The sequence below is a fragment of the Amycolatopsis sp. WQ 127309 genome (assembly GCF_023023025.1).
Classification (GTDB): Bacteria; Actinomycetota; Actinomycetes; order Mycobacteriales; family Pseudonocardiaceae; genus Amycolatopsis.
In genome coordinates this window covers 10,001,792-10,055,456 of record NZ_CP095481.1, presented here as the reverse complement: position 1 = coordinate 10,055,456, position 53,665 = coordinate 10,001,792, and the positions used below count along the sequence as shown (strand labels likewise).

The window sequence follows — 53,665 nt, the reverse complement described above, 5'->3', positions numbered from 1 at the left end:
GTGCTCCCATCCGTCGCCACGGTTCGGCGGGCTTCCCTGGAGACCTACCCACCGCCACCAGATCTCACGCATTGTGCTTCGGGGAAAGTCCGGCTACAGTGAAGGTGCTCCTCGCGGACGTCGGCCTCCAGGTCGCCCGGAGGAAGCTCCCGGATCCAGGCCAGCTCGGCCTCTTTCCTTCCCTTTCACGGCCCGCCGCCGTCCGCGCGCCGGCCGTTCCCGCATTCAGGAGAAAACCATGCCTTTCCACGGAATCCTTGACGTACAAGAAAAATCCGCCTTCGTCCGCGCCGGCTACCGGCGCGCCGACGGCGACGTCACCATCCCGCTTTCCGTCGTCCGCAAGCACAAGCTGCGCACGGGCGACGAAATCACCGGCACCGCCGAGGAAATCATCAGCGTCGACGGCGTCAACCCCGCCACGCGGCGCCCGCACTTCGACGACCTCGTCCCGGTGCACCCCGACGAGCGCCTGCTGCTCGAAACCACCCCGGCGCGGGTCCTGACCCGCGTCATCGACCTCGTCACCCCGATCGGCAAAGGTCAGCGCGCGCTGGTCGTCTCGCCGCCGAAGGCGGGGAAAACCACGGTGCTGAGCGAAATCGCGCACGGCATCGCCACCAACCACCCGGAGTGCAGGCTCATGGTACTGCTCGCCGACGAGCGTCCGGAGGAGGTCACCGAACTGCGCCGCACCGTGCGCGGGGAGGTGATCGCGTCCACATTCGACCGCCCGCCGGCCGAACACGTAGCGATCGCGGAACTGGCGGTCGAGCGCGCCAAGCGCCTGGTGGAGCGCGGCGAAGACGTCGTGCTGCTGCTCGACTCCCTGACCCGCCTCGGGCGCGCGTACAACCTGTCGGCCCGCCCTTCGGGCCGCACCCTCTCCGGAGGCGTCGACGCGGCGGCCCTGCAGCCGATGAAGCGCATCCTGGGCGCCGCAAGGAACGTCGAGGGCGGCGGTTCCCTCACGATCATCGCGACCGCGCTGGTGGAAACCGGTTCACTGGCCGACACGGTGTTCTTCGAGGAGCTGAAGAGCACCGGCAACGCCGAGCTGAAACTGGACCGGCGTACGGCAGAACGCCGAGTCTTCCCGGCGGTAGACCTGGCCGCATCCGGCACCCGCCGCGAGGAACTGCTGGTGACACCGGAGGAACTGGCCGCAATGCGCGACGTCCGCCGAGCACTGCAGGGCCCGCACGCGGTGGAGCAACTGCTGGACCAGCTCCGCAAGACGGGTTCGAACGCCGAGTTCCTGCTCCGCGTAACCGGCGCGGCCGCGCTGCCGCAGGCCGCCTGAGCCGCTCAGCTGCAGTGCCCGTTCGGCCACAGTGGCCACTCGCTCGGTGCCTGCCCAGCCGCTGTGTCTGCTCGGCCACTGTGTCTGCTCAGCCACTGGGCGCCTGCAAGTTGCACACCCACCCGGCCGCAGCGCGCCTGCTCAGCCGGGCTGGTTCGGTTCCTGCCGCTATGGGCAGCCCGGCCGGCCGTTGGACCCGCCGCAGTGCCGTTCGGTCCGCCGCCGTGCGCTGGCCGACCGGATCGCTGCCCGACCGGATCGCTGGCCGACCGGATCGCTGGCCGACCGGATCGCTGGCCGACCGGATCGCTGGCCGACCGGATCGCTGGCCGACCGGATCGCTGGCCGACCGGATCGCTGCCCGACCGGATCGCTGCCCGACCCAATCGCTGGCCGACCCAATCGCTGGCCGACCGGATCGCTGGCCGACCGGATCGCTGGCCGACCGGATCGCTGGCCGACCGGATCGCTGGCCGACCGGATCGCTGGCCGACCGGATCGCTGGCCGACCGGATCGCTGCCCGACCCAATCGCTGCCCGACCCAATCGCTGGCCGACCGGATCGCTGGCCGACCGGATCGCTGGCCGACCGGATCGCTGCCCGACCCAATCGCTGCCCGACCCAATCGCTGGCCGACCGGATCGCTGCCCGACCGGATCGCTGGCCGACCGGATCGCTGGCCGACCCGATCGCTCGCCGGCTCAGGCGCTCGCACCCGCGCGATCGGGCTAGTTCGGTCCGCCGGGAGTGCTAGCCGACCCAAGCGCCCGCCAACGCAAGCTCTCGCCCGCCAGCGGCCGGGCGCCGCTACAGTCGCTGCGACACCTCAGCCGCCGCCGGTCCGCGCGACCGCCCCGGCCACGCTCAAGCGCCGCGGCCGGTGGTCTGTTGCAGCTCGTCGATGCGCTTGGAGGCCTCGGCCTTCGTCAGGTCCTCCGGCACCTCCTGACCCGCCTCCTGGGCGAGCGTCTGCAGGTAGGACTTCTGCGGCCCGGTCATCGGCTCGTCGCCGGTGGTCCAGTCGCTCGGGTCCTTCTCCGGGTTGGGTTCCGGCTGTTCGGTCATCACCACTCCATTCGAACGTCTGTTCGCCTGAGTCCGACTGTAACCCAGAGCCCCGACAGTTTCCGTGCACGTCCCCGCGGAGGAGTTTCCCCGCGAATCCCGTCCGGAAACGCGAAATCCGTCCACGGTGGCGTAAACACCACTGTGGACGGATTCCGCGAAACGTCAGGCCGTCGGGCGGGTCGCTCCGGCGTACTCGCTCATCAGCGGGGAGATCTTGACCACGTCACCACTGGTGGGGGCGTGGACCATCTTTCCGTCGCCGATGTACATCCCGATGTGCGATACCGGGGAGTAGTAGGCGACCAGGTCGCCCGGCTGCAGCTGGTCGCGCGACACCGACGTGCCGAAGCCCGCCTGCGCCGCCGAGTTGCGCGGCAGGGTGATGCCGGCCTGCTTGTAGGCCCACTGCATCAGGCCCGAGCAGTCGAACGTGCTCGGTCCGGTCGCGCCCCAGACGTAGGCGCTGCCCAGCTTGCTCAGCGCCGCGTTGACCGCGGTCTGGGCGGCCCCGGTCGCCGCCTTGACGGTGGGGGCCTTGCCGCCGGTGTCCTTCTGCGCGGCCTTGTCGGCCGTGCTGAGGGTCTTGCTCTGCGCCTCGATCTGGTCGATCTGGGTCTGCAGGTTCTTCTTCTTGCCCTCGATGTCCGAGGTCAGCTTGGCCGCCGCGTCGCGGGCGTCGGTCGCCTTCTTCGCGGCGTCCGTCGCCGTCTTCTCGGCGGTCTTGGCCTTCTCGGCCGCGCCGCTGAGGTTGTCCATCGCGGAGTTCTTGTCGGTCGCGATGACCTCGAGGGCCGACGAGCGGTCCAGGAAGTCCTGCGTCGACGTGCCGGCCAGCAGCGCGGACAGCTTGTTGAGCTGGACGCCGCTGGTGAACGACGCGTTGGCGAACTTGTCCACCTGGGACTGGTACTTCTGCTTCGCGTCGGCGGCCTCGGCGCCCGCGGTCTTCGCCGCGTCGACGTCGGTGGTGGCCTTGTCGAGCTCACCCTGCTTGGTGGTGAGGTCGGCCTGGGCCTTGAGCAGGTCTTCGTTGAGCTTCTCGGCCTGCGCCGCGAGGTCGCGGTACTTGGCCAGGGCCTCCGACCCGGTGGGCGGAGCCTGGAGAACGGGGATCGGGGCGGCGGTGGCCGCGGGGTCCGCGACGGTGATCACTGCGATCACCGCGGCGGCCGCGAGGGCACCTGACACCACGCGCTTGACGGGATGCGAATGCACGGTCGCGCGGGTCTCCTTTGCTGTTCGGCCGCCGGTCGGGACCGGGGCGGCGAGTCGGGGGCCTCGTCCGCACTGCCCCGTCACGGTGCGCGCTCTCCCGCAACAGGTGAGCCACGCGGTGTGGGGGTCCGGTACCCGGCAGGGGGGTATCGGCGGCGATCTCGCGTAGCCACCTGTCGGCGGCGCGGGGCCGCGAGATCTCGAACAGGTTACGAAAAGAACACGGGAGAGTCCAGGGGGTTCGCGTCGGAACTCTCCGTGACGGCCGGAATCATCGCTGGACCAGGCGCGCTGCGAAAACTTGTGTCCGGCCTGACAGGCCGTGACGGCGTTGCTTACCCTACCCCCCTAGGGTATATCTGGGGCATGAGCACCATCGCAGCGAAGTTTTCCGCCTACGGCGCGGCGCTCGTCCTGGTCGCCGGGGGAGCCTGGGCGCTCGGGACCGCCGCCGGTCCCTTCCCCCAGGCCGAGGCCCACGGCGACATCCACAGCGACACCCACAGCGACACCCACGGCGAAGCCGTCGTCGGCCTGCCCGGCGGCCTCGCCTCGGCCCTGGACGGCTACACCCTGACGCCCGCCACCACGACACTCACGCCGGGCGTGGCCACCCGCTTCACGTTCCGGATCACCGGCCCTGACGGCGTCCGCGTGACCGCGTTCGACGTCGAGCACGAGAAGCGGCTCCACTTCATCGTCGTCCGCCGGGACACCGCCGGTTACCAGCACCTGCACCCCGACCTGGGCGCCGACGGCACGTGGACCGTGCCGCTCACCGTCGCCGATGCGGGCAGCTACCGCGCCTTCGCCGACTTCACGCCTTCGGGCGCGAAGCCGCTGACGCTCGGCGTAGACCTCGTCGCGCCGGGGGTGTTCCAGCCGGTCGAGCCCCCGGAGACGCGCGTCGCGGACGTCGACGGCCACCACGTCCGGCTCGACGGCGACCTCGTCGCCGGGCGGGCGTCCCGGCTGACGGCGACCGTCACCGAGGACGGCCGTCCGGTCACCGACCTGCAGCCCTACCTGGGCGCGGCCGGCCACCTCGTCGCGCTGCGCGGCGGCGACCTGGCGTACCTGCACGTCCACCCGGCCGGGCCCGGGCTCACCTTCGTGGCCGAGGTGCCGTCGGCCGGTACCTACCGGCTGTTCCTGGACTTCCGCCACGGCAACGTCGTCCGCACCGCCGCGTTCACCGTCACCACCGGAACGGGGGTACCGCGATGACCGTCGACCTCGCGATCACCGGCATGACCTGCGCGTCCTGCGCGATGCGGATCGAACGCAAGCTCAACAAGCTGGCCGGCGTCACCGCGACCGTCAACTACGCCACGGCGAAGGCGAAAGTCGCCTACTCCGGCGACGTCGAGCCGAAAGACCTGGTGGCGCAAGTCGAAGCGGCGGGCTACCGCGCGAAACTGCCCGCCGACGAGCCACCGGCGGCAGTCGAAGACGACGGCACCCGGACCTTGCGGCAACGGCTCGTCGTCTCGGCCGTGCTCGCCGTACCGGTGATCCTGCTGGCGATGGTGCCCGCGTGGCAGTTCACCTACTGGCAGTGGATTTCGCTCACCCTCGCCGCGCCGGTGCTGGTGTGGGGCGCGTGGCCGTTCCACCGCGCCGCGTTCGCCAACCTGCGCCACGGCGCCGCCACGATGGACACGCTCATCTCGCTGGGCACGCTCGCCGCGCTCGGCTGGTCGCTGTACGCGCTGCTGTTCGGCACCGCGGGCACCCCCGGCCTGCGGCACCCGTTCGAGCTCACCGTCGAGCGGATGTCCGGCGACGGCGCGATCTACCTCGAGGTCGCCGCCGGCGTCACGACGTTCATCCTGGCCGGGCGCTACTTCGAGGCCCGCGCCAAGCGACGCGCCGGTGCCGCGCTGCGGGCGCTGCTCGACCTCGGCGCCAAGGACGTCGCCGTCCTGCGCGACGGCCGTGAGCTGCGGATCCCGGTCGGCGAGCTGGCCGTCGGCGATCGGTTCGTCGTACGACCGGGGGAGAAGGTGGCCACCGACGGCGTCGTCGAGGACGGCGGGTCCGCGATCGACGCGAGCCTGCTGACCGGCGAGAGCGTGCCGGTCGAGGTCGGGCCGGGCGACGCCGTGGCGGGCGCGACGGTCAACGTCGGCGGCCGGCTCGTCGTCCGGGCCACGAAGGTCGGCGCCGACACGCAGCTGGCGCGGACCGCGCGGCTCGTGGAGGCGGCGCAGACCGGGAAAGCACAGGTCCAGCGGCTCGCGGACCGCGTCTCGGCGGTGTTCGTCCCGATCGTCATCGCGCTGGCCGTGGCGACGCTCGCCTTCTGGCTCGGCGCGGGCGGGACGCCGTCGGCCGCGTTCACCGCCGCGGTCGCGGTGCTGATCATCGCCTGCCCGTGCGCGCTGGGCCTGGCCACGCCGACGGCGCTGCTGGTCGGCACCGGCCGCGGCGCCCAGCTCGGGATCCTGATCAAGGGCCCGGAGGTGCTGGAGTCGACCCGGCGCGTCGACACCGTCGTGCTGGACAAGACCGGCACGGTGACGACCGGCCGGATGGCGCTGGTCGAGGGGGACGGCGAGGTGCTGCGGCTCGCGGGGGCCGTCGAGGCCGCGTCCGAGCACCCGGTGGCCCGCGCGATCGCGGCCGCCGCCCGGGAGCGGTTCGGCGCGCTGCCCGCGGTGTCGCAGTTCCGGAGCACGCCCGGGCTGGGCGTGACCGGCGTGGTCGAGGGCCGCACGGTGCGCGTCGGGCGAGCGGACGCCGCCGGGGCCGAGCTGACCACGGTCGCCGTGACCTGGGACGGCGAGGTCCGCGGCACGCTGGCCGTGGCCGACACCGTCAAGCCGACGTCGGCCGAGGCGGTCCGGCGGCTGCGCGGGCTCGGGCTGACGCCGATCCTGCTGACCGGCGACAGCGCCGTCGTCGCCCGCGCGGTGGCCGCGGCGGTCGGCATCGACCGGGTGATCGCCGAGGTGCTGCCGCACGACAAGGCCGCCGTCGTCGAGCGGCTCCAGGCGGACGGGCACGTGGTCGCCATGGCCGGCGACGGCGTCAACGACGCGGCCGCGCTCGCCCAGGCCGACCTGGGGCTGGCCATGGGCACCGGCACCGACGTCGCGATCGAGGCGGCCGACCTGACGCTCGTGCGCGGTGACCTGCGCGTGGCGGCCGACGCGATCCGGCTGGCGCGCCGGACGCTGCGGACGATCAAGGGCAACCTGTTCTGGGCGTTCGCCTACAACGTCGCCGCGCTGCCGCTCGCCGCCGCGGGCCTGCTGAACCCGATGATCGCCGGGGCGGCGATGGCCGTCAGCTCGGTCTTCGTCGTCACGAACAGCCTGCGTCTGCGCCGGTTTGAACAAGCACGGCCGAACAAGCACGGCCGGGTGGGCACGGATGGGTGATTGGAGCCCGTTTGTACGTCCCTTGTATCCGTTCGCGTGATCCTGATGGCGGCAGGGATTCCGACGAGTGGAGGACAGGGATGTTCACGAAGGCCGCCGTGTTGACGGCACTCACCGCCGCGACGCTCGCTGTGGCGGCGCCGGCCCAGGCCGCGCCCGCGGTCGCAGCCGCGCTGCCCACGGCGAACATGGAGGCCGTGCTCAAGGCGGCCCAGATCGACCCGCGCCGCGCCGACGACACCCAGACGCCGGGCGCGCATGCCGGCGTCCTGCTGGTCGAGCAGGCGTTGCAGGCGAAGGGGCTGCTGGACAGCAAGTACGTCGACGGCTACTTCGGCACGACGACGATCACGGCGTACTCGCAGTACCAGAAGTCGTTGGGCTACACCGGGATCGACGCTTCGGGCCTGCCCGGCAAGACGTCGCTGGAGAAGCTGGGCGCGAGCCGCTACACCGTGACGAGCGCGGTGTCCGCGGGCAGCCGCGTGGCCTACCGCGGAGTCACGATCAACACCCGCACCAAGGCGATGCTGCTGGCGGCGGAGAAGATCGCCGGCTTCACCGTCAGCCTGACCCAGGGTTCCTACAACCCGGGCGGGGTCGATGCTTCGGCCGGGACGCACGACGGCGGCGGCGCGATGGACATCTCGGTGTCCGGCATGTCGGCGGCGACCCGCACGACCCTGCTGAAGGCGCTGCGCAACGTCGGGTTCGCGGCCTGGTACCGCACGCCGGACCAGGGTTTCGCCTACCACATCCACGCGATGGCGATCTCCGACCCGGACCTCTCGTCGGGCGCGCAGCACCAGACGGGCGACTACTACCTGGGCAAGAACGGCCTGGCCGGCCGCGGCGCCGACGACGGCCCCTCGGTCACGAAGGTCACCTGGGAGGAGTACCAGCGCGGCTGACGTTGCGCTTGAAGTCCGTGAAGGCCCCCTTACCGGCCATAAGAGCCGGTAAGGGGGCCTTCACGGCGTTCGTGGTGGCACGGCCGGGCGCGGCGGTGGTTTGATCGTGGTGACGACGCAACACGGGGGTTGATCCGATGGCTGAGAAGGCGTTCCGGTTCGGTGTGGTCGCGGCGGCCCAGGAGGGCGGCGCGAAGTGGCGGGAGACCGCGCGCCGGGCCGAAGAGCTGGGGTACTCGACCCTGCTCTCGCCGGACAACCTGAACCTGCCGACCCCGACGGCGTCGCTCGCGACGGCCGCCGCCGTCACGACGACCCTGCGGGTGGGCTCGTTCGTGCTGGCCAGCCCGCTGCGCACGGCACGCGCGGCCGCCTGGGAAGCGCACAGCCTGACGGCGATGACCGACGGCCGGTTCGAGCTGGGCCTGGGCACCGGCCTGGCGTCGATGCGCCGGCAGGCCGAGGAGCTGGGCCTGCCCTACGGTACCGGCCAGGAGCGGCTCGACTCGATCTCCGAGACGATCGACCACGTCCGCCGCCTCGACGGTGACGTGCACACGCCGGTGATGCTCGCCGCGGGCGGTCCCAAGGCCCGTCGGCTCGCCGCGGCGAAGGCCGACATCGTCACCCTCGCCGGGGGTGTGCTGACCACCCGCGACGAGTTCGCGTCGCACGTCGAGGAGATCCGGACCGCGGCCGACGGCCGGGACATCGAGCTGGCCATGAACATCTTCGTCGTCGGCGAGGTCGTCCCGCCGTGGATCCGCGGGTTCATCGGCGTCGACGCCGCGACGCTCATCGAGCACGACTCGCTGACCATGCTGCGCGGCGGCGTCGACGACATGGCGGGTGAGCTGGAACGCCGTCGCGACGAGCTCGGCGTCTCCTACGTCAGCGTCAACAGCGCCTTCATCGAGGAGTTCGCGCCGCTGGTGGCGCTGCTGACGGGGAAGTGAGCGTCGCCGGGTCGGTGTTGGCGCCGCAGAGCAGGACGGCGACGCGCTCGCCGGGCGCGGGCACGTAGGCGCCGCTGAGCAACGCGGCGTAGGCCGTGGCCCCGCCCGCTTCGACGGCGAGGCGGTAGCGGTCCCACAGCGTCGTCCGGGCTTCGGCGATCGCGGCGTCCCCGACCAGCACCGACCCCGCGCCCGTGCGGGTGGCGACCGCGAAGGCGATGTCCCCGAGCCGGGACGCGCCGAGTGAGTCGGCGGCCAGGCCGGACACCTCGACCTGGACCGGCTCACCGGCTTCGAGAGCCGCGTGGAGGGTCGGGATCGTGCGCGGCTCGACGCCGACCACGCGCGCGCGGCCCTCGACCGCCGCGGCGATGCCGGCCAGGAGCCCGCCGCCGCCGACCGCGACCAGGATCGTGTCGAGCCCGTCCACCTGCTCCAGCAGTTCCAGGCCGACCGTGCCCTGGCCGGCGCAGATCTCCGGCTGGTCGTAGGCGTGGCAGAACAACGCGCCGCTGTCGGCCGCGTGCTTCACCGCCGCGTCGTAGGCGTCGGCGTACTTGTCGCCGACGAGCTCGACGGCCGCGCCGAGCGCGTGCAGCTTCGCCACCTTGACCGCGGGCGCGGTGGTGGGGACGAAAACCCTTGCGGGCACACCGAATTCGTGGGCCGCGTGGGCGACGGCGAGGCCCGCGTTGCCGCCCGACGCGGCGACCACCCCGGCCGCCGCGATGTCACCGGCCGCCAAGATCCGGTTGAACGCGCCGCGGGCCTTGAACGACCCGGTGTGCTGCAGGTGTTCCAGCTTGAACCACACGCCGTCGGCCGTGAAGACCGGCGTCCGGCGGACCCGGCCGTGGATCCGGGTGGCGGCGCGTTCGACGTCCGAAGTGCTGATCATGACCTCAGCATGCGCGCGCCCGGCCGTAAGCACCAGCGGCGTCTCCTATGCTGGCGTTAGCAACGCTTACGGCTGGAGGCTCCCGTGCTCGACGCCCACCGCCTGGCCCTGCTCGCCGAGGTCGCCCACGCCGGGTCCATCGCCGGTGCGGCACAACGGCTTTCGTTCACGCCGTCCGCCGTCTCGCAGCAGCTGGCCAAGCTCGAACGCGACGTCGGCGCACCGTTGGTGCACCGCAACCCGCGCGGCGTCACGCTCACCGCCGTCGGCGAAGCTCTGCTGACGCACGCCGAGACGATCGTCGGGGAGCTGCTGACCGCCGAGCGGACCGTGCGGGCGCTGCTCGGCGAGGAACCGGCGCAGCTGACCGTCGGCACGTTCGCCAGCGCGGGCGCGACGCTCGTCCCGGCCGCGCTCGCGGGCTTCCGCGAGGCCCACCCGGCGGTCGCGCTGCGGCTGCTGGACCTGGAACCACCCGACGGCTACGGCCTGGTCAGCTCGCGCGAGCTGGATCTCCTGATCACCCACCACTATCCCGGCGCGGTGCTGCCCGACCCGCGTGGGCTGGAACGCTCGTTGCTGCGCTCGGAGCGGTTCCGCCTGATCCTCCCGGTGGGCCACGCGAAAGCGGCCGTCCGCCGCCTCACCCTGCGCGGGCTCGCGGGGGAGGACTGGATCTCGGGCAGCCCCGGCGTGCCCAACCGGGTGTGCCTCGAACAGCTCGCGGACGCCGCCGGGGTCCGGCTGCGCGTTGCCCACGAAAGCCGCGACTACCAGGTGATCCTGGCGCTGGTCGAGGCCGGGCTGGGGATCGCGTTCGTCCCGGAGAGCGTGCTGGAACGCGCCGGCGGCGCCCGGATCGAGGTCCGGGACGCGGCCGACGCCCACCCGGCCCGCGACGTCTTCCTGGTGCACCACAAGCGCCCGGGCCGGCTGGTGACGGAGATGGCGGACCGGCTCCGGGCGTGAGTCAGCGGCGTCGCAGCCTCGGGTCCTCGATCGCCGGCGCCGCCGCCCGGTAGTTGTCGTACCGGTTGACCTCGGTGCCGGGCGGGACGATCTCGTCGATCAGGTCGAGCACGTCACCGGGCAGCGGGCCCTGCGCGACCAGCAGGTCGTCGAGCTGCTCCGGCGTACGCGGGCCGATCAGCACCGACGTCACGGCCGGGTGGCTCAGCACGAACCGCACCGCGAGGTGCGCCAGCGGCAGGCCCGCGTCGCCGGCGAGCTTCCGCAGCCGCTCGACGGTTTCGGCCCGCGCGCGGTTCTCCGGGACGGCGAGGTCGAACACCTCGGGGGCCATGCCGGCGCGGTGGCTGCGCGCCGGGTCGCGGTCGGTCAGCCAGCCGCTGGACAGCGGCCCGTAGGTCAGGACGCCCATGCCGTGGTGCTGGGCCGTCGGCAGGACGTCGTTCTCGATGATCCGGGTGAGCATCGAGTACCGCGGCTGCTCGGTGCGGAACCGGTGGTGCCCGCCGCGCCGCGCGGCCCACTGCGCCTCGACCATCAGCTCGGCCGGGAACGTCGAGGACCCGATCACGCGCACCTTGCCCGCGCGGACCAGATCGGACAGCGCGCCCAGCGTCTCGTCGATGTCGGTCAGGTGGTCGGGGCGGTGCTGCTGGTAGAGGTCGATGTGGTCGGTGCCGAGCCGCGTCAGGCTGGCTTCGACGGCCCGCTTGATCCACCGCGGCGAGGCGCCGGCCCGGTTGGCGTCGGGACCCATCGGCATCGAGAACTTCGTCGCGAGCATGACGTCGTCACGACGGCCCTTGAGCGCCTCGCCGACGATCACCTCCGACTCGCCGTGGGAGTAGACGTCGGCCGTGTCGATGAAGTTGATCCCGGCGTCGAGCGCCGCGTGGATCATCCGCACCGATTCGGCGCGATCGGTGTTGCCCATCGCGCCCAGCATCATCGCGCCGAAGGCGAAGCGGCTGACGGAGATGCCCGTACCGCCCAGGATTTCGCGTTCCATCTCGGGTCTTCCTTCTCGGGAGCTGGTTCTGCTTCCAGCCAACCGCCGGCTCCGGCCGTTCGACGTCGCGAAAGGGGCATGGCTCGACCGGGGGTCCAGCAGACCCCCGCACGCGCGCGGCGCCCGATCTAGGCTGGCGGGATGAGCGAGGACAACCCGGAACTGCGGGACTTCCTGCGCGCCCGCCGGGCCCGGGTGACGCCGGGGGCCGCCGGGCTCCCGCCGGAACCCGGCGTGCGGCGCGTCCCCGGGCTGCGGCGGGAAGAGGTCGCGCGGCTGGCCGGGGTGAGCGTCGACTACTACGTCCGGCTCGAACGCGGCCGGAACCTGAACGTCTCGGAGTCGGTGCTCGACGCGATCGCGCGGGCGCTGCAGCTGGACGAAACCGAGCGGCGGCACCTGGTCGCGCTGGCCAAGCCGAGCCGCCGCCGGCCGCGGACCCCGGCACCCCAGCGCGTCCGCCCCGGGCTGCTGCGGATCCTGGAGACCCTGACCGACGTCCCGGCGATGGTCACCGGCCGGCGCCTGGACGTGCTGGCCGCCAACCGCCTGGCGAAGGCGCTGTACCGCGACTTCGACGCGCCGCCCCCGCGCGAGCGCAACATGGCCCGGTTCGTCTTCCTCGACCCGCTGGCCCGCGAGCTGTACGCGGACTGGGAGTCGTCGGCGCGCAGCGTGGTGGCGACGCTGCACCTGTACGCGGGCCGCAACCCCTACGACCCGGCCCTGGCCGAGCTGATCGGTGAACTGTCGGTGCGGGACCAGGATTTCCGCGTCTGGTGGGCGGATCACGACGTCTACCAGCGCACCCACGGCACGAAGCACTACCGGCACCCGGTGGTGGGGGATCTGATCCTGGGCTACGAGGCGCTGGCCCCGACGGGCGACCACGACCAGGTGCTGGGAGTCCACACGGTGGAGCCGGGCTCACCTTCGGAGGCGACGCTGAGGCTGCTGGCGAGCTGGACAGCGGAACCGGCGACGCCTTGAGCGTCAGCCGACCGGGCGCCAGCACCCGGTGAACAACGCCATCTCGACGCGGTCGGGTTCGCCGCCGTACTCGGTACGGCCGGCTTGCTCGGCGGCCCAGAGCAGGTAGTCACGCCAGGTGCCGGTCGACCACCCATGACTGAATCGCCGGGCGGCACCCGCCTCGGGCGGCAGCTGTGCCGCCACGACACTGTCGAGGATCAGCGGCTGGGGACCGCCGTGGCCGCGGCGATAGCCCGCGAAGTAGAGGATCTTGGTGAAGAACGCCGGGCCGAGTCCCTTGAGTTTCGCCGTGGTCCGCAACTGCTCGTAGCAATCGAGCAAGGTCGCGAGGGGGACGAGGTCGGCGCGCAGGCCGGCCAGGGCGGTGTCGAGGTGATCGGCGGCCTGCTCGTGGCGAAGGATCTTGTTCGTTCGATGCGGGCCATAGCCGCGAATCCCGTAGCCCCAGGCCAGCACGCCGGCCGCGAACTGCACGCTCGCCACCTCCCCCGATCGCCAGCGCTGGGCGAGGGCGAACACGTCGGCGCGCCACACCTGCCCGCTGAGGGCGAACTCGTCAGGCCAAGCACCGGACGGGAGCCGTGCAGCCCATCGGGAGGGGTCGACCGTGATCGCTTTTGGTTTGCCAGACAGTGCGAGGTTCGACATGTGCATGAGGTCGCTCGCCGCGGCGGCACTGTTTCGGCAGGGCGCCTCGAGCGTCAGCCGACCGGGCGTAGGGCGGTGGTGAAGCGGGCCGAGGCCTCGCTCAGTGCGTCCAGGCAGGCCCGGACCGCGCCGTGGTCCTCCTCGCCCGCCCGGCAGATCGCGTAGATCGTGCGGGTCAGGGCCGGGCGGGTCGTCAGGATGCGGACGCCTTCCGGGAGCCGCTCGCGGGCCAGGCGGGGGACCAGGGCCGCGCCGAGGTTGCCCGCCACCAGGGCCAGCTGGGTCGGGTAACTGCCCACCGTGCAGCTGATCCGCGGGTCCAGCCCCTGCTTGCGCAGGACCTGGACCAGCCAGTCGTGGCAGCCGGAGCCGGCGCTCCAGCCGATCCACGGCAGGTCGTCCACTTCGGACAGATCCACGGCCTTGCGGTGCGCCAGGCGGTGGCCGGCCGGCAGGGCCAGGTCCGCGACGTCGGAGAACAACGCGATCCTCGTCGTCTCCGGCGGGAGGACCGTCGGGCGGTCCGCCCAGCTCTCCAGCACCGCGACGTCGAGGTCGCCGGCCAGGACGCGGGGCATCGTCTGCTCGGCCTCGCCCTCGTGCAGCGTCACCTCCAGCCGCGGGTGCTGCACGGCCAGCGTCGCCAGCGCGGGCGGCAGCAGCGCGTGCACGGTCGTCGGGATCGCGCCGACCCGCAGCGGCCCGATGACGTCCTCGCGCAGCAGCTCCAGGTCGGTTTTCGCCTCGGCGACCTGCGCGAGGATCCGCTCGGCGTGCCCGGCCAGCACCTGGCCCGCCTTCGTCAGCCGGACGCCGCGGCCGCGGGACTCCAGCAGCGGTTGCCCGGCCTCCCGTTCCAGCTTCGCCAGCTGCTGGGAGACGCCCGAGGGCGTGACGTGCAGGGACGCGGCCGCCGCGGCGACCGAGCCCTGGGTGGCGAGGGCGTGCAGCGCCCGCATCCGCTCGAGTCCGAACACGGTAGTGATGCTACCGGATTCCGCGCAGAAACATTCGCTTGTTCTTGACAGTCGAGACGCCCACGCTGGAGGGGTGACCACGACCGCGCCCCGCCCCGTCAAGACGACCTTCACCCAGCGCGTCGACCCCCGCCTGCTCGCGGCGCTCGGCAGCTTCTGCATCGCGCTGTCGTCGGTCTTCATCAAGGTCTCGCACACCAGCGGCGCCACCAGCGCGTTCTGGCGGTGCCTGCTCTCGCTGCCGGTGCTGTTCGCGCTGGCCTGGTGGGAGCGGCGCAAGGCGGGCCCCGAGACCCGCCGCCGGGTGCTCTTCCCGCTGCTGGCCGGGGCCGGGCTGGGCCTGGACTTCGTGCTCTGGGGCGAGGCGATCCCGCGCGTCGGCGCCGGCATCGCGACGGTCCTGCTCGCGGTGCAGGTCGTGATCGTGCCCGTGCTGGCGTTCGCGTTCCTCGCCGAACGGCCGTCGAAGCGGTTCCTGGTGGCCGCGCCGGTCCTGCTCGGCGGGGTCGTGCTGGCCGGCGGCTTCGCCGGGACCGGCGCGTTCGGCCCCGACCCGGTCACCGGCGCCGTCGCCGCGCTGATCGCCGGCGCCGGGTACGCCGCCTACCTGTTCCTGATCCGGCTCAGCGGCGCCAAGGGGACGCAGTCGCACTCCCTGCTCCTGGCGACGCTCTCCGCCTGCGCCGTCGCCCTGGTGCTCGGCCTGCCGTCCGGCACGCTCGACTTCGCGCCGGGCTGGCCCTCGTTCGGGTGGCTGATCGCGCTCGCGCTCGTCGGCCAGCTGACGGGCTGGCTGCTGATCTCGGCCGCGCTGCCGCGGATGTCGGCCACCTCCGGCGCGACACTCATGCTGCTCCAGCCGGTCGGCGCGGTGCTGCTGAGCATCGGGCTGCTCGGCGAGTCACCCGGCGTGCTCCAGCTGGTCGGCTGCGCGGCCGTGCTCGGCGCCGTCTGCTTCGCGGGCACCGCGCGACCTGCGGGGCGGCGCCGTCGCGACTAGCGTCACCGGTATGCGAGTGCTGGTAGCGGGAGCGTCGGGGTTCGTCGGCAGCCGGTTGTGCCCGGCACTCGACGAAGCCGGGCACACCGTGCTCGCGATGACGCGCAGACCCGAGGACTACCACGGCGCCGGCGAACCCGTCCGCGGCGACGTCGCCGACGTCGGTTCCCTGCGCGACGCGCTCAAGGGCGCCGACGCCGCGTACTACCTGGTCCACTCGCTCGACAGCTCGGACTTCAAGCGCCGCGACTCCGAGGCGGCGCGCGCCTTCGCCCGGGCCGCGGCGGACGCCGGGATCGGCCGGATCGTCTACCTCGGCGGGCTCGGGGACGACGACGGCACGCTCTCGGAGCACCTCGCCAGCCGTCGCGAGGTCGAAGAGCTGCTGGGCGAGACCGGCGTGCCGGTCACCGTGCTGCGCGCCGGGATCGTGATCGGGCACGGCGGCACGTCGTGGGAGCTGACCCGCCAGCTCGTCGAGCACCTGCCGGCGATGGTCACCCCGCGCTGGGTCGGCACCCGCACCCAGCCGATCGCGATCGACGACGTCGTCCGCTACCTGGTCGGTGTGCTCGACCACGCCGACGCCGCGGGCCGCGCGTTCGACATCGGCGGCCCGGACGTCCTGGCCTACCGGGAAATGCTGCAGCGCGTCGCCGCGATCGAAGGCCGGCCGCTGGTGATCGTGCCCGTCCCGCTGCTTTCGCCGCGGCTCTCGTCGTACTGGCTCTCCCTGGTCACCGACATCGACGTGCAGACCGGGCGCTCGCTGATCGACTCGATGACCAACGAGGTCGTCGTCCGCGACGACAGCATCCGCAAGATCGTCGAGTTCGAGCCGATGAGCTACGACGACGCCGTGCTCCAGGCCCTCGGCGAGCGCGCGAAGAGCCGGCGGGCCGGATGAAGCGACGGTTCCTGACCGCCGTGACGGCCGCCGGGACCGGGCTGCTCGGCGCGTCCCTGTCCAGCCCGCCCGGGTCACTCCGCTTCTACGGCCTCACCGCGGGCGTCGCCACGACCTGGCTCGCGGGCGCGCGGGCGGCCGGGCCGGTGCGCCGGGGCCGCCGCGACGTCGTGCAGCCGGTGCTGGCCGGCGCGGGCGCGTTCGGCGTGTTCTACGGCTGCGCGCTGGTGTCGCGGCACATTCCGCCGCTGCGCCGCGCGATCGCCGGCGTGCTCGACTACGCCCACCGCGGCTCGACGACGTCGGTGGTGGCGACGACGCTCCTGACCGGCGCGGCCGAAGAGGTCTTCTTCCGCGGCGCGCTCTACGACGCCGCGGGCGCGCGCCGCTCCACCGCGATCTACGTGCTCTCCACCTGCGCGACCCGCAACCCCGCGCTCGTCCTGGCGTCCGCGGTGATGGGGTCGCTGTTCGCGTGGCAGCGCCACCGCGGCGACGGCGTCCAGGCGCCGGTGCTGACGCACGTGGTCTGGTCCGCGCTGATGCTCGCGGTCATGCCGCGCCTGTTCGGCTCCCCGTCGGAGATTGTCCGGAACGAGCCAGAAGTTGTCTGAACCCTTCTGACCGGGCGCCGGATTTCCTATCCTGGAACGAACTCCGGCGCGTGGAGAGGGATGTCGATGCGGACATTGCTCGTGCTCCTGCTCGTCCTCGGTTCCCTGTCACCCCTGTCCGCCCGGCCCGCCGCGGCGGCGACGGCGGTGTGCGTGACCTCTTGCGACACGCTCGATCCATCGCGAGCCGCGCGAGAGAGCTTTCCCTTGCCCGACAAGGTGATCAACGGCCGTATCGTGCGGCTGCACGCGTCCGACCCCGACGGCATGGCCTGGGCGAGCGTCGACAACGGCGTCGCCGGCGACGCCGTCTGGCTCGACCGCTCCTGGGACGGTGGCGCGAGCTGGGAAGGCCTGCTGGGCAAGGCGAGCGTCCCCAGCGGGTGGACCGGCACCCGCACGCTGATGTACAACCTCACCGACCCGGCGCACCACCGCCGGGGCCTGGTCCGGGCCTGCGGGGACGCGCAGGGCGTCGCCTGCACCGCCTGGATCTACCCGGACGTCTGCGACGCCGCGTGCGACCGGGCCGCCCCGGGCAGCGGCGACGCCCAGCCGGTCGCGCCGACGACCCTGTACGGCCGCACGATCCGGCTCCACTTCGACAGCCGCGGCATGGCGTGGGCCGGCATCGAAGCGGGCGGCGCCGGCGACGAGGTCTGGCTCGACCGGTCCTGGGACGCGGGCGCGAGCTGGCCGGACGGCTCGTCGCTGGGCCGCACGAGCGTCACGTCGGGCGCGACCGGCACCCGCACCACGGCGTTCGCCACGCGGGACCCGCGTGGCCGGCTGTACGGCGGCGCCGTGCGCGCGTGTGGCCGGGAAGCCACGCACGCCTCGGGCAGCTGCACGGCCTGGGCGCGCCCGGCGACGACCCGGGCCGCCGGCGCGGTGGACGCGCTGATGTGGTCCTACGAGCCCTACACCGCGTGGTGGCCGTCGAGCTGGTGGAACTCGGCGGTCGCCGTGACGGCCGTCGCGGACGCGGGCGGCTTCGACGCCGCCATGGCACGCACCTTCGACGTCAACCGCGCCGCTTTCCCCGCCGGGGGCCGCAGTTCCGACCCGATCGAGGGCGACTTCGTCAGCCGCGCGATCGACGACAGCGCGTGGTGGGGCCTGGCCTGGATCGCCGTCTACGACCGCACCCACGACGCGCGTTACCTGACCGAGGCGACGACGATCGCGAACTACGTCAACGGCTTCTGGGACACGGGCAGCTGCGGTGGCGGGGTGTGGTGGAACCGCGAGCGGACGTACAAGAACGCCGTCACGAGCGGGTTGTACCTGCGCCTGACCGCGTCCCTGCACACGCGGCTCGCCGGTGACACGGTGTGGGGCCAGCGGGCCCGGACCGCGGGCGACTGGTACCTGAACAGCGGCCTGATCAACGCGAACGGCCTGGTGAACGACGGCCTGACGTCGTCGTGCGCGAACAACGGCCAGACCGTCTGGACGTACAACCAGGGTCTCGGCATCGGCGGGCTGGTCGAACTCTGGCGCGCCACCGGCGTCACGTCCTATTTGGACGCCGCGAAGAGGCTGGCGGACGCGGCGATGTCCCGGCTCACCGCGAACGGCGTGCTCGTCGAGTCCTGCGACGCCGCGAACTCCTGTGACGACAACCAAAAGCAGTTCAAGGGCATCTTCATGCGCTACTTCGGCGACCTGGCGAAAGCCACGGGCTCGGCGACTTACCGTACTTTCGCTCAGAAGCAGGCCGATACCTTGTGGGGCGCCGACCGGGATTCGCTCAACCGGATCGGCCAGCGCTGGGCCGGCGGCACGCCGAACGTGACCGACTGGCGAACCCAGGCGTCCGGGCTCGAAGCAGTGCTTGCGGCCGGGTAGGCAGGGTAGGCCGGGCCGTCCGGTCCCAGGGACGGCCCGGCCTGGCTCAGCAGTGGCCGAGGTCGGCCCACTGCGCGGTGAGGCCGGGCTCGGAGCCCTGCGTCCACCAGTTCGCCTGCCAGAGGTGGCTGTTGTGCTTGACCCGCTGCCCGCCGAGGTAGACGGTGCCCCAGTCCCACTCCGCCGCGCTGGAGCAGTTCGCGGGCTGGGTCGGCGTGGTCGGGGTCGTCGGTGTGGTGGGTGTCGTCGGGGTGGTCGTCGGCGGCGGGCTGGTCGGCGTGGTGCAGTTGCCGGAGCCGACCGTGTCGACGTGCGCGGTGCCCGCGCCGCGGTAGGTCGAGGCCTGCGCGACCGCGGCGGCGGGCGTGACGACCTGGTTGCCCGCGTAGTAGGTCCAGTCCACCTGCTCGGTGTAGGTGCTGGTGCCGCTCGTGTGGCCGGCCGTGTCGATGAACCACATGTTGTAGTTGATCGACATCGGCGTGCGCGGGTAGACCGGATCGCCCTGGGCGTCGGTGGTGTGGTCCGCGGTGAGGACGCCGTCGAGGTAGTACTTCACGTGCCCGCCGGAGACCTGCGTGACGATGTCGTGCCAGCCGTCGAAGCTGCGGTTCTGCGCGGTGGAGGTGCGCAGGCCGTCCCACGACGGGTTGTTCCAGTAGGTGTACCAGGACGTCTGGTAGTTCGCGGTCGAGCCGCCCCAGCCGCCGTTGGGCAGGTACTCGGAGAAGTCGAGCTCGCTGTAGAGCGGGTCGCGGTCGTACCGCAGCGGCGAGATCGTGAAGTACGTTTCGTTGACGTGGTCGCCGTCCGTGCCGCTGGTCGGCGCGTCGGTGAACTTCACGCGGCTGGCGTAGGTGCCGTCCAGGAACCGCAGCTGGTTCTGGTACAGCTCGGCGTGGGTCGTGCCGTTCGCGCTGCCGTCGGTGGACGCGTTGAGCTGCGCCACCTTTTCCCCGTTCACCGTGGGGAAACTGATGTTGCTCGTCAGCCAGCGCGCGCCGGGCACGCCCGGGCTGCCGACGTCGTTGCGGGTGGTCCAGCCGGCCGCGCCGAACGCGCTGTCGGTGGGGGAGGCGTAGTGGAAGTCGTCGAACAGGACGCCGCAGGCGGCCGCTGCTGTGGCTGGGGCGGCGGCCGGGCTGGCGTCCGCGCCGTGGGCGAGCACGAGCGCGGCCGCTGTGGCCGTCGCGGCGGCGAGCGCGGCGGCGGCCTTGGCCGGTTTCCGGGGGGACATGGTGGTGTCTCTCCTCTCGGGGAGGTACCTCGAAGAGCGGACAGATTGGTCTAGACGAATTAGCCTCAGTAGAGTGCGTCTTACCATTGGTAAAGTCAAGGAGTTACCAGTGGTAAGTTCCCGATCCGGGGCCGGGACGCCACAATGGCTCCCGTGCGGATCTCCCTCGCGGCGCTGGCCGTCCTCGTCACCGTCGCCGGCTGCTCGGCCCAGGTGCCCGGACGCGCGGCACCCTCGGGCGACGGCTTCGTCGTCAAGGACGGCACGCTGCTGCACTTCCGGCCGGTCCTGACCGAGCTGCCGCCGTCATCGTCACCGGCACCGACGGGCTCGGCGCCGGAGCGGCAGAGCGCCGACCCCGCCGCGCAACAGGCCGCCGCGGCCGCGCTCGACTGTCCTCAGGGCAGCCCGGATCCGTTGGCGGGCCGGGACGACCCGGCGCGGCCGCTGGTCAGCTGCGACCGCGCGAAGGGCACGAAGTACGTGCTCGGCCCGGCGTTCCTGAGCGGCGCCGACGTCGGCTGGGTGGCCGCCCGCCTCGACCCGCAGTCAGGCCACCCGGTCATCGAGATCAGGTTCACCGCGGCCGGCACCCGGACCTGGGCGGAGTGGACAGGCGGCAACGTCGGCAAGCAGGTGGCGATGGTGCTGCGGAGCCGCGTGCTCACCGCGCCGGCCGTCCAGTCCGCCATCACCGGCGGCGAAACGCAGATCTCCGGGGAGTTCACCCTGCCCGAGGCGCGGCAGCTGGCCCGCGACATCGCGGGCGGTTAGCAGGGGCGGGTCGCGGCTTCCGTGCAGGCTTCCATGTTCGTCGTGGTCGTGACCTGCTGCAGCAGCGTGTAGAGCGTCTCGCGCTGCTCTTCGTCGAGGCCGCTGAACACCTCGTCCTCGACCGCGGCGAGCGCGAACTCCGCGCGGGCCAGCAGTTTCGCGCCGACGTCGGTCAGCTCGACGATGTGCCGGCGGCGGTCGACGGGGGAGCGGCGGCGCTCGATCAGGTTCTCCGTCTCGAGGTCGTTGAGCAGGCCGACGACGTTCGTGCCGTCCATCTCGAGGATCTTCGCCAAGTCCTGCTGTGAGCTGCCGCCTTGGTCGCGCAGCACCGTCAGGGCGATCAGGTGCCGCGGGCGCAGCCCGAGCGGGGCCAGCACCGACTCGCTGCGCAGCCGCAGCCGGCGCGCGAGGTGGTCGAGCAGCGCGCCGCAGCGGTGGGGCGGCTGGTTGACGACCGGCAGCGAAGTCATCTGCCCAGTATATGGCCGGCCTGATGATCGGTGTGCTATTAATGGTTTGTCTAACACCAACGATCTATGGACGGCGAACGACATGGCGCATCTCCTGCACATCGACTCGAGCATCACCGGCGAGGCTTCGGTGAGCCGCAGGCTCAGCGCGCGGGCCGCGGCCGCGTGGCGGGCCGCCCACCCCGACTGCACGGTGACCTACCGCGACCTGGGGGAAAACCCGGTGCCGCACATCGACGCGGCGGGTGGGACGGCCGGCCGGGTGCCGCCGGAGCACCACACGCCCGCGCAGGCGGCGGCGTGGGCGCTGACGCGGGAGATCGTCGGCGAGGTCCAGGCGGCCGACACCGTGCTGCTGGGCCTGCCGCTGTACAACTTCGGCCCGCCGAGCAGCGTCAAGGCGTGGGTCGACCACCTCATCGCCCCCGGGCTCTCGACCGACGCCGTGACGATGGCCGGCCTGCTCGGCGGCCGGGAGTTCATCGTGCTGGCCAGCCGCGGCGGCGGTTACGGCGCGGGCACGCCCCGCGCGGGCTGGGACCACGCCGAGGCGTGGCTGCCGCACGGCCTCGCGCCGACCGGCCTGGAGCCGCGGTTCATCACCGCCGAGCTGACGCTGTCGTACGTGAAGCCGGCGATGGCGGAGCTCATCCCGCTGGCCGACGCCAGCCTCGCGACGGCCGAACGCACCATCGACGAGCTGTGGGCGACCGCGCGCGTCTGACGTGACCGGTCCTCCTCACCGGCGTCGGGGGCCGGTGAGGAGGACATCACGACTGTGCGGCGGCGGGACCCAGGTCGAGGAGCTGCTCGAAGAAGCCGCCGATCTCGCGGTCGCGGTCGACGAGGTGGACCTCCAGGATCCAGTGCGACGCCTGGCCGCCCCGGTCCGGCCGGCGCATCGGCTGGTCGCTGCCGGGCGCGATGTAGGACGCGATCCTGGCGCCGTCGATCGTCTCGTGCGGGAACTGGCCGACGAGGTGCCCGGCGATCTCGCCGCCGAACTCCCAGCCCGCTTCGTGCGCGAGCTGGACCATGTGCGCGTACAGCTGCTCGCCCGTGATGTCCGGCAGCGCGTCGAAGTACGCCCGCCCGGCGTCGAACACCTTCGGCAGCGCGTCGCGCAGCGCGTGCTTGACCGGGTCGTCGCCCAGCACGAACGTGCGGCCGAAGTCGGCTTCCCAGTCCTCGAAGATCGGGCCGAAGTCGGCGAAGGCGATGTCGTCCTCGCCGAGCACGCGATCCGGCGGGTTCTCGCGGTAGGGCCGCAGCGTGTTGACGCCGGCGCGGACGATCCGCTTGTGCCAGTAGCGGCGGATGCCGAGCAGGTCCCCGGCCAGGTCGCGGATCGCGTCGCTCGCCTCGGTCTCGCGCACGCCCGGCGCGAGGATCCCGCGTTCCTCGACCGCGGCGAACAGCTCGACCGCCTTCACCTGCGCGTCCAGCAACCGCTCGGCCCGCAGCGCTTCGTCCTCGACCACGTCACCCATGAGCCGACGGTAGCAAGTCACACCGGATTCGCGGGTGCTCCCCAGCGCGTCCCACCGTGACGCAGCTGCGGTGATCCGGCCCGCCCCGCTGCCGCACCACTCGATCGTGCAAGGTCGCTTCCGGCGGCGTGACCTGCGGAAAGGCCGTAGCCTGACGCCGTTCACCACCCCTGTAACCCGTTAGGACGGCCATGCGTCTCTCCACCCGCAACCAGCTCACCGGCACCGTTTCGGCCATCAAGCCCGGCGCCGTGATGTCCGTCGTGACCGTCGAGCTCGACGGCGGCCAGCAGGTCGTCGCGTCGATCACGAAGGACGCCACCGACGAGCTGGAGCTGGCGCCGGGCAAGCCGGTGACCGTGCTCGTGAAGTCCACGGAGGTCATGCTCGGCGTCGAGTGACGTCCTCCTTACGGGTGGTTCCCGGACGGGTGGCATGATGCGTGACTCGAACAGTGGCACCCGGGCCGAGGAAGGTCAGGTTTGAGCGCGCACACCTCCCAGATGGACGACCTCCGGCTGGTCGCGCAGCCCAGCGCGCTGCCGGTCAGCGAGCTGTTCGTCCGCCTGATTCTCAGCGACTGGTCCTTGAAGCCGATGTTGGAGCAGGTCACGGCCACGGCGAGACGCCTGGTCGAGGCGGTCATCGACGCCGGCGACCCCAAGGCACCCGCCCTCGTCACCCTGCGGCTGCGGCTGACCGCCGAGGTCCTGCTGGTGGAGGTGGACGACAACCTGCCCCACCTGCCGCCACCCCAGGCCGCACCCGGCGAGCGCGTCGGCGTCGACCCGGCACCCGGCGGCGGCCGCACCACCTGGTGCGAGCTGCCGCTGCCCGGCGGGATGACCGCGAAGCAGGTGCGCCTGCCGCGCCGGGGCGATCGCCGGACGCTGGTCGACGAGCCGGTCTCCGGTGACCCGGTGACGGCGGACCCGCAGGTTCTCGAACGGCTGCTCAGCCGGCTGAGCGGCTGGTCCGGCGAGGGCTGAGCACCGGCGTTCCCGCCGGGACCGGTGATACTGGACCGGTGAAAGCCCGTCCCGTCCTCGTCGTGCTCTACGACGGCGTCCGCCTCCTCGACGTCTCCGGTCCGCTGGAGGTGTTCGCCGAGGCCAACGAGCACGGCGGGCGGTACGAGCTGCGGACGGCGTCACCCGGCGGCGCCGACGTCCGCGCCAACACCGGCACGCGCCTCGGCGCCGACCTCGACCTGGCGGCGGCCGACCCGCGCGGGGCGACGGTCCTGGTGCCCGGCGGTCCCGAGTGGGTCCGCACGATCGCCGACACCGAGCTGGTGGCCCAGATCCGCCGTCTCGCCGACGGCGCGAGCCGCACGGCGTCGGTGTGCGCGGGCGCGTTCGCGCTGGCCGCGGCGGGCGTCCTGGACGGCCGCCGCGCGACGACGCACTGGGACCTGACCGGCCAGCTGGCCCGCCGTTTCCCGCTGGTCCGCGTCGACGCGGACGCGATCTTCGTCAAGGACGGCCCGGTGATCACCTCGGCCGGCGTCACCTCGGGCATCGACCTGACGCTGGCGCTGGTCGAGGCGGACCTCGGCCCGGAGATCGCGCGGCTGGTGGCCAAGCACCTGGTGGTGTTCCTGCAGCGGCCGGGCGGGCAGTCGCAGTTCAGCGTCCGGCTGGAGACGGGCCGCCCGCGCCACGAGGTGCTGCGGGGCCTGCTGGACGCCGTCGCGGCGGACCCGTCGGCCCCGCACACGCTCGGCGACATGGCGGCTCACGCGGGCGTCAGCGTCCGGCACCTGACCCGGCTGTTCCGCGAGGAGCTGGGGCGGACGCCGGCCCGGTTCGTCGAGCAGATCCGCCTGGAGTTCGCCCAGCAGCAGCTGGAGGGCACCGTGGACCCGCTGGAGGTGGTGGCCCGCCGGTCGGGCTTCGGCTCGGTGGAGACGCTGCGGCGGGCCTTCGCGCGTGGCCTCGGCGTGACGCCGAGCGACTACCGGTCCCGGTTCCGGACCACGGGCATTTCCTGAACGTTTCGGCCGCCGTGTCCGTGCTTTCCGGTAGGGGGCATCGACGTGAGGAGGCCGGCCGTCGTGCGGATCGTGATCGCCGAGGACGACGCACTGCTGCGGGAAGGGCTCGTGCTGCTGTTGCGCAGCGCCGGGTTCGTCGTCGCCGCGGCCGTCGACCACCCCGACGACCTGCTCACCGCCGTGGGGGACGCGGCACCCGACCTGGCCGTCGTCGACGTCCGGCTGCCGCCGACCTTCACCGACGAAGGCCTGCGTGCCGCGTTGGAGGCGCGGCGCCGGGCGCCGGGGCTGGCGATCCTCGCACTGTCGGCGTTCGTCGAGGACGGCTACGCGGGCGACCTGCTCGCCGCGGGCGGCGGCGGGGCCGGCTACCTGCTCAAGGAGCGCGTCGGGAAGGCCGACGAGTTCCTGGACGCCCTTCGCCGGGTGGCGGCCGGTGGGACGGTGCTGGACCGCGACGTCGTCGCCCTGCAACTGGACCGGCGCCGCCCCGGTGACCCGGTCACCACGCTCACGGCGCGCGAACGCGAGGTCGTCGCGCTGCTCGCCGAAGGCCATTCGGTCCCGGCGATCGGCCGCCTGCTCGGCATCGGCACGGACGCCGCGCGCCGCCACGCCGGAGACGTCAGCGCGAAACTGCGCGTCCCCGACGAGGCCCAGGCGATGCTCAGCTACCTGCGTGCGTGAGCGCCAGCACCTCGGCCTGCTTCTCCCGGTACCGCACCACATTCGCCAGCTTGACGTCCTCGTAGCCGCGCACCAGGTCCGGTAGCTCGGCCAGCGCCAGGACCTGCGCGAGGTCGACGTCTTCGGCCCGGAACGCGCGCAGCACGACGCCGCGGTACTCCTCGACCAGCTCGCGCTCGACCCGGCGCACCTCGGCGCGGCCGAACGGGTCGAACTTCGTCCCGCGCAGCCGGCGCAGGGCGTGCAGCAGCCGGAACGCCGGGCGGAACCACGGGCCGAGGCTGATCTTGCGCTTCATGCCGAGCGCGCGCAGGACCGGCGGGTGCAGCCGGAACGCGTACCGCGTGCCCGCGCCGAACTGGGCTTCGAGGTCCGCCGTGAACGCCGGGTCGAGCGAGAGCCGCGCGACCTCGTACTCGTCCTTGTAGGCCATCAGCTTGTACAGGTGCTTCGCCACGGCCTCGGTGACCGCCGTCGGCCCGTCTTCCAGGACCCGCACCTGCTCGACGTACTCCGCGTACGTCCGGGCGTACGCCGCGTCCTGGTAGGCGACCAGGTCGGGGATCCGGATGTCGAGCAGCCGGGCCAGCTCCGACCCGGGCTCGGCGTGCACCAGCGAACGCACGGCCGGCGCGGCGGGCTTCGGCGTCGCGGCGGGCGCGGGGGCGACCGCGGCGGCCAGCGCGTCCGGGTCGGCGACGAGCTGCCGGCCGCGGCGGAAGGCCTGCAGGTTCGCGGCCACCGCGGTGCCGTTCAGCTCGATCGCGCGCTCGAGGGCCGCGGCGGGCAGCCCGATCACGCCGGTCTGGAAGGCCGCGCCGAGCTGCAGGACGTTCGCGAACTGGTCGTCGTCGAACAGCGTCTCGGCCAGGCCGCGCGCGTCGAGCGACACGGTGCGCGCCGCCGCGGCCTCCAGCGGCGCGAGGACGCTGCCGGGGCTGGGGAAGGCCACCGTCGTGTCGACGACCATCCGGCCGGTGGGCACCTCGGTGGTCGACACGACCGCCGTCGTCCGGCCCGGGTCGGCCACGCCCAGGTTCGTCGCGTCCGCGCCGACGAGCGCGTCGCACGCCAGGTAGAGGTCGCACTCCGCGGTCGCGAGCTTCGCGGCTTGGGCGACCGGCTCGGCCGTCACTTTCAGGTCGGACACCACGGCACCGCCCTTCTGCGCCAGCCCGGTCTGGTCCAGCGTGCGGACGTGCCGGCCGTCGAGCACCGCGGCCGTCGCGAGGATCTGCGTCACGGTCACGACGCCGGTGCCGCCGATGCCGGTGATCCGCACGGTGAAGTCCGGCGACCCCGGCGAGGCGGGCGCGGGGACGGCGTCGGCGGCCAGCTCGCCCAGCTTGCGGTGCTGCTTGCGGCCGGTCGGCACGACGGTGACGAACGACGGGCAGTCCCCGGCCAGGCAGGAGTAGTCGACGTTGCACGACGACTGGTGGATCGTGGTCTTGCGGCCGAACTCGGTGGCCACCGGCTGCACGGACAGGCAGTTCGACTTGGTGCCGCAGTCGCCGCAGCCTTCGCAGACGCGCTCGTTGATCACCACGCGGGTCGCGGGCGTCTCCTGCTTGCCCCGGCGGCGTTTCCGCCGCTTCTCGGCCGCGCACTCCTGCTCGTGGATCAGCACGGTGACGCCGCGGACGGCGGCCAGTTCCTCTTGCGTGCGCACGATTTCGGTGCGGTCGCGGACCTCGACGCCGGCGGGCAGCTTGCGGTGGCGCAGCGCCCCGGGCGCGTCACTGGTGATCACGACCTGCTTCGCGCCCTCGACGAGCAGCAGCTCGGCGACCTTCTCCACCGGCAGCGCGCCGACGGCGTCCTGCCCGCCGGTCATCGCGACGGCCGAGTTGTAGAGCAGCTTGTAGGTGATGTTGACGCCGGCCGCGACCGCCGCGCGTACGGCGAGGCTGCCGGAGTGGGTGAACGTGCCGTCGCCGATGTTCTGCACGAAGTGGTCGGCCTCGACGAAGGGCGCCATGCCGATCCACTGGGTCCCCTCGCCGCCCATCTGCGTCACGCCGAGGACGGTGCCGACCTGGTCGGGCTCCATGAACAGGGCCATCGTGTGGCAGCCGATACCGCCGCCGACGAGCGTGCCCTCCGGGACCTTAGTGGACGAGTTGTGCGGGCAGCCGGAGCAGAAGTACGGCGTCCGCGCCAGCAGCGGCACGGAGATGCGCTCGCGCCGCCGGCGTCCGCGCCAGGCCTCGACCGACGGGATCTCGTGGTGCGCGGCGAGCCGCCGGGCCAGCCCGGTCGCGACGACGTCCGGATCCAGCTCGCCCAGCTCGGTGAACAACGTGCGGCCGTCGGCGTCCTTCTTGCCGTGCACGGCGGGCGCGCCGGCCGTGCCGTAGAGGACCTCCTTGAGCGCGGCCTCGATGAACGACCGCTTCTCCTCGACGACGACGATCTCGTCGAGCCCGTCGGCGAACTCCCGGACGACCGACGGCTCCAGCGGGTGGATCGCACCCAGCTTGAGGACGCGGATGCCGTGCCGGTGCAAGGCTTCCTCGTCCAGGCCGAGGGTGCGCAAGGCCTGCTGAACGTCCAGGTAGGACTTCCCGGCCGAGACGATGCCGATCCGGTCGGCCGGACCGCTCGTGGTGATCCGGTTGAGACCGCTCAGGCGCAGGTACTCCATGGCCAGCGGCAGCCGCACGGTGAAGAGGCTGCGTTCCAGCGCGGCGAGGCTCGCGCCGAGCAGTTTCGACGTCGGCGCGTGCCGGTACGCCGTGGGACCCAGGTCCGGAGCCGTCCACTGTGGACCGACCTGGGCGGTGCCGGACGCGTCCGCGACGTTCGTGACGACCTTCAGCGACGACCACAGCCCGCTGGCCCGGGACAGCTCGACCGCGTGCATCCCGAAGTCGAGGACGTCCTGCGAGTCGGCCGGGTACAGGATCGGAATGGCCAGGTCGGCCAGCGTGAGCTCGGACGCGCAGGGGATCGTTGACGACTTGGCGTTCGGGTCGTCGCCGACCAGCGCGACCGCGCCGCCGCGGGGGTCGGTGCCGGCCAGGTTGGCGTGGCGCAGGGCATCGGACGCGCGGTCGAGGCCCGGCGTCTTGCCGTACCAGTACCCGGTGACGCCGCGCTGCCCACCGGCGCCCGCGACGAGCTGGCTGCCCATCACCGACGTCGCGGCCAGCTCTTCGTTGAGCCCGGGCCGGTGCACGACGGCGTGCTTCTCCAGCAGGGTCGCGCGGCGGCCCAGCTCGAGGTCGTACCCGGCCAGCGGTGAGCCTTCGTAACCGGAGACGAACACCGAGGGGTCGCCACCGTGGGCACGGTCGTGGCGAACGCGGTCGAACAGCAGCCGCACCAGGGCCTGCACCCCGGTGAGGTGCACGGTTCCCGCCTCCCGCAGGTAGCGGTCCTCCAGCGTGAACGACTCCACGGCGCGGCTCCCTTCGCCCTCGCGCGGCTGTGCTCGGGCGCACAGTGCGATGCGGGCCACGGCACACGGTATCGGCCCCGGACGCAACAGCCGACGCGGGATCACCGCCTCTCACGCAAACTTCGGCGGTCATGATCGACGATTGGCCCGGTTTTTTGCGCGGAGTTACGCTCGCCCGCATGACCGAAGAGCTACTCGACGCCACCGACCACGAGATCCTCGGCCTGCTGCGCGAGGACGCCCGGCGCACGCTGTCGGACATCGCCGGCCGGGTCACTTTGTCGACGGCGGCGGTCAAGCGGCGGATCGACCGTCTCCGCGAGACGGGCGTGATCACGGGCTTCACCGTCCAGGTCGACCACGCGAAGCTGGGCTGGGGCATCGAGGCGTTCACCGAGCTGCGGTTCGTCGGCAACACGAAGGTCGCCGAGATCCTCCGCACGACCACACGGATGCCGGAGGCCCAAGCGGTGTTCACGATCGCGGGCGACCCGGACGCCCTCGTGTGGCTGCGCGTCCGTGACATGGCTCACCTCCAGAAGACGATCGACGAGATCCGCCGCCACCACCAGATCACCGGCACCAAGACGCTGATCGCCCTGGAGTCCTGGTCACGCGGGCACTAGCGTCACGCTCTCCCTGGTGCCGGTCCCGGAGCGCTCGCACCCGGACGGAACGGCTAATCGCCCAGCAGCACACCCGAGTCGCGCTCCCGTTGCAGGAAGAACTCCGGCCATTCGAGCGAGCCCGGCGGCGCCTCCAACGCCGTCGCCCGGCGGCGCATCTCGGTCAGGAAGTCCGTGTCCAGCACCGTCCGGGCCGAGATCGGTTCGCGCAGCAGCGTGCCGGCCGGGCCTTCGTACAGGTAGGCGTCCACGCCCGGAAAGCCCTTCGTGCCCGGCGGGAAGTCGCGGTCCAGCGGGAAGTACGACGCGTCCAGCTGTCCCAGCCACGAGTTCTTCAGCGTGGTCAGCGACGGCCACGAGCCCAGGCGTGATTCGAGCCGCGCGTTGTCCTTCAGGAAGCCGCGGTGGTCCGCGACGACGAACGCGCTGCCCGGGTACTCCTGCTCCAGCCGGCCGACCGCGCTGCCCGTGTTGTGCGTCAGGTGCCCGAGTCCGAACAGCAGCAACGCTTTCCGGTGTTTCTGCAGCACCTGCGTCTTCAGCACGGACACGATCGCCGGGTCGCGCTCCTCGAACGGCGTGAAGTCCGCCGGGTGGTGGATCCTGCTCCAGTCGACCGGTGGATCGCAGGCCAGCACCCGGATCCGGCGGCTCGCCGGCAGTGTCGTGTTGACCTGCCGGACCAGCGGGAACAGTTGTTCGTAGAACGTCGAGAACCCGCAGCTGGGCTGGGTGGTGTTGCGCCACACCGGCCGGACGTCGGCGATCGGGATGTCCGCGCCGGCGATGTAGGCGTCGAGAACCGGCTGGTACAGCGAGTTCCCGCACTCCACGGCGATGTCGTTCACCTTGCCGGGCAAGCGTGGATCGCGGACCAGGTCGAGCAGGAAGCTCCCGACGTCCGGACTGGACTCGGCGACGAGCGCGTGGTCGTCGAAGGCGGCCAGCAGCGCGCCCGCGGCGTCCGGCGACGACCGCGACTGATCGGCGGTGGCCGATGTGGCCGGCGTGACCACCAGGCCCATGGCCGCGAGCACGGCCAGGAAGATGCGCATGAACGGCTCCTCGGAGCGGTGAAGTTCCCCCACTGTCTTACGTCTGTAAGACAACTCGGCCAGCATCCAGCCGCGCCCGAGCCGTTGTCAAGGGCGTCCCACGATCGTGTCAGTGCCGGAAGGCCTCCGCGAGCCACCACGAACCGCCGTCGTCGGCGATCTTCGCGTCGATGACCAGGGGCGCGTCGCGCGGTCCGGCGAGCCAGTCCTTCACCGCGAAGAGGTCCTCGGTCGACCGCACGGTGACGCCGGCGCAGCCGAAGCCGCGGCCGATGGCGGCGATGTCGGAGTCGGGGAACCGGACCGTGGTCATGTCGGCGTCGCCGAAGTGGTGGATCTCCGCGCCGTACGCGGCGTCGTTGTAGACGATCACGACCAGCGGCAGGCGCAGCCGGACCGCGGTGTCCAGCTCGGACAGTGCCATGTGGAACCCGCCGTCGCCGGTGCCCAGCACCGGCAGCCGGTCCGGGCGGGCGAGCGCGGCGCCGATCGCCGTGCCGAGACCCAGGCCGACGCTCTGGAACGCCTGGGTGAAGCAGAACCCCAGCTCGTCGGGGACCGAGAGGTACGCGCTCGGGTAGCCCATGAAGTTGCCCGAGTCGATCGAGACGATCCGCTCGGCGGGCAGCAGGTCGTCCAGGAGCCTGCTGAGCGTCCGCGGGTCGATCCGGCCGCCGCGGGACAGGTCGTCGTGCTCGACGTCGTTCCAGCGCCCGGCCGCCGCGATCCGGCCGGCGACGTCTTCGGTCCGGTAGCCCACCGCCTTGTGGTCACCGAGCTCGCTCAGGACGTCTTCGGCGGTGCAGCCGGCGTCGCCGACGACGCCGAGGTCGATCGGCCGGTGCGCGCCGAGCGCGCCCTGCTCGAGGTCGACCTGGGCCAGCGTCGCGTACGGGCTGAGCAGCTTCCCGTCGCGGGTGGTCCACGTGTTCAGCGCGCAGCCCCACCCGACGACGAGGTCGGCGCCGCGGATCAGCTCCGCGGCCACCGGCGAGGCGAACCCGCCCGAGATGCCCAGCGCGAACTCGTCGTCGTGGAAGAGCCCGTGCGCGACGGCCGACGTCGCCAGGAGTGCTCCGGCGCGCGAAGCCAGTTCCCGCAACGGTTCCCGGCTCCCGCGGGCGCCGCGCCCGGCGACGAACACCGGCCGTTCGGCGGCGATCAGGAGGTCCGCCAGGTCGGCCGCCGCGCCGATGTCGGGGCGCATCGGGGCCGGTCCGGGGATCGGCGGCAGCGGGTCCGGCAGCTCCGGCGGGTCGGGTGCGAGCTGCGCCTGGACGTCGAGCGGCAGGTTCAGCACGACCGTCCGGCGCTCCTGCCGGGCGGTCCGGAAGGCCCGGACGGTGTCCGCGACCGCGCTCGCGGCGGAGTGCACCCGCTCGGGCACCGCGCCGGCCGCGGTGGCCAGCCCGTCCTGGTCGATGCGGAAGTTCGACAGCACCGACGAGCCCGCGGAGTCGGCGGTCACCACGAGCATCGGCGTCCGGCTCTTGGCCGCCTCGGTGATCCCCGTGACGGCGTTGGTCAGCCCGCAGCCCTGGTGCAGCGACAGCACCGAGACCTTCCCGCTGATCCGCGCGTAGGCGTCGGCCATGCTCGCCGCGCCGCCCTCGTGGCGGGCTGCGACGAACCGGACGCCGCCCGCGCGCAACGCGTTGGTGACCTCGAAGTTGCCGCTGCCCACCACGCCGAACGCGGTGCCGGCGCCGAGGCCGGCCAGGGTGCGGCCGACGAGCTCGGCGACGTTCACCGCTCCACCAGGGCCAGCACGCGCGCCGGGCTGCCGGACCCGCCGACGATCGGCAGCGGCGAGACGATCAGCAGCACGCCGGTCGGTGGCAGGGACGCGAGGTTCTGCAGCTGCGTCAGGCCGTGCTTCCCGGCGCCGAGCAGCAGCTCGTGGCACGGGAACATCGGCTCGAGCCCGGGCGCCTGGCCCGCGTCGGTGCCGACGGTCTCCACCCCGAACCCGGTGATCGGGGCCTCCTCGGCGAGCCACCGCGCGCACTCCGCGGAGACGCCGGGGGTGTGCGAACCGGTCTCGTCGGCGTTGAGGAACTCGTCCTGGTCGCCGCCGCGCGCGTCCCAGCCGGTGCGGTAGAGCAGCCAGCCGCCGGCCGGCAGCGGCCCGTGCTCGGCCGTCCACGCCGTCACGTCGTCCACCGAAAGGAGGAAGTCCGGGTCCGCGGCCGCCCGTGCCGAGAAGTCGAGCACGACCGCGGGCGCGACGAGCGTCTTCAGCGGCACCTGCGAGACGTCGTGGCCGTCCTTTCCGGACACCCAGTGCACCGGCGCGTCGAGGTGGGTGCCGGTGTGCTCGCCGGTGTGGATGTCGTTCCAGTACCACCGCGGGCCGCGCTCGTCGTAGCGGCTGATCTCCTCGAGGCGGAACGGGATGGTGTTGGCGAAGGGCTCGGGCAGCCGGAGGATCGGCGTGCTCGGGCTCAGCGGCGCGGTGAGGTCGACGATGCCGACCGCCCCCGAGGTGATCGCCTGGCCCAGTCCGTCCAACAACGACATGCCTGCCTCCCGGGTGCGGGTGAACGTCTCGTCCGAGACCCTATGCCGGGAGCCCGGTCCTTGACAGGGCTCGATTCCGGGTGTTGTCTTAATGTCGTAGGACAGTAGGAGGGTGTGGGGTGATCGAGTTCGTCCTGGACGGCCGCTCGCGGGTCGCCACGTACATGCAGCTCGTCCTGCAGGTGAAACAGGCGCTGCGCGTCGGCCTGCTGCGTGACGGCGACCAGCTGCCGAAGGTGCGTGAAGTGGCCCAGGCGCTGGCGATCAACCCGAACACGGTGCTCAAGGCCTACCGCGAGCTGGTGCTGGAGGGGCTCGCGGAGGGCAAGCCGGGGGTGGGCACGTTCGTCACCGGCACCCTCGCCGGGCCGTCGCTCGGCTACCAGGCGCGGCTGCGCGAGGAGCTGGTGGCCTGGCTGGAGCGCGCGGGAGAGGCGGGGATGTCGGGTGACGACATCAGCGCGCTGATCGACACGACGATGCGCGGCACCACGCCGCCGTTCGACCAATGGAAGCTGTAGTGACCCCGAGGGGAGTCCGACGATGGAGCTGGCGGTGGAGGCCAGGGCGCTGGGCAAGCGCTACGGGCGCAGCTGGGCGCTGCAGGACTGCGCGCTGACGCTGCCCGCCGGGCGGATCGCCGCGCTGGTCGGCCCGAACGGCGCGGGCAAGTCCACGCTGCTGCACCTGGCCGTCGGGCTGCTGAAACCCGACGCGGGGGAGGTGCGCGTCTTCGGCCGCGACCCGCGTGACGGGCCCGCGGTGCTCGCCGACATCGGGTTCGTCGCGCAGGACACCCCGGTGTACCGGGACTTCACTGCGGCGGAGCTGATCACCATGGGCGGCAAGCTGAACCGCCGCCGGTGGGACGCCGCGCTGGCCCGCGAGCGGCTCGCCGCGCTCGGCATCCCGCCGGGCAAAGCCGTCGGCAAGCTTTCGGGCGGGCAGCGGGCGCAGGTCGCGCTGGCGCTCGCCCTGGCCAAGCGGCCGCGGCTGCTGCTGCTCGACGAGCCCATCGCGAGCCTCGATCCGTTGGCGCGCCGCGAGTTCATGCAGACGCTGATGGGTGCGGTGGCCGAAAGCGAGACCACGGTGCTGCTGTCCTCGCACCTGCTGGCCGACCTCGAACGCAGCTGCGACTACCTGGTCGTCCTGCAATCCTCCCGCGTCCAGCTGACCGGCGCGGTCGACGAGCTGCTCGACGCGCACCGCACGCTCACCGGCCCACGTGCCGGCAGCGAATCCATCGCCGGGGTCGCGGAAGTCGTCCGCGCGAGCCACACGGACCGCCAGTCGACGCTGCTGGTCCGCCGCGGTGCCGGTTCGATCGATCCACTGTGGACGGAACACGAAGTGACCCTGGAGGACCTGGTGCTCGGCCACCTCGCCGCGGCCGGACCCCGCGTCGCCCCGGAAGCGTGGGGGGTGCCGGCATGATCTGGCTGACCTGGCGCCAGTACCGCAGGCAGGCGTGGTTCACCCTCGCTGTCCTCGGAGCGCTCGCCGCGATCGTCGTCCCCACCGGTCTGGCGATGCACGCGAAGTACGAGGATTCGGGCCTGGCCGCCTGCCGGGCCGCGCTGGGCCGGGCGTCGATGATCACTCAGACGGCGTCGGTGGCGAACTGCGAAAGCCTCGCCCACCAGTTCCAGCAGCAGTTCGGCGGCATGGTGTTCGTCGCCGTCCTGTTCGTGATCCTGCCGGTGCTGGTCGGCGTGTTCTTCGGCGCGCCGCTCATCGCGCGTGAGGTCGAGCAGGGCACGCACCGTCTGGTGTGGACACAGGGCGTGAGCCGGCTGCACTGGGCACTGGTCAGGTTCGGGCTGGTCGGCTCGATCACGGCGGTGCTGGCCGTCGGGTACGCGCTGGGCGTGTCGTGGTGGTTCGAGCCGCTGGTGAGCGCGACCGGCCGGCTGGGCTACTTCGCCTTCGACGTCCAGGGCGTCGTCCCGGTCGTGTACACGCTGTTCGCCCTCGCGCTCGGGATCTTCGCCGGGACGTACTGGACGAAAGTGCTGCCCGCCATGGGCATCTCGCTCGTCGGTTACGCGGTGGTCCGCGTCGCGATCGAGGTCTTCGCCCGCCCGCGGTACCTGCCGGCGCAGACCCTCACGTTCGCGCCGGACAGCGGGCGGACCCCGAACACCGCGGCGGGCGACTGGGTGATGGACCAGGGGGTGCGCAACGCGGCGGGCGACATGGTCCTGCCCAACTCGCAGATCGGGCCGTGCGGCCCAGAAGGCTGCGGCACCGGCGGTGCCGGTCCGGGTGCCTACAACTGGATGGAATACCAACCGGGGGACCGGTTCTGGACGTTCCAGGGCATCGAGACGGGCATCTTCGCGGTGTTGACGGCGGCGCTGGTGTACTTCGCGATCCGCCGGGTCCGCGTGCTCGCCTGACCCGCGCCCGGCTCATGATTTCCGGCCCCAGAACGCGCGGACCACTTCGGCGAAGGCGCGCAGCCCTTCCGGGCCGCGTTTCTTCGCGATGTACACGCACACCGGCAGCGCCGCGACGAAGCAGGCCGCGAGGCAGAGCACGACGTAGAGGGGCGCCGCCACCCACGAGCTGACACTCACCTTGACCTCGCTCATCACGCCGCCCGTCCCGGTACCGGCGGTGCTCGTCGAAGTCGGTTCAGCTGGGGTGTTCGGTGCTGCGGAGGGCAGTCCGGGTCTGCCCGGTCGCCATCGGCCACCGTGATACCCGCCCGGCTTGCGCCGAGCCACGCACGCAGTCGTTCCGACTCGGTGCGCTCCGGACCCTCCGGTCGGATCTTAACCCGGATCTGACCGCGGGTACACGACCGAATCCGGGCCGTACGCCGGCGCCTCCGACGAACGGCGGATTTACAACGTTGTATACAGCGGGTAAGACTGTTTTTACAACGTTGTAACGACCGCGGAGGCTGATACCCGTGTCGCTGAGCCGCAGGCAGTTCGTCGCCGGAGCCGTCGCCGCCGGTCTGTTCGCGAGTACGCGGGAAGCCAGGGCCGCCGTTCCCGGCGGCCGCACCGTCGCCCCCGCGGCCGGCGGGCTGTACACGCCGAACGCGGCTCCGCTCAAGCCCACCGCTTTCCTCAAGCTCCCGCCCGGCGCGGTCACCGCGCGCGGCTGGCTCGCCGGGCAGCTGCGCCTGCAGCTCGACGGCCTGTGCGGGCACTACGCCGAGACGTCGCACTTCCTCGACTTCGCCACCAGCGGCTGGGTCCACCCGGAGCGCACCGGCTGGGAGGAGGTGCCGTACTGGCTGCGCGGTTACGTCGACCTCGCCGCGGTCACCGGCGACGCCACCGCGAAAGCCACCGCCGGCAGGTGGATCGACGCGATCCTCGCCACCCAGCAGTCCGACGGCTTCTTCGGCCCGACGGCGTTGCGCACGGCGCTCAACAACGGCCCCGACTTCTGGCCGTACCTGCCGCTGCTGCAGGCCCTGCGCTCGTGGCAGGAGTACACCGGCGACACGCGCGTCGTGCCGTTCCTGACCCGCTTCCTGCGCTACATGAACGCGCAGGAGCCGAGCGCGTTCAACTCCAGCTGGGTGTCCGTCCGCTGGGGTGACGGGCTCGACAGCGTGTTCTGGCTGTTCAACCGCACCGGCGACACCTCCCTGCTCGACCTCGCCGACAAGATCCACACCCACGGCGCCAACTGGGTCGGCAACCTGCCGAGCCTGCACAACGTCAACGTCGCCCAGGGTTTCCGCGAGCCCGCGCAGTACGCGCTGCGCAGTGGTTCCGCGTCGCTGACCCAGGCGACCTACCAGGACTACACCACGGTCATGGCCACCTACGGCCAGTTCGCCGGCGGCGGGTTCGCGGGCGACGAGAACGCGCGTCCCGGCTTCGGCGACCCGCGGCAGGGCTTCGAGACGTGCGGGATCGTCGAGTTCATGGCCAGCCACCAATTGCTCACCCGGCTGACCGGCGACCCGGTGTGGGCCGACCGCTGCGAGGACCTCGCGTTCAACTCCCTGCCCGCCGCGCTCGACCCGGCCGGGCGCGCGGTGCACTACATCACCAGCGCGAACGGCGTCGACCTCGACAACGTCCCCAAGAGCGAAGGCCAGTTCCAGAACGGCTTCGCGATGCAGGCCTACCTGCCCGGCGTCGACCAGTACCGCTGCTGCCCGCACAACTACGGCATGGGCTGGCCGTACTTCACCGAGGAACTCTGGCTGGCCACCCCGGACAACGGGCTCGCGGCCGCGATGTACTCCGCCAGCAGCGTCACGGCGAAGGTCGCCGACGGCACGGCGGTGACCATCACCGAGGACACCACGTACCCGTTCTCCGAGCAGGTCACCTTCACCGTCCGGACGCCCCGGAACCTGGCTTTCCCGCTGTACTTCCGGATTCCCGCGTGGTGCGCGACACCGCGGCTCACGGTCGCGGGCGCGTCGGTCGCGGTGACCGCCGGGCCGTCGTTCGCGAAGGTCTCGCGCACCTGGGCGGACGGCGACGTCGTCACGCTGACGCTGCCGCAGCGCACGACCGTGCGGACCTGGAGCGCGAACCACGACTCGCGGTCGGTCGACCACGGCCCGCTGACGTACTCGCTGAAGATCGGCGAGAGCTACCAGTCGCTCGGCGGGTCCGCGCAGTTCCCGCAGTACGCCGTGCACGCGACGACGCCGTGGAACTACGGCCTGGCCGCCGAGGCAGCGCTGACCTTCTCGGCGGCCGGGGGCACGTTGCCCGCCAACCCGTTCACCCCGGACGCCGTCCCGGTGAAGATCACCGCGTCGGCGCGGAAGATCGCCGAGTGGACCGTTGACGACCAGCACGTCGTCACGCCGTTGCAGGCGTCACCGGCGAAGAGCGACGCGCCGGTCGAGACGATCACGTTGATCCCGATGGGCGCGGCGCGGCTGCGCGTCACGTCGTTCCCGACGGCGGCGCCGGACGGGCACCCGTGGCTGCCGGGCGGTGGGGGAGCGGCCATCCGGATCGTGAACCGCAACTCCGGCAAGGTCCTGGGCGTCGATCAGATGTCCACAGCGGACAGCGCGCGGGTGGTGCAGTTCGCCGACAACGGGACCGACGACCACCTCTGGCACCTGGTCGCGAACGGCGACGGCTGGTACCGGATCCGCAACCACCACTCGGGCAAGGTCCTCGGCGTCGACCAGATGTCCACCGTGGACAGTGCGAAGGTGGTCCAGTTCACCGACAACGGCACGGCGGACCACCTCTGGCAGCTGGTCGACAACGGCGACGGCTGGTGGCGGGTGAAGAACCGCAACTCCGGCAAGGTCCTCGGCGTGGACCTGATGTCGACGGCCGACAGCGCCCAGGTGGTCCAGTTCGCCGACAACGGGACAGCGGACCACCTCTGGCAGCTGCGCTAGCGCTTGACGCCGACGATCCCGGCCACGCACCTCGCGGAGCCGCTGAGCGGCGTGAGCCGGGGGCCGTCGGGCCACCACTCGTCGCACACCGCCAGGCCCGGCTCCGACGTCGCGTTGGGCTGCAGGAACTCCAGGCCCGGCAGCATCGCCTCGATCTCGGTGCGGGTGCGGAACCGGCCGGCGCCGAGGGGGCCCTGGGTCAGGATGTCCTCGATGCGCTTGGCGATCGCGGTCAGCTCCGGCACCTCGGGGTCGAAGAAGTGCGACAGCACCACGTACGAGCCCGGCGCGAGCGCGTCGATGTACTCGCCCATGACGTCGGCGGCGCCGTCGCCCTCGAAGTGGTGCATCGTGCCGACGTGCAGCAGCGCGACCGGCTCGGTGAAGTCGATGTGGCGCAGCACCTCGTCGTCGCCCAGCACCGCTTCCGGCTTGAAGATGTCCGCCTCGACCATGTGCGTGAAGTCGTTCTCGGCGAGCAGCGCGCGGCCGTGCGCCAGGACCACCGGGTCGTTGTCGATGTAGACGACGTTGGTGTCCTTGTCGATGCGCTGGACGATCTGGTGCGTGTTCTCCGCGGTCGGCAGCCCGGACCCGCAGTCGACGAACTGCCGGATCTTGGTCTGGCTCGCCAGCATCCGCAGCGCGCGGTTGTGGAAGCCGCGGTTGCCGCGGGCGATGTCCACCGCTTCCGGGACCGCCTGCCGGATCTTCTCCATCACCACGCGGTCGACTTCGTAGAAGTTGTGACCACCGAGGAACCCGTCGTAGATCCGCGCGATGCTCGGCCGCTCGGGATCCACTCCCACCGGCTTCTGGCTGGGGGAACTCACGGACGGGACGTCGGACATGGCGACCTCGCAGGACATCGGCGGGCGACGTGGGCCACTCAGCGTAGTAGGTCGCGTCCCCGCGGTAAACGCGAGGTCAGCCGCTCGGGCGAAGCCGCTGGTCCGGAATGTCGTCCCAGTGGTCGTCTTGGCGTCCGGCGCGGTCCCGGCGCAACCGCGCCAGGTGCTGCTCGATCCGCCGGTCGAGATCGCGCGCGGCCTCGGACAGTTCCGTCAGGTCGCGACGGGACCCCGGGTGGCCGAGCGCCCCCGTGTCCACTTCGTCCCCTGTCCTGTCCACTGACGGCACCTCCAGCGTCGGTCCGGACCTTCCCGTGCTGCGTTACTGCCCCATCCGGAGCACCCCAAAACCCCCGCGGCCGGTGAGCCGGGGCACGCACGAAGACGTCCGGGAAAACCGCGGATCTGTCCGGTCGAGTCACCGGGAAAGCCCTGGTGCGAATTTTGACCAGGTGGTAGAAATCTTGTGGAGCCGTGGCGGGCGTCCGCCACCGTGATCTCAGGAGCTGGGGATGAGCCTGCTTTCCGTGCAGCTGTATTCGGTCCGCGACGCGTTCGCGGCCGATCCCGCCGACACCCTGCGGCGTCTCGCCGCGATCGGCTTCACGCAGGTGGAGCCGTACGGCGTCGTCGAGAACGTCGAGGCGCTGCGGGCCGGGCTGCCGGCCAACGGCCTGACCGCGCCGACCGCCCACGCCCGGCTGATCGGCGCCGACCAGGCCGCCGTGTTCGCCGCGGCGGCGGAGCTAGGCATCGGCCTGGTGATCGACCCGCTGGTCAAGCCCGAGCAGTGGCAGGACCCGGCCGACATCGCCGCGACCGCCGACGCGCTCAACGCCGCCGCGAAGGTGGCGGCCGAGCACGGCGTCGGAGTCGGCTACCACAACCACTGGTGGGAGCTGGAGTCCCGGATCGACGGCCGCGCCGCGTTAGAGGTGTTCGCCGACCAGCTCGACCCGGCCGTCGCGCTGGAGGTCGACACCTACTGGGCCACCGCGGGCGGCGAGAACGCGGCCGCCCTGCTGGGCCGGCTCGGCGACCGCGTCAAGGCGATCCACGTGAAGGACGGCGGCCTCGCCACCGACGCCTCCGGCCAGCTCCCCGCCGGTCAGGGCCAGGTCCCGATCGCCGAGGTGCTCGCCGCCGCGCCGACCGCCCTTCGCGTCGTCGAGTTCGACGCCTTCGACGGCGACCTCTTCGAAGCCATCGCCGCCAGTCACACCTTCCTGACCGGCGCCGGGCAGTGACCGGCGGGCCGGTCGGCGTCGGGTTCGTCGGCGCCGGCGTCATCAGCGGCACCTACCTCGAGAACCTGACGAGCTTCCCGGACGTTCGCGTCCTGCGCGTCGCCGACCTCGACACCGAGCGCGCGGCGGTGCGGGCGGCCGAGCACGGCGTCCCGCGGTCGGGCACCGTGGCCGAGCTGCTCGACGACCCCGACGTCGAGCTGGTGGTCAACCTGACCACCCCGGCTTCGCACGTCGACGTCGGGCTCGCCGCGCTCGAGGCGGGCAAGCACGTCTGGGCGGAGAAGCCGCTCGCGCTCGACCGCCAGACCGGCCGCAAGCTGCTGGACCGCGCGCGGGAGAAAGGCCTTCGCGTGGCCAGCGCGCCCGACACGGTGCTCGGCGCCGGGCTGCAGACCGCGCGGCGCGCGATCGACGAAGGCCGGATCGGGCAGCCGAACACCGCGCTCGCGCTGTTCCAGGTGCCCGGGCCGGAGAGCTGGCACCCCGCCCCGGAGTTCCTGTTCCAGGCCGGCGGCGGGCCGCTGCTGGACATGGGCCCGTACTACCTGACGACGCTGGTGCACCTGCTCGGCCCGATCCGCCGGGTCACCGGCGCCGGCGGCCGGGCGCGCGACACCCGCGTCATCGGGTCCGGGCCGCGCGCCGGGACGGAGTTCCCGGTGACGGTGCCGACCACGGTCACGGCCCTGGTCGAGTTCGCCTCGGGCGGGTCCGCCCAGCTCGTGCTGAGCTTCGACTCGGCGTTGAAGCGCACCGGGTTCGTCGAGCTGACCGGCACGCTCGGCACCGCCGTGCTCCCGGACCCCAACCGGTTCGACGGCGCGACCGCGCTGCACCTGTTCGGTCAGGACGATCCCGAAGAGCTGGAACCGAAGGGGCACAAGGCTTCGCGCGGCACCGGCACGCTGGAGCTGGCGCGGGCGATCCGCGCCGGGGTGCCCGAACGCGCGTCCGGCGAGCTGGCCTACCACGTGCTCGACGCGATGCTGGCCATCGACGAGTCGCTGACCCGCGGACAGCCCGTGGAGGTGGACAGCGTGGTCGCTGTGCCGCCCGCGTTGCCGGCGGCGTGGGACCCGTACCAGAAGACGCTCTAAAGCGGGACGGCGAGCAGGTTCTGCAGGGCGAACCGCAGTGAGCCGACCAGGTCCACGTCACCGGGCACGGTCAGCCACTGCACCTGCAGGCCGTCCATCAGGGCGATGAAGGTCAGCGCCGCCACCCGGGGGTCGACGCCGTCGCGCAGCTGGCCGCGCGCGGCGAGGACCTCGAACGACTCGCGCACGCCCGCGCGCGCGGCCCGGTAGTGCTCGACGAAGTAGTCGTGCGCCGGGTGGTCCGGGGCCACGGCTTCGGCGGCGAGCCGCGAGTAGAGGTCGACGATCCCGGGGTGGCGGACGTTGTGCTCGGCCAGCGCGACGAAGTGGCGCAGGACGTCGAGCCCGGGCGGGACGCGCAGCTGCTCGCGGTCGGAATCGTCGGCGTCCCGCCGCTCGAGGACGGCGGCGAGCAGCGCTTCCTTGGTCGGGAAGTAGTACAGGAGGCCGGCGTGGGTGATACCGACGCGTTTGGCGATCTCCCGCAGCGACGAGCTGTGGTAGCCGAGCTCGCCGTACGCCGCGGCCGCCGCCGTGATGATGTCCTCGCGGCGGATCCGGCCCTTCAGGTAGCCCCCGGTCACGGGGCTGCGGTGGTCTCGGCGACGTGCACGTCCCCATCATGCCGCAGCCGGATTTCGCACAACCTGCGTGATCGATCGAACAAATCAGTTGTGCGAATGCGTGGTTCTTGCGAGCATCGCGGGGTGAAGAGCGCGGAGCGGCAACGGGTCATCGTCGAGCGGCTGCGCGGCACCGAGCAGGTCGGCGTCGGCGAGCTGGCCGAGGTGACCGGCGCGTCGGAGATGACCGTGCGCCGGGACCTGGACCACCTCGCCGCCCGGGGCGTGCTGCGGCGGGTGCACGGCGGGGCCGTCCCGGCGTCGCCGTCCGGGGTGGAGCCGCCGTTCGCGGCCCGCGCCACGGCGTCCACCGAGGCGAAGCGGGCCATCGCGGCCGCGGCCGCGGAGCTGATCGCCGACGGCGAGACCGTCGTCCTCGACAGCGGCACGACGGCGCTGGAGCTGGCGCGGTTGCTGCGCGACCGGCCGGTCACCGTGATGCCGCTGTCGCTGCACGCCGCCCGCGAACTGGCCGACGCCCCGCACGTGCGGCTGCTGCTGCCCGGCGGCGAGCCGCGGCCGGGGGAGCAGGCGCTGGTCGGGCCGCTGACGCTCGCCTCGCTGCGGGCGCTGCGGTTCGACGTCGCCGTGCTGAGCCCGTGCGCGTTCGGCCTCGACGCCGGGCTGACCGCGTTCGACCTCGCCGACGCCGAGGTCAAGCAGCAGGCCCTGGCGGTGTCGGCGCGGTCGATCGTGCTCGCCGACAGCGCGAAGTGGGATCGCGCCGCGCTCGCCCACGTGTGCCCCGCCGACCGGGCGGACGTCCTGATCACCGACCCGGGTGCCCCCGCGGACCAGCGTGCGGCGCTGGCCGAGCGGGGTGTGCTCGTGCACGTCGCTGTCCCCTTGCCAGACTCGCTGGAGAACCGATGACGACCGTTTCCGCCCGTCCGCGCGCCGCCCGTGTCGCGACGTGGATGTTCTTCGCCCTCAACGGGTTCGGCATGGGGATGTGGGTGGTGCACATCCCGAACGTCGAGCGCGCCACCGGCATCTCGCACAGCACGCTGGGCGCGTTGCTGCTGGTGCTCGGCGGCGCGGCGTTCGCCGGCATGCAGGTCTCCGGGCCGCTGGTCGACCGGCTCGGGCACCGCAAGCTGGTCCCGGCGGCCGGGGTGTTCCTCGGCCTCGCGCTGTGCGCACCGGGGTTCGCGAACTCGTGGTGGACGCTGGGGCTCTCGCTGATCCTGTTCGGCTTCGGCAACGGCGCGATCGACGTCGGGATGAACTCGCACGCGGTCGTCGTGGAGCGCGCCTACCCGCGTCCGATCATGGCGTCGTTCCACGCGATGTGGTCCATCGGCGGCGCGCTGGCCGCGGTGATCGGCGCCGCGACGCTCGGCGCGGGCGTCCCGACCGGCGTCACGCTCACCGGCACCGGCCTGGTGTGCATCGTGCTTTCCCTGGTGGCGGCCCGGTTCCTGATCGAGCCGGTCGACGCGCCCGCCGATGTCGCCCAGGCGTCTCCGGCGCCGACGTCCGCCCGCCGGACCCCGGGCCGCCTGCTCTGGCTGCTGGGCGCGCTGGCCCTGGCGCTGATGCTCTCGGAGGGCGTGGCGAACGACTGGGCCGCGCTGCACATGGAGAAGGTGCTGGGCACCTCGGCCTCGACGGCGGCGCTGGCGTACGGCGCGTTCGCGGTGGCCATGACGACGGGCCGCTTCCTGACCGACCGCGTCGCGGCCTGGGCGGGCCCGGCGGCGATCGTCCGCTACGGCGCGGCGATGGCGGCCGTGGGGCTCTCGGTGGCCGCCGCGGCCCCGTGGATCCCGCTGTCCCTGGTCGGCTGGGCGGTGTTCGGCCTGGGCCTCTCGGGTGGCGTACCGCAGCTGTTCTCGGCGGCGGGCAACCTGGACACGCGCAACTCGGGCGCGTTGATGGCCCGGGTGGTCGGCTTGGGTTACGTGGGCCTGCTGGCCGGTCCGGCATTGATCGGCGGGCTGACGCGGTGGATGCCGCTGAACGTCACGTTCGCGGTCCCGGTGGTGCTGTGCGTCCTGGCGGCGCTGTTCGCGGGCGTGCTGACCCCGAAACCGGAACCCGTGGAGCAGCCGGTGTCGTGACCCCGGTCAGCGGTGGTGGGCCAGTCCCTCGTGGGCCTGCTCGACCGTCAGCGACCGTGACCGCGAGTTCGGCGCGCAGGTGGTGCCGATCCAGCGCATCCGCAGCGGGCCGGCGCCGAGCACCCCCGGGACGTCGCGGGCGGTGGCTTCGGCCAGCTCGACCGTCGCCGGGTCGACCGCGTCGAGCAGACGCCGGAAGACCTCCTTCGCCACGTCGCGCAGGACGAACAGGATCGCGACCGTGATGCCCAGCCCGACGATCGGGTCCGCCGCCGGGAACCCGAGCGCGACGCCGGCCGCGCCGAGCACCACGGCCAGGGACGTGAAGCCGTCGGTGCGCGCGTGCAGGCCGTCGGCGACCAGTGCGGCCGAGCCGATCTCGCGCCCGACGGTGATCCGGTACCGCGCCACCAGCTCGTTCCCGGCGAACCCGGCCACCCCGGCGGCCGCGACCACCCACAGGTGGCCGACCGGGCGCGGGTCGAGCAGCCGCAGCACGGACTCGTACCCGGCGAGCACCGCCGACGCCGCGACGACCAGCACCACGACCAGCCCGGCGAGGTCCTCCGCGCGGCCGAGGCCGTAGGTGCAGCGGCGCGTCGCCGCCCGCCGGCCCAGCAGGAACGCGACGCCGAGCGGGACGGCGATCAGCGCGTCGGCGAAGTTGTGGATGGTGTCGCCCAGCAGCGCCACCGACCCGGTGACGACCACGGACGAGCGCCCGCATCCCGCGCCGGCTGGTCTCGAGGGCCTGGTCGACGCGGTCGGCGCTGTCGTGGCTGTGCGGTCGCCACTGCGAGTGGCGGTGCCCGTGTCCCGGCATGGCCGTCACCTTCGACATGCCCACCGAAAGGTCCTGTGGGCGCTGCTGCAGGGCGAGTCGTCGGTGGCCGGCCTGGCTCCGACGGCGGTCAGCCAGCACTTGGCGAACCTCCGGCTGGCGGGGCTGGTGAAGGGCCGCCGCGAAGGCACGTTCGTCTACTACTCGGCAGCGGACAACCACGTCCGCGGCCTGCTGGCCCAGGCGTTGCACCACGCCGACCACCTGGACCGCGACCTGCCCCCGGGCGCGCACGCCCAGCCGCACCACCCGCGGGCGGACTAACTCAACGGCGCGGCCAGCCGGGCCACCAGGTCCTCGGCGATCTCCCGGGCCGTCCGGCGCAGCTCGTCGGCCGGGAACGCCGCCACGGTCCCCATCCGGATCCGGCCGGGGCTGCGCACGCTGCGGGTGGCGACGGTGGTCGTCGCGGCGACGGGATCCAGCCCGATCGCCGGGGCGAGAGCGTCCGGCAGCGGAAGGCCGATGGCCAGCAACGCGGTCAGCCGGGCGGCGACCCGCAGCGCCAGTGCCTCCCGGTCGAAGCTCTCTTCCGGCAAAGGGAACCAGCACGTCCGCTGGCCACTGCTCAGCACCGCGAGCCCGGACTCCCCGGCCGTCGAAAACGCCCACGCGCCGTCTTCGGACGAGCCGGCGTGCACGGGCTGCTCTCCGACGAAGCCCGACTCCGCGAGTTCGCCGCGGGTCCGCTCGAGCTCCGGCGTCGCGTGGTGCGTCCCCGGAGCGGCCGGGACCAGGTGGACTTCGACGAGGGGACCGCGCGGCCGGTACTGCCGCGGGAGGATCGCCGATCGCCAGACGACCGGGAGTTCTTCGAGGGAAAGCGATTGTCCGGTCACGCCGCGGAACGATAGCAACGATCTCAGGCGATCGGCTCCTGCAGTTCGGTCACCCACCCCGCCGGATCCTCCGGACAGTCCAGGTACAGCTCCCGCTGCGCGCCCGCCGAACGGTGGCCGTGCGCCTCGATCCACCGCACGACCGCCTGCCAGCTCGGCAGCACGCCGTCGATCGCGCCGCGGTGGACCAGCGTCGCCGCGCGCGCCGGCGGGAGGTCCGCGACGCCCAAGCCGGCCAGGTCACCCGAGCCGACCGATGCCGGGATCGCCGCGTGCACCACGACTTCGTCCTCCGCGCGCTGCTCGTAGTAGCACGTCAGCCGCCCGGCCGGCGTCACGTCGGCGGTCGGCAGCCGACGGCCCAGCTCCGCGCACAGCGGGCGGACCACCGGCCCGATCGCCTCCGGCGCGAACCCCGCCGCGACGCCGGTCAGCTCCACCACCCGCACGGCCGGCAGGTCCTTGACCACGACGTCGTACGCCGGCGCGCGACCCTCGTCCTCGATCGTCCGCAGCCGGGCCTCGACCTGCGCCAGCTTCGCCGCGCTCTCCGCCACCGCCGTCGCCAGCTCCGCGCGCCGCAGGTCCAGCATCCCGCGCACCCGCTCGACCGGCACCTCCTCGGCCAGCAGCGTCCGCACCTGCTCGAGGGTGAACCCGAGGTCCTTCAGCGCGACGATCCGGTTGAGCCGGGCCAGCTGCCCCGCGGTGTAGCTGCGGTAGCCGGTCGCGGGGTCGACGCGGGCCGGGCGCAGCAGCCCGAGCGCGTCGTAGTGGCGCAGCATCCGGACCGACACCCGGCCGTGGCGGGCGAAGTCCCCGATCGAGAACATCCGCCGATCATTCCCCAGGCGGGACGAACCCGCCCGCGACGGCCGCGGCGAGCTCGGCGAACGTGATCGCCGTGTCGTCTTCGTGCGCCGGCCCGACGACTTGCAGGCCGACCGGCAGCGTGCCCCCGGCCGGGGCGGACACCGCGGGCAGGCCGGGCAGCGACGCCTGCGCGATCCAGAACACCTGGTCGTCGTAGCGGTCCTGCTCGCCGTCGTGGGGAAAGGCCGTCGTGAAGACGGTGGGGCACAGGAAGACGTCGACGTCCCGGAAGTACCGGCCCCACGCCGCCGCCGAAGCGTGCCGCCGCCGTTCCTGCTCGACGACGCCCGCGACGTCGCCTTCGTGCATCGCGAAGAACAGCTCCACCTGGAACCCGAATGACTCCGCCTGGGCGGCCGGGTCGACGCCGTCCGGCCAGCCTTCGGTGACCCGGACGCCGGCGCGGGCGAGCGCGCCGACGGCGTCCGAGAGCGCGTCTCCGACCTCGGCGGTCACCGGGCAGCGCGGGTCGTCGAGGACGACGCCGGCGCGGAAGTCCGCCAGCCGGGTGTGGCGCGGGGGCGCGAGCCGCCACGAGTACGCGTGCGCGTCGGCGCCGTCCGGCCCGCCGGTAACGCCGAGAGCGAGCCGCAGGTCGGCGGCCGAGCGGGCGAGCGGCCCGGCCGCCGACGGGAAGTCCCGGCCGGGGTCCGCGGGCGGCCCAGGAGGCTGGAACCCGCGCAGCGGCACGGTTCCGGCGGTCGGCTTGAGGCCGTAGACGCCGCAGTAGGCCGCCGGGATCCGGATCGAGCCCGCCAGGTCGGAGCCGTACTCCAGATAGGACAGTCCCGCCGCGACCGCGGCCGCGGCGCCCCCGGACGAGCCGCCCGGCGTGCGCGCCGGATCGCGGGGGTTGAGCGTGCGGCCGTACACCGGGTTCACGGTCCGCCCGAAGTCGGCGAGCATGTGGTGCACATTGGACTTGCCGACGACGATCGCGCCCGCGGCCCGCAGCCGTTCGACGACGGCCGCGTCGTGGTCCGCGACGTGCTTCGCGAACGCCGGCTCACCCCAGGTCGTGTGCATGCCTTCGACGGCGAACGCGTCCTTGACGGTCATCGGGACGCCGTGCAGCGGCCCGAGATCGGCCCCGCGCGCGACGGCCCGGTCCGCGTCCTCGGCGGCTTCGAGCGCGACGTCACGATGGGTTTCGACGACGGCGTTGAGCTGGGACTCCTCGATGCGGTCGAGGAGTTCTTCGGTCAGGTCACGAGCCGAGAGCGCGCCGCGGCGGATCCCGGCGGCGGCTTCGGTGGCGGTCCGGAAGGTCATGGGCCGAGGAGTACGGCCTGACACGGTGTCAGGGTCAAGCGGGGTTCCCGGATGCGCGTCTTGGGTAACCAGGAGTCACAGCCGCCCGACCCACGGACGGCGGAGGGAGATCGATGCCGATCGCAGCGGAGCGCCTGACCGCACCCCCGGCACCACCCGAGCCGATCCCGGCGGACCCGGTCGGGCCGAGCCCCGATCCCGCACCGCCCGGCCCGGATCCGGTGCCGCCGAGCCCCGGCCCGGAGCTGCCGACGCCCGAGCCCGGCAGCGTGCCCGTGCCGGATCCGATCCCGCCCGAGCCGGCACCGGGTCCCGACCCGACCTGAGTTACGGCTTTCGGATGATATGAGTCCCGTACTAGTTGGTGTACGCTCGGGGCATGGCAACAGCACAGAACTACCGGCGGATGGTCAACGCCGGGAACAAGCTCGTCGTCGGGCTCCAGCGGCTCGGCATCGCCTTCGGCCCGATGCAGCTGCTCACGGTCGCGGGGCGCCGCAGCGGCGTCCCGCGCACCTTCCCGATCGCCGTCATCCCGCAGGACGGCGAGCGCTACATCATCCAGGCGTACCCGAAGGCCGCCTGGGTGGCGAACGTGCGCGCCGCGGCCAGTGTCACGCTGACCCGCGGCCGCCGTTCCGCCACCGCCCGGCTGGTCGAGGTGCCAGTGGAGGAGCGGCGGCCGATCCTGCGCAAGCTGGTGGAGACCAGCCCGCCGAGTGTCGGCAACCGTTACGTGACAACGGGTCTGGCGGAAGCGTCCAACCCGGACGCGGTCGCCGACGCGGCGGGCCGGATCGCGGTGTTCCGTGTCGAACCCGTTTAGGAGCCGCTTCCGCCGCGCGCTGCCGGCGGCCTGGCGAAGACAGCGCGCCGCGGTACTCGGCCGGTGCCGAAAGATCGTCGTGCGCGGCCCGTCGATCCGCCGAAGACCCGAGCTGGAGCCGGATCGCCTGGGCGCCCGTCTCGCCGCGAGGCGTGAGGTGCTGGGCGCCGGGCGCGGGAAGATCGCCGTGCGCAGCCGGCCGCTTGAGCCGGATCGCTCAGGAATCCGTTCCGCAGCGGGCCGCCAGCTGGTCGACACCGGGCCCGGAAAGCTCGTCGAGCACCGCACTCCGCCCTGTCATGGCCAGCACCAACGCGAGCATCGGCCCGGTCACCTCGGGCCCGCTCCCGGTGGACCAGCCCGCGTCGGTCGCCCGCAGCGTCAGCCCGGTGACCCGCTTCTTCGCGCCGATCAGCAGGTTGGACCGCCGGTAGAACTCGGCGACCTGCACGAGCGTCGCGATCGGGAACGCGCGCTCGAGCCCCAGCGGGCGGCGGATGTCGGTGCCGTGCACCACGATCTCGCCGAGCCACGAGTCCGCCGGTCCCGGCGGCCCGGTGGTGTCGTTCGCGTGCTCGCGCAGCTGTGCGAGCGTGGCCTCCGGGCCGGCCTCCGTCTCGCGGGCGAGGTTCTTCGCGGCCATCGCCTCGAACCGGAACCCGGAACCGGCCAGCCGCGCGAAGAACGTGACGGGCGTCAGCTTCGCGGTCGCGACGACGTGGCCGAGTACCTCGTGGACTGTCCACCCGCGACACAGCGACGGCGTCGACCACGCCGCGGCGGGCAGGTTCGCGAGATCGTCGGCGAGCGCGGCGCGTTCCCGGTGGATCTCCGGCCAGGAACTGGCGTCCGCCATGGGGGCCTCCCGGGTGTCCTTCCGGGATGTCCCGGTGCCCGCAGGTCGCCTCGGCGCCCGGAAGTGTTACAACGCCGTAGTCGCGCCGTCGAACACCAGCAGCAGCTGTTCGGCCGCGGTGCGGGCCGCGTTGCCCGGGCGGATCGTGCGCTCGCCGTCCGGCTGCGGCGCCGGCGCCCCGGACATCAGCTCCACCAGCGCGACGGCGAGTTCGCGGACCTTGACGTTGAACTCCTGGCTCGCCCGCCGCAGCGTCGCCCAGGCCTCGTCAGGGCTGCAGCGGCGCAGCGCGATCACGATGCCCTTCGCCTCCTCCAGCGCGGCCCGCGACTGCAGCAGGTCCAGCATCTGCTCAGCCTGGTCCGGCCAAGCCGACTCGGCGAGGACGAGCGCCATCGCCGTGAGCTTTTCGTAGCGCCGCAACACCGTCACGGTCTCTTCGGTGGCGGGGCGGTCGAGCGTGGCCGACAGCACCAGGCCGCCGTCGGCGTCCCAGGCGGCGGGCAGCGCGGCGACCCCGCGGGTGCGCAGCCAGTCCGCCGCGAACTCGGGGTAGTGCTCGGTCATGCCGCTGACGGTGAGCGCGGGCCACCGCTCGTCGGCGAAGACGTCGGCGGCGACCACCGGCACGCCCGTGCGGCAAGCCAGCGGCACCGGGCCACCGAACCGTTCCAGCTGGGCCCGGACGCACGCGGCCGAGAGCCCGCGGGCGGCGGCCACGCGCAACGGGCCGTCGCCGTGCTGGATGGTCACGGCCGCGCCGAGCGCGCCCGGCACCTCGGCCGCGATGCGGTCGAGCAGCTCCTGCAGCAGTGCGGTCAGCGGCGCCTGGTCGTCGGCCGCGGGTCTTCCGGTCACCTCGAAACCTTTCTCGACGTCTTGCTCGAAACTCTGGCGTCGACAAGCACGGCGGTTTTAGCATGTCGTCGTTACGACGACAAGATACCTGTCGTCGAAAGGACGACCATGGACGAGACCGCCGGCGTACTGGGCCGGATCCACGAAGCGGTCGCCGCCGCGCGGGCGGGCACCGCGGACCAGGACCAGCTGGTCACCGCGCTGAGCGGCCTCCGGCTGCTGCGGGACGAACTGGCCGGCTGGGAGCCGGAGCTGATCACAGCAGCGCGGGCGGCCGGCGCCAGCTGGGTGACCCTCGCGCCCGCGCTGGGCGTCGCCAGCAGACAGGCCGCGGAACGGCGTTACCTGCGGCTGCAGCCGTCGAGCACGGGGGAGCGGACCGGCGAGGCCCGCGTCGACGCCGAGCGCGACCGGCGGGCGGGAGACCGGGCCGTCGCGGACTGGGCGCGGCGCAACGCCGCCGTGTTGCGCCAGCTCGCCGGCCGCGTGAGCGCGCTCGACGGCCTGGCCCCGGCCGCGCAGGCGAGCGCCGATCGGCTCGGCGTCGCACTGGGCGACGACGACCCGGCGAACCTCCTGCCACCGCTGGCCGCGGCCCGGCCGCACCTGACCGGCGACCTGGGTACCCGGGTGGGTGAAATCTCCGCCGAAGCGGCCCGGTTGCGCCGTGCCGCCGCCGGCAACCGCCGCTCCCGGGACTGAGCCGCCGTCCGCGTGGGTACCAGGCGGGTATGGCACAAGAAGCGGAACAGAACCCCGACGAGCGCACCGCGGGCCGGGCCGAGCTGCTGCCCGAGGAAAAGGCCGTCGAGAGCGCCGATCCCGAAGCCCAGGCCCGCGAAGTGCTGCGCGACTCCGACCGCCGGAGCGCGGACCCCGAGCCGACGATGACCCGGCGTCCGGAGGAGACGATCTGAGCGATCAGTCCCCGTCCGGCTCGGCGGTTTCTCGCTCGTCGTCGGTCCGGTCGTCCATCGGGTTGCCGCTGGAGTCGTCTTCGTTCGTCTCGTGGTGGGGTTGAGTCATCGCATCTCCTCGTCCGGGTGGCCGATCTTCGGCGGCTACCCGGACGGGAAGCGGATCAATCCCAGCGATCAGCCCGCGTCGCAGGCCGCGCCGTTGAGCGTGAACGCGCCGGGCGCCGGGTTGCCGCCGCGGATCGAGCCGTTGAAGCCCGTGGTCACGGTCGCGCCGGGCGCGAGGGTGGTGTTCCAGTCGGCGGCGTTCACCGTGACGCGGCCGCCGCGCTGGTCGTAGTCGCCGTCCCAGCCGTGCGTGACCCGCTGCCCGTCGGCGAACGTCCAGCTCAGCGTCCACGGCGAGAGCGTTTTCGCGCCCTTGTTGGTGATCGCGACGGCCGCGGTGAAGCCGTCGTCCCAGTGGTCCTGCACGGTGAACCGCACCGAGCAGGGCGCCGGGGGAGCGGCCGCGCTCGACGACGGCGGTGGCGGCGGGGCCGGCACCGAGCTCGACGGGGCGGTCTGCCGGCCCACCATGACGGTCGGGATCGGCGTCGGGCTCGGCGGCGGTGGCGTGCTCGTGGCCGGCTTCGGGGTGGTCGCGGGCAGCAGCGGCACCTGCGGGGGCGACGCCTCCCGGCCGGGCGAGCTGGTGGTGACGGCGATCACGACGAGACTGCCGACGACGGCGACCAGCCCGCAGATCGCGCTGACCCACCGGATCCGCGCCCCGGCCCGCTGCTGCGCGGCGGCGGCTTCCCGGGCTCGCTGCTCGATCCGGTCCACGTGCTCCGCGGGCGACAACCCGTCGGGCAGCGGCGCTCGCGGCGGCAGGGAACCGCCGGTCAAGGGCCGCGCCGTGGCGCCGGTCTCCTTCAAGAGCTCGGCGACGGAGATCTCGTCGTCGTCCCGCTCGGCGCGGCGCGCCATCCAGCACCTCCCGTCTCGTGCCCGGCGAATCCTAGGAATCCGCGCAGGTCTTGTAAACCGCGTGCATGCCGCGTGCACAAGCCGCCAACATCGCCGCGGTTACCTGGGTTCACGACCGGATGTCCCGGTCACCAAAACCCGGGGAGAACCATGACCGAGCAGAAGATCATCGCCGTCGTCGGCGCCACCGGCCAGCAGGGCGGCGGCGTCGCCCGCGCCATCCTCGACGACCCCGCCGGCCGTTTCGCCCTCCGCGCGATCACCCGCCGCCCCGGCTCCGACGCCGCACAGGCGCTCGCCGCGCGTGGCGCCGAGGTCGTGGTCGCGGACCTCGACGACGAAGCGAGCCTGACGACCGCGCTGCAGGGCGCGTACGGCGCCTACTTCGTCAGCGCGTTCTGGGAGTACAACGACGTCGAGCGCGAGCAGAAGCAGGCCCGCGCGATGGCCGCGGCCGCCAAGACCGCGGGCCTGCAGCACGTCATCTGGTCGACGTTGCCCGACACCCGGCTGCACCTGCGCCTCGACGACGACCGCGTCCCGACCCTGAACGAGCGCTACAAGGTCCCGCACTTCGACGGCAAAGCCGAGGCCGACGCGTTCTTCGTCGAGGCGGGCGTGCCGGCCACGTTCCTGTCCACGACGTTCTACTTCGAGTCCTTCCTCGACTTCTTCCGCCCGGTCCGCGACGACGACGGCGTCCTCGCCCTGCACCTGCCGATGGGCGACCGCAAGCTGCCCGCGATCGCGGCCGAGGACATCGGCCGGACGGCGTTCGGCGTCTTCGAGCGCGGTCCCGAGCTCGTCGGCCGCACGATCAGCATCTCCGGCGAGAACCTGACCGGCGAGCAGTACGCGGCGGCGTTCGCCAAGGAGCTCGGCGAGGACGTCGCCTACCGGCCGGTCAGCGTCGAAGCCGTGCGCGCCCAGGGGTTCCCGGGCGCCGACGACCTGGCCAACATGTTCTTCTACTACGCCGAGTACGAGAGCGTCTTCGCCGGCGCGCGCGACCCCGGCGCCGTGCGCGAGCTGAACCCGCGGCTGCAGGACTTCGGCACCTGGCTCGCCGCCCACCACGACGCGTTCAAGGGGCTGTAATGCCTTTCGGGATGCACTTCGGCATCTTCGGGGTCGGCGACATCGCCGCCGACCCCGCAACCGGCCGCGCCCCGACCGAGCACGAGCGGATCCGGCGGATGGTCGAGAC

The 53,665-nt window shown here is 72.7% G+C and carries 56 protein-coding genes and 2 pseudogenes (1 of these 58 only partly in view); 34 read left to right on the top strand and 24 right to left on the bottom strand.

Going from position 1 to position 53,665, the window contains the following annotated elements; translation table 11 throughout:
* Positions 1–238: 238 nt before the first annotated feature.
* The gene (gene rho / locus MUY22_RS44200) at positions 239–1,303 is read left to right on the top strand and encodes a transcription termination factor Rho (RefSeq protein ID WP_247053675.1); all 1,065 of its coding nucleotides are present in this window, start codon (positions 239–241) and stop codon (positions 1,301–1,303) included.
* 224 nt (positions 1,304–1,527) lie between these two features.
* Positions 1,528–2,058, top strand: a complete 531-nt coding sequence (locus MUY22_RS44195) for a hypothetical protein (protein ID WP_247053673.1) — start codon at positions 1,528–1,530, stop codon at positions 2,056–2,058.
* A 110-nt stretch (positions 2,059–2,168) separates the two neighbouring features.
* Here MUY22_RS44195 and MUY22_RS44190 read toward each other — a convergent pair whose 3' ends face one another.
* Together MUY22_RS44190 and MUY22_RS44185 are read right to left on the bottom strand one after the other, a co-directional pair.
* Positions 2,169–2,369 carry a DUF3072 domain-containing protein gene (locus MUY22_RS44190; protein WP_247053671.1) on the bottom strand — a complete coding sequence of 67 codons (201 nt, stop codon included), beginning with the start codon at positions 2,367–2,369 and terminating at the stop codon, positions 2,169–2,171.
* A 165-nt stretch (positions 2,370–2,534) separates the two neighbouring features.
* Positions 2,535–3,587, bottom strand: coding sequence for an NlpC/P60 family protein (locus MUY22_RS44185; RefSeq protein ID WP_247053669.1), 1,053 nt, complete (start codon positions 3,585–3,587; stop codon positions 2,535–2,537).
* A 366-nt stretch (positions 3,588–3,953) separates the two neighbouring features.
* Here MUY22_RS44185 and MUY22_RS44180 point away from each other — a divergent pair, with 366 nt between their 5' ends.
* The 4 genes from MUY22_RS44180 (at position 3,954) to MUY22_RS44165 (ending at position 8,840) form a co-directional block, all read left to right on the top strand.
* Complete coding sequence (locus tag MUY22_RS44180) at positions 3,954–4,814, top strand: hypothetical protein (protein WP_247053667.1); 861 nt, start codon at positions 3,954–3,956, stop codon at positions 4,812–4,814.
* On the top strand, positions 4,811–6,973 hold the full coding sequence (locus MUY22_RS44175; RefSeq protein ID WP_247053665.1) for a cation-translocating P-type ATPase: 2,163 nt from the start codon (positions 4,811–4,813) through the stop codon (positions 6,971–6,973). The genes MUY22_RS44180 and MUY22_RS44175 overlap by 4 nt, the downstream gene beginning before the upstream one ends.
* Positions 6,974–7,053: 80 nt before the next feature.
* Positions 7,054–7,884: a peptidoglycan-binding protein gene (locus MUY22_RS44170; protein ID WP_247053663.1), complete on the top strand. Its 831-nt coding sequence runs from the start codon at positions 7,054–7,056 to the stop codon at positions 7,882–7,884.
* Positions 7,885–8,021: 137 nt separating this feature from the next.
* Entirely contained in the window at positions 8,022–8,840 is an 819-nt protein-coding gene (locus tag MUY22_RS44165) for an LLM class flavin-dependent oxidoreductase (protein ID WP_247053661.1), read from the top strand.
* Here the strand turns inward: MUY22_RS44165 and MUY22_RS44160 are convergent.
* Positions 8,794–9,738, bottom strand: a complete 945-nt coding sequence (locus MUY22_RS44160; protein ID WP_247053659.1) for a threonine/serine dehydratase — start codon at positions 9,736–9,738, stop codon at positions 8,794–8,796. The two genes, MUY22_RS44165 and MUY22_RS44160, sit on opposite strands and share 47 nt — an antisense overlap.
* Positions 9,739–9,822: 84 nt before the next feature.
* On the opposite strand from MUY22_RS44160, the gene MUY22_RS44155 reads away from it, so the two are divergent.
* Positions 9,823–10,707 (top strand): LysR family transcriptional regulator, encoded by an 885-nt coding sequence (locus tag MUY22_RS44155; protein WP_247053657.1) that lies wholly within the window; start codon positions 9,823–9,825, stop codon positions 10,705–10,707.
* 1 nt (position 10,708) lies between these two features.
* Here the strand turns inward: MUY22_RS44155 and MUY22_RS44150 are convergent, their stop codons facing one another.
* The gene (locus tag MUY22_RS44150) at positions 10,709–11,716 is read right to left on the bottom strand and encodes an aldo/keto reductase (protein ID WP_247053655.1); all 1,008 of its coding nucleotides are present in this window, start codon (positions 11,714–11,716) and stop codon (positions 10,709–10,711) included.
* Between the two features lie 141 nt (positions 11,717–11,857).
* On the opposite strand from MUY22_RS44150, the gene MUY22_RS44145 reads away from it, so the two are divergent.
* Positions 11,858–12,706 (top strand): helix-turn-helix transcriptional regulator, encoded by an 849-nt coding sequence (locus tag MUY22_RS44145; RefSeq protein WP_247053652.1) that lies wholly within the window; start codon positions 11,858–11,860, stop codon positions 12,704–12,706.
* Between the two features lie 3 nt (positions 12,707–12,709).
* Here the strand turns inward: MUY22_RS44145 and MUY22_RS44140 are convergent, their stop codons facing one another.
* Both MUY22_RS44140 and MUY22_RS44135 read right to left on the bottom strand, forming a co-directional pair.
* Entirely contained in the window at positions 12,710–13,357 is a 648-nt protein-coding gene (locus tag MUY22_RS44140) for a hypothetical protein (RefSeq protein ID WP_247053650.1), read from the bottom strand.
* Positions 13,358–13,410: 53 nt separating this feature from the next.
* Positions 13,411–14,334, bottom strand: a complete 924-nt coding sequence (locus MUY22_RS44135; RefSeq protein ID WP_247053648.1) for a LysR family transcriptional regulator — start codon at positions 14,332–14,334, stop codon at positions 13,411–13,413.
* Between the two features lie 73 nt (positions 14,335–14,407).
* Between MUY22_RS44135 and MUY22_RS44130 the strand changes: the two genes are divergently transcribed.
* The 4 genes from MUY22_RS44130 (at position 14,408) to MUY22_RS44115 (ending at position 18,706) form a co-directional block, all read left to right on the top strand.
* A complete protein-coding gene (locus MUY22_RS44130; RefSeq protein WP_247053646.1) occupies positions 14,408–15,334 on the top strand; it encodes a DMT family transporter in 927 nt (308 codons plus the stop codon).
* A 10-nt stretch (positions 15,335–15,344) separates the two neighbouring features.
* Positions 15,345–16,241, top strand: a complete 897-nt coding sequence (locus tag MUY22_RS44125; RefSeq protein ID WP_247053644.1) for an NAD(P)H-binding protein — start codon at positions 15,345–15,347, stop codon at positions 16,239–16,241.
* Positions 16,238–16,855: a CPBP family intramembrane glutamic endopeptidase gene (locus tag MUY22_RS44120; RefSeq protein WP_247053642.1), complete on the top strand. Its 618-nt coding sequence runs from the start codon at positions 16,238–16,240 to the stop codon at positions 16,853–16,855. The genes MUY22_RS44125 and MUY22_RS44120 overlap by 4 nt, the downstream gene beginning before the upstream one ends.
* A gap of 66 nt (positions 16,856–16,921) precedes the next feature.
* Positions 16,922–18,706, top strand: a complete 1,785-nt coding sequence (locus MUY22_RS44115; RefSeq protein WP_247053640.1) for a glycoside hydrolase family 76 protein — start codon at positions 16,922–16,924, stop codon at positions 18,704–18,706.
* A 46-nt stretch (positions 18,707–18,752) separates the two neighbouring features.
* Here MUY22_RS44115 and MUY22_RS44110 read toward each other — a convergent pair whose 3' ends face one another.
* Positions 18,753–19,943: a carbohydrate-binding protein gene (locus MUY22_RS44110; protein ID WP_247053638.1), complete on the bottom strand. Its 1,191-nt coding sequence runs from the start codon at positions 19,941–19,943 to the stop codon at positions 18,753–18,755.
* Positions 19,944–20,096: 153 nt separating this feature from the next.
* Here MUY22_RS44110 and MUY22_RS44105 point away from each other — a divergent pair, with 153 nt between their 5' ends.
* A complete protein-coding gene (locus tag MUY22_RS44105; protein ID WP_247053636.1) occupies positions 20,097–20,717 on the top strand; it encodes a precorrin-3B C(17)-methyltransferase in 621 nt (206 codons plus the stop codon).
* Here MUY22_RS44105 and MUY22_RS44100 read toward each other — a convergent pair.
* On the bottom strand, positions 20,714–21,190 hold the full coding sequence (locus tag MUY22_RS44100; RefSeq protein WP_247053634.1) for a MarR family winged helix-turn-helix transcriptional regulator: 477 nt from the start codon (positions 21,188–21,190) through the stop codon (positions 20,714–20,716). The two genes, MUY22_RS44105 and MUY22_RS44100, sit on opposite strands and share 4 nt — an antisense overlap.
* Before the next feature lie 82 nt (positions 21,191–21,272).
* On the opposite strand from MUY22_RS44100, the gene MUY22_RS44095 reads away from it, so the two are divergent.
* On the top strand, positions 21,273–21,914 hold the full coding sequence (locus MUY22_RS44095) for an FMN-dependent NADH-azoreductase (protein WP_247053632.1): 642 nt from the start codon (positions 21,273–21,275) through the stop codon (positions 21,912–21,914).
* 46 nt (positions 21,915–21,960) lie between these two features.
* Here the strand turns inward: MUY22_RS44095 and MUY22_RS44090 are convergent, their stop codons facing one another.
* Positions 21,961–22,680: a M24 family metallopeptidase gene (locus tag MUY22_RS44090; RefSeq protein WP_247053630.1), complete on the bottom strand. Its 720-nt coding sequence runs from the start codon at positions 22,678–22,680 to the stop codon at positions 21,961–21,963.
* Positions 22,681–22,871: 191 nt separating this feature from the next.
* On the opposite strand from MUY22_RS44090, the gene MUY22_RS44085 reads away from it, so the two are divergent.
* The 4 genes from MUY22_RS44085 to MUY22_RS44070 all read left to right on the top strand — a co-directional run bounded on the left by MUY22_RS44085 (position 22,872) and on the right by MUY22_RS44070 (position 25,363).
* On the top strand, positions 22,872–23,081 hold the full coding sequence (locus MUY22_RS44085) for a molybdopterin-binding protein (protein WP_247053628.1): 210 nt from the start codon (positions 22,872–22,874) through the stop codon (positions 23,079–23,081).
* Between the two features lie 81 nt (positions 23,082–23,162).
* The gene (locus MUY22_RS44080; protein WP_247053626.1) at positions 23,163–23,669 is read left to right on the top strand and encodes an ATP-binding protein; all 507 of its coding nucleotides are present in this window, start codon (positions 23,163–23,165) and stop codon (positions 23,667–23,669) included.
* 38 nt (positions 23,670–23,707) lie between these two features.
* Positions 23,708–24,673 carry a GlxA family transcriptional regulator gene (locus tag MUY22_RS44075; RefSeq protein WP_247053624.1) on the top strand — a complete coding sequence of 322 codons (966 nt, stop codon included), beginning with the start codon at positions 23,708–23,710 and terminating at the stop codon, positions 24,671–24,673.
* Between the two features lie 63 nt (positions 24,674–24,736).
* Positions 24,737–25,363, top strand: a complete 627-nt coding sequence (locus MUY22_RS44070; protein WP_247053621.1) for a response regulator — start codon at positions 24,737–24,739, stop codon at positions 25,361–25,363.
* Here the strand turns inward: MUY22_RS44070 and MUY22_RS44065 are convergent.
* Entirely contained in the window at positions 25,344–28,766 is a 3,423-nt protein-coding gene (locus MUY22_RS44065) for an indolepyruvate ferredoxin oxidoreductase family protein (RefSeq protein WP_247053619.1), read from the bottom strand. The genes MUY22_RS44070 and MUY22_RS44065 overlap by 20 nt on opposite strands.
* Before the next feature lie 179 nt (positions 28,767–28,945).
* Here MUY22_RS44065 and MUY22_RS44060 point away from each other — a divergent pair, with 179 nt between their 5' ends.
* The gene (locus tag MUY22_RS44060) at positions 28,946–29,392 is read left to right on the top strand and encodes an Lrp/AsnC family transcriptional regulator (RefSeq protein ID WP_247053617.1); all 447 of its coding nucleotides are present in this window, start codon (positions 28,946–28,948) and stop codon (positions 29,390–29,392) included.
* A gap of 53 nt (positions 29,393–29,445) precedes the next feature.
* Here MUY22_RS44060 and MUY22_RS44055 read toward each other — a convergent pair whose 3' ends face one another.
* The 3 genes from MUY22_RS44055 to MUY22_RS44045 form a co-directional block, all read right to left on the bottom strand.
* A complete protein-coding gene (locus tag MUY22_RS44055; RefSeq protein WP_247053615.1) occupies positions 29,446–30,447 on the bottom strand; it encodes a hypothetical protein in 1,002 nt (333 codons plus the stop codon).
* Between the two features lie 109 nt (positions 30,448–30,556).
* The gene (locus MUY22_RS44050; RefSeq protein ID WP_247053613.1) at positions 30,557–32,197 is read right to left on the bottom strand and encodes a thiamine pyrophosphate-binding protein; all 1,641 of its coding nucleotides are present in this window, start codon (positions 32,195–32,197) and stop codon (positions 30,557–30,559) included.
* A complete protein-coding gene (locus tag MUY22_RS44045) occupies positions 32,194–32,967 on the bottom strand; it encodes a cyclase family protein (protein ID WP_247053611.1) in 774 nt (257 codons plus the stop codon). Before MUY22_RS44045 ends, MUY22_RS44050 begins: the two co-directional genes overlap by 4 nt.
* Before the next feature lie 119 nt (positions 32,968–33,086).
* Between MUY22_RS44045 and MUY22_RS44040 the strand changes: the two genes are divergently transcribed.
* From MUY22_RS44040 to MUY22_RS44030, 3 genes are read left to right on the top strand one after another with little or no spacing between them, the layout of a single operon-like run.
* On the top strand, positions 33,087–33,488 hold the full coding sequence (locus tag MUY22_RS44040; RefSeq protein WP_247053609.1) for a GntR family transcriptional regulator: 402 nt from the start codon (positions 33,087–33,089) through the stop codon (positions 33,486–33,488).
* Positions 33,489–33,510: 22 nt separating this feature from the next.
* Positions 33,511–34,404 carry an ABC transporter ATP-binding protein gene (locus MUY22_RS44035; protein WP_247053607.1) on the top strand — a complete coding sequence of 298 codons (894 nt, stop codon included), beginning with the start codon at positions 33,511–33,513 and terminating at the stop codon, positions 34,402–34,404.
* Complete coding sequence (locus MUY22_RS44030; RefSeq protein WP_247053605.1) at positions 34,401–35,369, top strand: ABC transporter permease; 969 nt, start codon at positions 34,401–34,403, stop codon at positions 35,367–35,369. The genes MUY22_RS44035 and MUY22_RS44030 overlap by 4 nt, the downstream gene beginning before the upstream one ends.
* Before the next feature lie 12 nt (positions 35,370–35,381).
* Here the strand turns inward: MUY22_RS44030 and MUY22_RS44025 are convergent, their stop codons facing one another.
* A complete protein-coding gene (locus MUY22_RS44025) occupies positions 35,382–35,564 on the bottom strand; it encodes a hypothetical protein (protein WP_247053603.1) in 183 nt (60 codons plus the stop codon).
* A gap of 323 nt (positions 35,565–35,887) precedes the next feature.
* Here MUY22_RS44025 and MUY22_RS44020 point away from each other — a divergent pair, with 323 nt between their 5' ends.
* On the top strand, positions 35,888–38,320 hold the full coding sequence (locus MUY22_RS44020; protein ID WP_247053601.1) for an RICIN domain-containing protein: 2,433 nt from the start codon (positions 35,888–35,890) through the stop codon (positions 38,318–38,320).
* Here MUY22_RS44020 and MUY22_RS44015 read toward each other — a convergent pair.
* Entirely contained in the window at positions 38,317–39,171 is an 855-nt protein-coding gene (locus MUY22_RS44015) for an SAM-dependent methyltransferase (RefSeq protein WP_247053598.1), read from the bottom strand. The two genes, MUY22_RS44020 and MUY22_RS44015, sit on opposite strands and share 4 nt — an antisense overlap.
* A 76-nt stretch (positions 39,172–39,247) precedes the next feature.
* The gene (locus tag MUY22_RS44010) at positions 39,248–39,451 is read right to left on the bottom strand and encodes a hypothetical protein (protein ID WP_247053596.1); all 204 of its coding nucleotides are present in this window, start codon (positions 39,449–39,451) and stop codon (positions 39,248–39,250) included.
* A 232-nt stretch (positions 39,452–39,683) separates the two neighbouring features.
* Between MUY22_RS44010 and MUY22_RS44005 the strand changes: the two genes are divergently transcribed.
* A complete protein-coding gene (locus MUY22_RS44005; RefSeq protein ID WP_247053594.1) occupies positions 39,684–40,418 on the top strand; it encodes a sugar phosphate isomerase/epimerase in 735 nt (244 codons plus the stop codon).
* A complete protein-coding gene (locus MUY22_RS44000; RefSeq protein ID WP_247053592.1) occupies positions 40,415–41,518 on the top strand; it encodes a Gfo/Idh/MocA family protein in 1,104 nt (367 codons plus the stop codon). Before MUY22_RS44005 ends, MUY22_RS44000 begins: the two co-directional genes overlap by 4 nt.
* On the opposite strand, the gene MUY22_RS43995 is transcribed toward MUY22_RS44000, so the two are convergent.
* Complete coding sequence (locus MUY22_RS43995; protein WP_247053590.1) at positions 41,515–42,102, bottom strand: TetR/AcrR family transcriptional regulator; 588 nt, start codon at positions 42,100–42,102, stop codon at positions 41,515–41,517. The genes MUY22_RS44000 and MUY22_RS43995 overlap by 4 nt on opposite strands.
* Positions 42,103–42,225: 123 nt before the next feature.
* Here MUY22_RS43995 and MUY22_RS43990 point away from each other — a divergent pair, with 123 nt between their 5' ends.
* Together MUY22_RS43990 and MUY22_RS43985 are read left to right on the top strand one after the other, a co-directional pair.
* The gene (locus MUY22_RS43990; RefSeq protein ID WP_247053588.1) at positions 42,226–43,014 is read left to right on the top strand and encodes a DeoR/GlpR family DNA-binding transcription regulator; all 789 of its coding nucleotides are present in this window, start codon (positions 42,226–42,228) and stop codon (positions 43,012–43,014) included.
* Complete coding sequence (locus MUY22_RS43985; RefSeq protein WP_247053587.1) at positions 43,011–44,204, top strand: MFS transporter; 1,194 nt, start codon at positions 43,011–43,013, stop codon at positions 44,202–44,204. The genes MUY22_RS43990 and MUY22_RS43985 overlap by 4 nt, the downstream gene beginning before the upstream one ends.
* A 49-nt stretch (positions 44,205–44,253) precedes the next feature.
* Here the strand turns inward: MUY22_RS43985 and MUY22_RS43980 are convergent.
* Positions 44,254–45,027: pseudogene (locus MUY22_RS43980) on the bottom strand (cation diffusion facilitator family transporter); the annotation flags it as partial.
* Positions 45,028–45,054: 27 nt separating this feature from the next.
* On the opposite strand from MUY22_RS43980, the pseudogene MUY22_RS43975 reads away from it, so the two are divergent.
* A pseudogene (locus MUY22_RS43975) lies at positions 45,055–45,309 on the top strand (ArsR/SmtB family transcription factor); the annotation flags it as partial.
* Here MUY22_RS43975 and MUY22_RS43970 read toward each other — a convergent pair.
* The 3 genes from MUY22_RS43970 to MUY22_RS43960 are packed head-to-tail and all read right to left on the bottom strand — an operon-like array spanning position 45,306 to position 48,029.
* A complete protein-coding gene (locus tag MUY22_RS43970) occupies positions 45,306–45,884 on the bottom strand; it encodes a hypothetical protein (RefSeq protein WP_247053585.1) in 579 nt (192 codons plus the stop codon). The pseudogene MUY22_RS43975 and the gene MUY22_RS43970 sit on opposite strands and share 4 nt — an antisense overlap.
* A 23-nt stretch (positions 45,885–45,907) precedes the next feature.
* The gene (locus MUY22_RS43965; RefSeq protein ID WP_247053583.1) at positions 45,908–46,717 is read right to left on the bottom strand and encodes a MerR family transcriptional regulator; all 810 of its coding nucleotides are present in this window, start codon (positions 46,715–46,717) and stop codon (positions 45,908–45,910) included.
* 7 nt (positions 46,718–46,724) lie between these two features.
* The gene (locus tag MUY22_RS43960) at positions 46,725–48,029 is read right to left on the bottom strand and encodes an amidase family protein (RefSeq protein ID WP_247053581.1); all 1,305 of its coding nucleotides are present in this window, start codon (positions 48,027–48,029) and stop codon (positions 46,725–46,727) included.
* 113 nt (positions 48,030–48,142) lie between these two features.
* On the opposite strand from MUY22_RS43960, the gene MUY22_RS43955 reads away from it, so the two are divergent.
* The gene (locus MUY22_RS43955) at positions 48,143–48,355 is read left to right on the top strand and encodes a hypothetical protein (protein WP_247064522.1); all 213 of its coding nucleotides are present in this window, start codon (positions 48,143–48,145) and stop codon (positions 48,353–48,355) included.
* 53 nt (positions 48,356–48,408) lie between these two features.
* Positions 48,409–48,855 (top strand): nitroreductase family deazaflavin-dependent oxidoreductase, encoded by a 447-nt coding sequence (locus MUY22_RS43950; protein ID WP_247053579.1) that lies wholly within the window; start codon positions 48,409–48,411, stop codon positions 48,853–48,855.
* A gap of 217 nt (positions 48,856–49,072) precedes the next feature.
* On the opposite strand, the gene MUY22_RS43945 is transcribed toward MUY22_RS43950, so the two are convergent.
* Entirely contained in the window at positions 49,073–49,711 is a 639-nt protein-coding gene (locus MUY22_RS43945; protein WP_247053576.1) for a maleylpyruvate isomerase family mycothiol-dependent enzyme, read from the bottom strand.
* A 66-nt stretch (positions 49,712–49,777) separates the two neighbouring features.
* Positions 49,778–50,569, bottom strand: coding sequence for an ANTAR domain-containing protein (locus tag MUY22_RS43940; protein WP_247053574.1), 792 nt, complete (start codon positions 50,567–50,569; stop codon positions 49,778–49,780).
* Between the two features lie 108 nt (positions 50,570–50,677).
* On the opposite strand from MUY22_RS43940, the gene MUY22_RS43935 reads away from it, so the two are divergent.
* Complete coding sequence (locus MUY22_RS43935; RefSeq protein ID WP_247053573.1) at positions 50,678–51,271, top strand: HSP18 transcriptional regulator; 594 nt, start codon at positions 50,678–50,680, stop codon at positions 51,269–51,271.
* Between the two features lie 29 nt (positions 51,272–51,300).
* On the top strand, positions 51,301–51,486 hold the full coding sequence (locus MUY22_RS43930) for a hypothetical protein (RefSeq protein ID WP_247053572.1): 186 nt from the start codon (positions 51,301–51,303) through the stop codon (positions 51,484–51,486).
* Between the two features lie 177 nt (positions 51,487–51,663).
* Here the strand turns inward: MUY22_RS43930 and MUY22_RS43925 are convergent, their stop codons facing one another.
* Positions 51,664–52,458 (bottom strand): cellulose-binding domain-containing protein, encoded by a 795-nt coding sequence (locus tag MUY22_RS43925; protein WP_247053571.1) that lies wholly within the window; start codon positions 52,456–52,458, stop codon positions 51,664–51,666.
* A gap of 150 nt (positions 52,459–52,608) precedes the next feature.
* Here MUY22_RS43925 and MUY22_RS43920 point away from each other — a divergent pair, with 150 nt between their 5' ends.
* Both MUY22_RS43920 and MUY22_RS43915 read left to right on the top strand, forming a co-directional pair.
* Positions 52,609–53,556, top strand: a complete 948-nt coding sequence (locus MUY22_RS43920; protein WP_247053570.1) for an NmrA/HSCARG family protein — start codon at positions 52,609–52,611, stop codon at positions 53,554–53,556.
* An 11-nt stretch (positions 53,557–53,567) separates the two neighbouring features.
* Positions 53,568–53,665, top strand: partial view of an LLM class flavin-dependent oxidoreductase gene (locus tag MUY22_RS43915; protein WP_247064405.1) — the 5' portion only. The gene runs 973 nt beyond the window's last position; 98 of the gene's 1,071 nt are visible here — the first part of the coding sequence; it begins with the start codon at positions 53,568–53,570; its stop codon lies off the right edge, out of view.

What these genes read in the sequence shown, in the direction of transcription:
- MUY22_RS44140 (WP_247053650.1), bottom strand. Translation starts at nt 13,357, where the DNA reads ATGTCGAACCTCGCACTGTCTGGCAAACCAAAAGCGATCACGGTCGAC.
- MUY22_RS44025 (WP_247053603.1), bottom strand. Translation starts at nt 35,564, where the DNA reads ATGAGCGAGGTCAAGGTGAGTGTCAGCTCGTGGGTGGCGGCGCCCCTC.
- MUY22_RS44170 (WP_247053663.1), top strand. Translation starts at nt 7,054, where the DNA reads ATGTTCACGAAGGCCGCCGTGTTGACGGCACTCACCGCCGCGACGCTC.
- MUY22_RS44110 (WP_247053638.1), bottom strand. Translation starts at nt 19,943, where the DNA reads ATGTCCCCCCGGAAACCGGCCAAGGCCGCCGCCGCGCTCGCCGCCGCG.
- MUY22_RS43925 (WP_247053571.1), bottom strand. Translation starts at nt 52,458, where the DNA reads ATGGCGCGCCGCGCCGAGCGGGACGACGACGAGATCTCCGTCGCCGAG.
- MUY22_RS44085 (WP_247053628.1), top strand. Translation starts at nt 22,872, where the DNA reads ATGCGTCTCTCCACCCGCAACCAGCTCACCGGCACCGTTTCGGCCATC.
- MUY22_RS44100 (WP_247053634.1), bottom strand. Translation starts at nt 21,190, where the DNA reads ATGACTTCGCTGCCGGTCGTCAACCAGCCGCCCCACCGCTGCGGCGCG.
- MUY22_RS44045 (WP_247053611.1), bottom strand. Translation starts at nt 32,967, where the DNA reads ATGTCGTTGTTGGACGGACTGGGCCAGGCGATCACCTCGGGGGCGGTC.
- MUY22_RS44095 (WP_247053632.1), top strand. Translation starts at nt 21,273, where the DNA reads ATGGCGCATCTCCTGCACATCGACTCGAGCATCACCGGCGAGGCTTCG.
- MUY22_RS43960 (WP_247053581.1), bottom strand. Translation starts at nt 48,029, where the DNA reads ATGACCTTCCGGACCGCCACCGAAGCCGCCGCCGGGATCCGCCGCGGC.
- MUY22_RS44030 (WP_247053605.1), top strand. Translation starts at nt 34,401, where the DNA reads ATGATCTGGCTGACCTGGCGCCAGTACCGCAGGCAGGCGTGGTTCACC.
- MUY22_RS43985 (WP_247053587.1), top strand. Translation starts at nt 43,011, where the DNA reads ATGACGACCGTTTCCGCCCGTCCGCGCGCCGCCCGTGTCGCGACGTGG.
- MUY22_RS43945 (WP_247053576.1), bottom strand. Translation starts at nt 49,711, where the DNA reads ATGGCGGACGCCAGTTCCTGGCCGGAGATCCACCGGGAACGCGCCGCG.
- MUY22_RS44190 (WP_247053671.1), bottom strand. Translation starts at nt 2,369, where the DNA reads ATGACCGAACAGCCGGAACCCAACCCGGAGAAGGACCCGAGCGACTGG.
- MUY22_RS44175 (WP_247053665.1), top strand. Translation starts at nt 4,811, where the DNA reads ATGACCGTCGACCTCGCGATCACCGGCATGACCTGCGCGTCCTGCGCG.
- MUY22_RS44165 (WP_247053661.1), top strand. Translation starts at nt 8,022, where the DNA reads ATGGCTGAGAAGGCGTTCCGGTTCGGTGTGGTCGCGGCGGCCCAGGAG.
- MUY22_RS43950 (WP_247053579.1), top strand. Translation starts at nt 48,409, where the DNA reads ATGGCAACAGCACAGAACTACCGGCGGATGGTCAACGCCGGGAACAAG.
- MUY22_RS44150 (WP_247053655.1), bottom strand. Translation starts at nt 11,716, where the DNA reads ATGGAACGCGAAATCCTGGGCGGTACGGGCATCTCCGTCAGCCGCTTC.
- MUY22_RS44060 (WP_247053617.1), top strand. Translation starts at nt 28,946, where the DNA reads ATGACCGAAGAGCTACTCGACGCCACCGACCACGAGATCCTCGGCCTG.
- MUY22_RS44005 (WP_247053594.1), top strand. Translation starts at nt 39,684, where the DNA reads ATGAGCCTGCTTTCCGTGCAGCTGTATTCGGTCCGCGACGCGTTCGCG.
- MUY22_RS44115 (WP_247053640.1), top strand. Translation starts at nt 16,922, where the DNA reads ATGCGGACATTGCTCGTGCTCCTGCTCGTCCTCGGTTCCCTGTCACCC.
- MUY22_RS44090 (WP_247053630.1), bottom strand. Translation starts at nt 22,680, where the DNA reads ATGGGTGACGTGGTCGAGGACGAAGCGCTGCGGGCCGAGCGGTTGCTG.
- MUY22_RS44145 (WP_247053652.1), top strand. Translation starts at nt 11,858, where the DNA reads ATGAGCGAGGACAACCCGGAACTGCGGGACTTCCTGCGCGCCCGCCGG.
- MUY22_RS43955 (WP_247064522.1), top strand. Translation starts at nt 48,143, where the DNA reads ATGCCGATCGCAGCGGAGCGCCTGACCGCACCCCCGGCACCACCCGAG.
- MUY22_RS43920 (WP_247053570.1), top strand. Translation starts at nt 52,609, where the DNA reads ATGACCGAGCAGAAGATCATCGCCGTCGTCGGCGCCACCGGCCAGCAG.
- MUY22_RS44035 (WP_247053607.1), top strand. Translation starts at nt 33,511, where the DNA reads ATGGAGCTGGCGGTGGAGGCCAGGGCGCTGGGCAAGCGCTACGGGCGC.
- MUY22_RS44125 (WP_247053644.1), top strand. Translation starts at nt 15,345, where the DNA reads ATGCGAGTGCTGGTAGCGGGAGCGTCGGGGTTCGTCGGCAGCCGGTTG.
- MUY22_RS43935 (WP_247053573.1), top strand. Translation starts at nt 50,678, where the DNA reads ATGGACGAGACCGCCGGCGTACTGGGCCGGATCCACGAAGCGGTCGCC.
- MUY22_RS44015 (WP_247053598.1), bottom strand. Translation starts at nt 39,171, where the DNA reads ATGTCCGACGTCCCGTCCGTGAGTTCCCCCAGCCAGAAGCCGGTGGGA.
- MUY22_RS44160 (WP_247053659.1), bottom strand. Translation starts at nt 9,738, where the DNA reads ATGATCAGCACTTCGGACGTCGAACGCGCCGCCACCCGGATCCACGGC.
- rho (WP_247053675.1), top strand. Translation starts at nt 239, where the DNA reads ATGCCTTTCCACGGAATCCTTGACGTACAAGAAAAATCCGCCTTCGTC.
- MUY22_RS44120 (WP_247053642.1), top strand. Translation starts at nt 16,238, where the DNA reads ATGAAGCGACGGTTCCTGACCGCCGTGACGGCCGCCGGGACCGGGCTG.
- MUY22_RS43965 (WP_247053583.1), bottom strand. Translation starts at nt 46,717, where the DNA reads ATGTTCTCGATCGGGGACTTCGCCCGCCACGGCCGGGTGTCGGTCCGG.
- MUY22_RS44055 (WP_247053615.1), bottom strand. Translation starts at nt 30,447, where the DNA reads ATGCGCATCTTCCTGGCCGTGCTCGCGGCCATGGGCCTGGTGGTCACG.
- MUY22_RS43930 (WP_247053572.1), top strand. Translation starts at nt 51,301, where the DNA reads ATGGCACAAGAAGCGGAACAGAACCCCGACGAGCGCACCGCGGGCCGG.
- MUY22_RS44180 (WP_247053667.1), top strand. Translation starts at nt 3,954, where the DNA reads ATGAGCACCATCGCAGCGAAGTTTTCCGCCTACGGCGCGGCGCTCGTC.